The following is a 49912-nucleotide window of genomic DNA, read 5'->3' as shown; positions in this document are numbered from 1 at the left end:
TCCGTACAACTGACGTAACTGGTGACATCACGCTACCAGAAGGCGTAGAAATGGTAATGCCAGGCGACAACGTACAGATGACTGTTGAGCTAATCGCACCAATCGCAATGGACGAAGGTCTACGTTTTGCGATCCGTGAAGGTGGCCGTACAGTAGGTGCTGGTGTTGTTGCTAAGATCTTCGACTAATTCTTAACGAATTAAGCGAAATCTCGCACGTTTCTTCATTTTGAAGAAAGCGCAGCAGAAAAAGGGAGGCTTAGGCTTCCCTTTTTCATGTCTACTGATCCATTCAGTTATAAGCCGATATAAAACGACCATACTTTTTATTTCTTTAAAACAGGGGGTTACTCTCCTATCCCTACCTTAATTTCATCACTTATCTCTAAGTTATTGATCCTTTCTTATTCTTCTAAGATTAATATAACCAAATGTTCTGAAATGACCGGTTAATACGACTGGTAACAAGAACCATTCTTGTTTATATTGTTTTTTCGATGGTTACTGTTATGGGTTTTGAGTATGTTTGTATGTCTTTGTCATGGTGTTTCTGACAAGAAAATTAGGAAGTTGGCAGTTGATGAAGGCATAACGGATATCAGGGGAATAAAGCGATGTACAGCCTTGGGTAGCCAATGCGGAAAGTGTATCCGACAAGCCAAAGAAATTTTAGCAGAACACTACACCGAACTAAAACAAGCTAGCTAATCACTATAATTGCTCTAGTGAAAGCGCTGAGCCTTTTGACACCTTCTCATTTGCTTCTACATTTAAATGAAGCCTAAATAGAGGAGGGGCCAGTCAATGAAAGGCGATCCAATCATAATCCAACATCTCAACAAAATACTCGGTAACGAGCTCGTCGCTATAAATCAGTATTTTCTTCATGCTCGAATGTATAAAGACTGGGGCTTAAAGCATTTAGCTGATAAGGAATATCACGAGTCTATTGATGAAATGAAACACGCTGATCATCTCATTGAACGTATTTTATTCTTAGAAGGTTTACCGAACCTGCAAGATCTCGGAAAGCTGATGATCGGTGAAGATACCAAAGAAATGCTTGAATGCGATCTTAAACTGGAAATGGCCGCTATACCCGATCTAAAAGATGCGATTGCTTACGCAGAAGATATTCGAGACTACGTTTCACGTGATTTGTTCCAGGATATTCTCGAAGATGAAGAAGAGCATGTCGACTGGCTTGAGACGCAGCTTGGTTTGATCGAGATGTCTGGCATCGAAAACTACCTACAAGCGCAGTATGTCGATGAGGATTAATCTCGGCTATCCTATAGTTATGTTTAAAATCTGACTCTTACACTAGTGCACCTGACTTAAAAGTTAGGTGCTTTTACTGATTATCTGGTCTAATCTCTTTTAATATCGATTTTTTAAGGATATCGCTCGCAATCTTACCTATGAAGATGGACTTCTATCCATTAGAATTTATTCCCCCTTACCTAAAAATAAAAAAGAGAAACACCCCCATGTCTGAAGACAAAGCAGTAACTCCCGAAGAAGAACAACGCCAACGAGCTCTTGACTACCATGCATACCCAACCCCTGGGAAGATTGCAGTTGAGCTAACAACACCTGCAGAAACAGCCGGTGATCTTGCTTTAGCCTACAGCCCTGGTGTGGCTGAGCCTGTACGTGAAATCGCGCAAAACCCTGACAATGTATATAAATACACCGCGAAAGGTAATATGGTAGCCGTTATTTCTAACGGTACCGCGATTCTTGGCTTGGGTAACTTAGGCCCTCTGGCTTCTAAGCCTGTTATGGAAGGTAAAGCACTACTGTTTAAGCGTTTTGCTGGACTTGATTCCATTGATATCGAAGTAAAGCACCGCACGATCGACGAGTTCGTTAATACCGTGGCAAGCATTGCTGATACTTTCGGTGGCATTAATCTGGAAGATATTAAGGCTCCAGACTGCTTTGAAATTGAAAAGCGTCTTATCGAGCGCTGTGATGTGCCTGTATTCCACGATGACCAGCACGGTACAGCAATCGTAACGGCAGCTGGCATGCTGAACGCGATTGAGCTGCAAGGTAAGAAACTTGAAGACTCTACGATCGTTTGTCTTGGTGCCGGTGCTGCTGCAGTCGCGTGTATGGAACTACTGATCAAATGTGGCGCGATGCGTGAAAAGATCTACATGTTGGATCGTAAAGGCGTGATTCATACTCGCCGTGATGATCTTAACGAGTACAAAGAGCTATTCGCGAATAACACCGATAAGCGTACTTTAGAAGATGTGATTGAAGGCGCGGATCTGTTCCTTGGGGTGTCTGGTCCCAACTTACTTCCACCAGAAGCATTAAAGCTGATGGCAGATAAGCCAATTGTTTTTGCATGTTCAAACCCTGATCCTGAAATTAAGCCAGAGCTTGCTCATGAAGTTCGTGATGACTTGATCATGGGTACTGGACGCAGTGATTATCCGAACCAGGTAAACAACGTGCTTTGTTTCCCATTCATTTTCCGTGGTGCGCTTGATGTGCGTGCAAGTGAAATTAATGATGAGATGAAACTTGCGGCGGTTGATGCTATTCGTCAATTGGCGAAAGAGCCAGTACCAGAAGCCGTACTGAAAGCTGCTGGTGTGGATAAGCTTGAGTTTGGTACTGACTACATTATTCCTAAGCCAATGGACGCTCGTCTGTTGCCTCGTGTTGCAAAAGCAGTGGCTCAAGCAGCAGTTGACTCTGGTGTTGCTCGTATTGAAATGCCTGAAAATTACATGGCAGAGTAAGACTAAGATTGAGAAGATGTACAAAAAATGGGACGCGATGGCGTCCCATTTTTTTATGTTATTTTTAGTATTCGGCGCTAAATAACCGCTTGGTGTATTCGGCGCGCTCTAAATTACTCTTCGTCAAATGACTCAAATTCAATGCCCATTTCGGTCATCAGAGCTTTTGCTTCAGTCGGAATATCGTCAGGGCGATCTTTACGAAGGTCCTCGTCCGTTGGAAGTGGCTGACCCGTATACGCATGTAGGAATGCTTCACATAGGAGTTCGCTGTTGGTTGCGTGGCGTAAGTTGTTGATCTGACGACGAGTACGTTCATCAGTTAGCACTTTTAAAACTTTCAGCGGGATAGATACAGTGATTTTTTTTACTTGTTCGCTTTTCTTTCCATGCTCAGCATATGGGCTAATGTATTCGCCATTCCAGTCAGCCATTGCGTACCTTCATATTTGTAATAGGTTAAAAACTAATTGAGGTGCTGATTTTAGCTGCATTTACTGCCATAAGCAAAGACATACGGACGTCTAGAAGTGTTGACGTCTCAATTTTTGACGAGTAAAGTGACAAGAACAGTAAGGGATGTGTGCAATCCATTGAATCTGACCATTTAGATATAGCGCATTCCCATTTAGAAGTCATCATCTGCGAAAGGATACACCCATGAGCACCCGTAAGCCTGCAACCATTGCTGTACGCACCGGTATTGAGTCTGACACTCAATACCATGCTGTCGTTCCACCAATTTACCTTTCGACGAACTACGGCTTTCCTGCGTTTGGGGAAGTGCCTAAGTACGATTATACGCGCTCAGGTAACCCAAACCGTGGATTATTAGAAAATGCGTTGTCTGAGTTGGAGTCGGGGGCTGGGGCTGTTATCACAAACTGTGGTACGGCAGCATTGAACTTATGGGTTTCTGCTTTTATTGGGCCTGATGACCTGATTGTTGCACCTCATGATTGCTATGGCGGTACTTACCGTCTGTTTAATACCCGTGCTAACAAGGGTGACTTCAAGGTGCTGTTTGTCGATCAAACTGATGAACAGGCGCTGGATGCTGCATTAGCACAGAAACCAAAGCTGGTTCTGTTAGAAACGCCATCGAACCCTCTGGTTCGTGTTGTGGATATTGCTATGGTATGTGAAAAAGCGAAGCAAGTTGGCGCATTGGTCGCGGTAGACAATACCTTTTTGACACCGGTGTACCAAAAGCCTTTAGAGCTAGGTGCTGACTTTGTGATTCACTCTACAACGAAATACATCAATGGACACTCAGATGTGATTGGTGGCGTGGTTATCACTAAAACACAAGAGCATGCCGAAGAGTTAGCATGGTGGGGCAACTGTATTGGTGCCACAGGCACGCCTTTTGATAGCTACATGACTTTAAGAGGTCTTCGTACTTTGGGTGCGCGTATGCGATTGCATGAAGAAAGCTCACAGCAGGTTCTGGCTTACCTGCAGAAGCAATCTTTGGTGGCTAAAATTTATCACCCAAGTCTACCGGAACATCCTGGCCACGAGATTGCTAAAAAACAACAGTCTGGTTTTGGCTCCATGTTGAGCTTTGAGTTTGCGGGCTCATTTGAGCAGCTTAAAGTCTTTGTTAAAGAACTGAAATTGTTCTCACTCGCTGAATCTTTGGGCGGGGTAGAAAGCTTGATTTGCCATCCTGCGTCTATGACGCATCGTGCAATGGGTGAAGAAGCGCTGGCCCAAGCAGGTGTATCGCATCAGTTGCTGCGCCTTTCAGTAGGGCTGGAAGATGCGCAAGACCTCATCGACGACCTAGAACAAGCTTTCACCAAATCTGCACAGTAATAGGAGACAGTAATGACTGTACAACGTCAGCTACACAAGTTTGGTGGTAGCAGCCTGGCCAATCCAGAGTGTTACTTACGTGTAGCGGGAATTCTCAAAGAATACTCTGCAGAAAATGACTTGGTGGTGGTCTCAGCAGCAGGTAAAACAACGAACCGCCTGATTGAGTTCCTTGAAGGTTTAGAAAAAGATGGTCGAATTGCGCACGAATCTTTGCAGAGCTTGAGACAGTTTCAAATCAGTCTCGTCGAAGAGTTATTAGAGGGAGAAGCTCAAGTGCAGCTACTGGCTTCTTTGCGAGATGAATTCAGCACACTGTCAGAGCTGACCTCCCCCCTGACAGAAGCACAAAAGGCTGCAGTATTAGGTCACGGAGAAGTCTGGTCTTCTCGATTATTGGCTGCTTTACTGACGCAACAGGAACTGCCTGCTGTAGCGCAAGACGCACGAGCGTTCCTGCGCGCGGAAGCGGGAACTCAACCAGAAGTTGATCGTGCTGGTTCATACCCGCTTATCAAAGAAGCACTGGCACAACATAGTCACAAACGTGTGATCATTACCGGCTTCATGGCACAAAATGATAATGGTGAAACTGTTCTGCTTGGCCGTAACGGGTCAGACTATTCTGCAACCGTGATTGGTGCGCTTGCTGAAGTTAGCACTGTAACGATTTGGAGTGATGTGGCTGGCGTTTATAGCGCTGACCCCCGTTTGGTATCAGATGCATGCTTATTACCACTATTAAGACTGGATGAAGCCAGTGAGCTTGCTCGTTTAGCTGCGCCTGTACTGCACAGCCGAACGTTGCAACCTGTAGCTCAAAGCACCATGGATCTGAGCCTTAAGTGCAGCTATCTTCCAGAGTCTGGTTCAACTCGCATTGAGCGAGTTCTGGCTTCCGGTCGTGGGGCGAAAATCATCACTTCACTGGATGACGTGCTATTGGCTCAGCTTTCATTTGCGCAAGGGCATGACTTTGACAAAACACAGAGTGATGTACTCGAATCTCTTAAACGTGCTCAGTTGGAGCCACTTGCTTTTGAAGCTCAGCCAGAGCAGAAAGTCTTGCGACTGGCGTACACTGCAGAAATTGCTGGTGGTGCGCTTAAGTACCTGCAGGAGTTTGATCTAGATGCGGAAATTCATCTCAGCGAAGGATACTCTCTGATAGCTGCTGTAGGCGCGGGTGTCACTACCAATGCGAATCACTGTTTTGGTTTTCAGCAAAAGCTTAAACATTCTCCGGTGGAATTTATTTCTGAGACGGAGTCTGGTTTAAGTCTGGTAGCAGTATTACGTCACACCGATACCGAAGAATTGGTACAGACGGTTCACAGTCAGTTATTTCAGGCACAAAAGCGCGTTGCCGTCGCATTATGCGGTAAAGGGAATATTGGTTCGAGCTGGCTGAATTTATTCGCTTCACAGAAAAGCGAACTCGAAAAACGTCATGGTATGAGCTTTGACTTAGTCTCGGTGGTTGATAGTCAAATGTATTGGTTTGATAGTCGAGGCATCGATGCGTCTAGTGTGGCAGTACGGTTCAACGACGAAAGTATTGAAAACGACGGCTCTTGGTTGTCTCGTCTTGGAGCGCTTCAGGACTACGATGAAGCGGTGGTCCTAGATGTTACCGCTAGTCAGGAATTAGCGAAACGTTACGTTGATATTGCACAGCAAGGCATTCACCTGATTTCGGCGAATAAAGTAGCGGGCTCAGCTGATAGTCAGTACTACCATCAGGTTCAGGATGCGTTTGCTAAAATTGGACGTCACTGGCTGTATAACGCCACGGTCGGTGCTGGGTTACCAATAAACCATACGGTGCGTGATCTTCGCGAGAGTGGAGACGAGATTATCGCACTATCTGGTATTTTCTCCGGTACGCTTTCATGGTTATTCCAACAGTTTGATGGCTCAGTCTCATTCAGCGAGTTAGTGGATTTAGCCTGGCAGCAAGGATTAACTGAACCTGACCCTCGCTCTGACTTAGATGGTTCTGATGTGATGCGTAAGCTTGTCATTCTGGCACGCGAATCCGGTCTGAATATTGAGCCGGGAAGCGTAAAGGTGGAGTCTTTGGTTCCTGAGGAACTGCGTACGCTGAGCTTAGATGAGTTCTTTGATAATTCAGCGCTGCTGAGCCAGATTCTGCAAGAGCGTTTGACCAAAGCGCAGAAAAACGATCAAGTACTGCGTTACGTTGCACGTTTAGAAAAAGACGGCAAAGCGACCGTTGGCATTGAAGCCTTGTCCCGTGAACATGCGCTGGCTAACTTACTGCCGTGTGACAATATTTTTGCAATTGAGAGCAAGTGGTACAAAGATAATCCTCTGGTTATTCGTGGCCCGGGCGCTGGACGCGAAGTCACAGCGGGGGCGATTCAGTCCGACCTCAACCGCCTCGCAGGACTGTTTTAAAAGCTTTTAATTCCCCCAAAACCCCGGAAGCCATCCGGGGTTTTTTATTCCTTCCTTGGTGCCATACTTAAACTCAGAACTGTTATTGGCAACCTATTTTCATGGATAAGTATTAGCTAATAATGAACTTGAACTATCCTCATCATTAACGTGAAAAAAATTCATAATCACAAGGTTGACATTAAATCGTATTCAATACATTCTGTAGACATATGGACGTCTAAACGTCGATTTGAGAATTTGATTTCGTGGCGGGTTGCCACAGGGAGAGTAAGATGGGTTACACGCACGCAGGCCATATCGATGCCTTGAATCAGAATATCGCTGAATTATCAGACAATATTAATGTTTCATTTGAGTTTTTTCCGCCAAGCAATGAAAAGATGGAAGAGACGCTATGGAACTCTGTGCACCGTCTAAAAGTGCTTAAGCCTAAGTTTGTTTCTGTTACTTATGGAGCGAACTCTGGTGAGCGTGACAGAACTCATTCCATCATTAAAGAAATCAAATCAGAAACCGGCTTAGTGGCAGCACCGCACCTGACTTGTATCGATGCGACTCGTGAAGAGTTGATTGGTATTGCGGATGATTATTGGAACAACGGTATCGAAAATATCGTCGCACTGCGTGGTGATATTCCACCAGGTGGCGGCGCTCCTGATATGTATGCCTCTGATCTGGTTGAACTGTTGAAGTCTCGTCATGATTTCGATATCTCAGTAGCGGCTTTCCCAGAAGTGCATCCTGAAGCAAAAAGCGCACAGGCTGATCTGCTAAACCTGAAGCGCAAGGTAGATGCTGGTGCGAACCGAGCGATTACTCAGTTTTTCTTCGATGTAGAGTCTTACCTGCGTTTTCGTGACCGCTGTGTTATCGCTGGTATCGACGTAGAAATCGTACCGGGTATTTTGCCAGTATCTAACTTTAAACAGGCGTCTCGCTTTGCTGCGCAGAATAACGTAAAAGTTCCAGGCTGGATGAGCAAACAATTTGAAGGTTTGGATGATGATCCGGTAACTCGTCAATTAGTCGGTGCGAGTCAGGCGATTGATATGGTGCGTGTACTGAGCCGCGAAGGTGTGAAAGATTTCCACTTTTACACACTAAACCGAGCTGAGATGACTTACGCGCTGTGCCACACCTTGGGTGTGCGTCCTAAAGTTGCAGTCTAAGACGTGGATAAAAAGAAAAGGCTTGCCAAATGGCAAGCCTTTTTGTTGCTAAGTTATGAGCTATTTATAGTGGATTAGCCGATAACTTCAAGTTCAGTTAGCACTTCTTCTGCCCACGTGATCCACGTTTCGCGCAGTAGTAAATTGCGGCGTAGTGTTAGGCGTTCCAGACGAGCTTGTTTATCCAGAGTAGACGGTGTCGCGTAGTAAGCTGCTTCGATTTCTTTATAGTGAGAAACCAGTTTACGTGACTCTTCAACCAATTCAGACAGTTGCTCACGGTAAGGTGCAGCAGGTTGCACAGCACAAGCCATCAGCTTCGCTGAAAACTCGTCACGAACGGTTGGGTGTGCAGTTGGTTGATCAAACCATTCACCTAGGGCGCTACGTCCAGCATCTGTGATGGAGTAAACTTTACGGTCTGGTTTGCCTTCTTGAGGCTCTAATACGCAAGTAACCAGTTCTTTCTCAGCCATTTTGTTTAGCTCACGGTAAACTTGCTGGTGGCTTGCTTTCCAGAAGTAACCAATGCTAGCTGAGAATTCTTTTGTGATATCGTAACCGGTTGCATCGCGAGTGCTAAGCACAGTTAAGATTACGTGTGGTAATGACATGTCTTCAATCCAAATGGTCAATAAACTTGTAAACAAGCTACTTATACTTTCAGTTGCGCTCTTAATGGCGTTTGAGTTTTTTACGCATAAGTAGCACCAACAAATGTTGGTCCTGTCACCTTAAAGCCGTTTATCACCTAGAAAGATGGGTGGTAACCATCGAGGCTGGAGCTGATATGGTTGGATTTATTCGCTCTCAGCAAGGCGAGTAGTATATAAATAATAAGCATGAAGTGGAATACTAGGAAAGAATAACACCAAAAAACTAACATAATACTCAGTAATGTATTTTTGTGGTTATTTATTCTGTTTTTCTGGTTCTTTTTGGGTTTTATTTGGGGTATTTATCTGGTTGATTGCTGTTCAATTTGATGGGTATAAGAAAGGCTGAGCGATTGCTCAGCCTTTTATATCATAATAAGTTACTGCTAACAGGCTATTTTAACCTGTGTTGCGCATGCCTGCCGCAATACCCGCAATAGTCACCATCAGCGCTTCTTCAAGGTCAGCTGACGCCTCCTCATTTTGACGCGTACGATACAGTAACTCTGCTTGAAGCATGTTCAATGGCTCAACGTAGATGTTACGTAAGCGGATGGACTCTAGACCCCACGGGTCATGTTGCATCAGGTTCTCATTGTTTTCTACATTCAGAACCGATTTGATGTCTTTCTGCAGCTGCTCTCGTAATCTTTCGCCTAATGGACGAAGTGATTCATCAACCAAGCGCAGGTCGTAGTAGCGAGAGATATCAATGTTACACTTCGAGTACACCATTTCTAACATGCCAAGGCGTGTTGAGAAGAATGGCCACTCACGACACATTTCTTCCAATAACGCTTGATGACCTTTGTCTACTGAGTATTGAATTGCTTCACCAGCACCTAACCATGCTGGTAGAACCAAGCGGTTTTGGCTCCATGAGAAGATCCATGGAATGGCACGTAAACTCTCTACGCCGCCTTTAGGGTTACGCTTCGCGGGACGAGATCCCAGTGGTAGTTTACCTAGCTCCAGTTCTGGTGTCGCCTGGCGGAAGTAAGGTACAAAATCTGGTTCGCCGCGCACAACGCTACGGTACGCTTCACAGCTCACTTGAGAGAGCACTTCCATCAGATCACGCCACTCTTGTTTTGGCTCTGGTGGTGGTAGCAGGTTCGCTTCCAGAATGGCACTGGCGTATAGGTTGAAGCTGTTTACAGCCACGTCTGGAAGACCTAGCTTAAAGCGAATCATCTCACCTTGTTCGGTTACACGCAGGCCGCCTTTAAGGCTCTTAGGTGGCTGAGACAGCAGAGCAGCGTGTGCAGGAGCACCGCCACGACCAACAGTACCACCACGACCGTGGAATAATGTCAGTTCCACGCCTTCCTCTTCAGCGACTTTAACCAGAGATTCCATTGCATGGTACTGAGCCCAGCCTGCTGACATAACACCTGCATCTTTTGCAGAGTCAGAGTAGCCAATCATGACCATTTGGTGGTTTTGGATAAAGCCACGGTATAGGTCAATATCCATCAGTTGTTTGATGACGGATTCTGCGTTATTCAAGTCGTCTAGGGTTTCAAACAGAGGGCAGACATCCATGCGGTAAGGACAGCCAGATTCTTGTAGCAGTAAGTGAACTGCCAGAACGTCTGACGCGGTACGTGCCATGGAGATGACGTAAGCACCGAATGCTTCACGAGATTGTGCAGCAATGATCTTACAGGTGTCTAAAACTTCCTGAACTGGTTCAGATGGTTCCCAGTCACGTGGTAGAAGAGGACGTTTGGAAGCCAGTTCGTTGGTCAGGAAGGCAAGCTTGTCTTGCTCGCTCCACTGCTGGTAGTCACCAATACCAAGATAGCGAGTCAACTCAGATAGTGCATCTGCGTGACGAGTACTTTCCTGACGAATATCCAGACGAACTAGGTGAACACCAAACGCCTTCACGCGGCGCAGAGTATCAAGCAGTGAGCCATCCGCGATAACACCCATGCCACACTCGTGCAGTGATTGGTAACACGCGTATAGAGGGTCCCAAAGCTGTTCTACTTTTTGTAGTGGTGCTTTGACTGCCAGTTTTTGGCCATGGATTTTCGCATCTAGAATATCTTTGGTTTCATTAAGCAGAGTGCGTAGCTGTTTGAGGATCGCACGATATGGTTCGTGTTGATCATCTCCTGCCAGTTCACGAACTTGATCGTTGCTGACGGTCATCGACAGTTCGCTGATCAGTTCGTTGATGTCATTTAGATAAAGATCCGCCGCCTTCCAGCGAGATAAAAGCAGAACTTCACGCGTGATGCTATGCGTTACAAATGGGTTGCCGTCACGGTCGCCGCCCATCCAAGAGGAGAAATGCACCGGACGTGCGTCGATTGGTAAACCCTCGCCAAGATAAGATTCCAGACGGTCGTTCATCTCGCGTAAAAACTCAGGTACGGCTTCCCATAGTGAGTTTTCCACGACAGCAAAGCCCCATTTCGCTTCATCAAGTGGTGTTGGGCGTTGTTGGCGGATCACGTCTGAATGCCAGCCTTGTGCGATCAGCTGTTCTAGTCGACGTTCAGTTTTCTTGCGCTCTTTCGATGAAAGGTCACTTAACTCAAGCTTTGATAAACACTCGTTGATTTTCACCAGTTTATTGATCATAGTGCGGCGAGTGATTTCAGTTGGATGAGCGGTCAGTACCAGTTCAATATTCAGGTCGCGTACAGCCTGAGCGGTATCAAGCTTGCTAACATCGTTTTGTACCAGTTTAGAAAATAGCGAGTTGATCGCGTCTGGTTCGCAGATGTGCTCTTCACAGTGACGTGAAATCGTGTGGTACTGCTCAGCAATATTCGTGAGGTTTAGAAATTGGTTAAACGCTCGGGTAACGGGGGTCAATTGCTCATCAGGAAGGTGTTTAATTTCTTCTATCAAGCTTTCTTTGTCTGCTTGATTTCCTGCTTGGGCTGATTTGGATAATTTACGAATGGTTTCCACTTTGTCGAAGATTTCTTCGCCATGGGCATCGTGAATAGTATTACCCAGTAAGTGGCCTAACATGCGCACATTGCTTTTGAGTGCGGCGTATTTCTCGTTCATTGTCGTCCTGCCTCGTAAAAAAACTACATCCATTGTCCTTGTTAAGACACCAATCTAGCGAAAAGCACCAGTTCTAGTCAAATAAAGCCTACTATGTTTGTAATTATTCCGCTTCTCTCCTGATTTAGAGCAAAGATACAGCGCTCATGACGTAATAAATGAAAATTAATTACAAAATAACAAGTTAAATAAGTGTTAACGGTCAATGAAGTGTGGTGAGAAACAACAGTCTGTACAGCTCATCGGAGCTGTACAGGTACATTGTATTTTTATTTCGCTAACAACAGTATTTGATCATTGCTTTAGACAGTACATCAATGGTCGGGTCAATAAAATCAAAAGCAAGAAACTCATCTGGCTGGTGGGCCTGATCGATAGATCCCGGTCCAAGTACCAACGTTGGACACAACTCTTGTAGAAATGGTGCTTCTGTACAGTAGTTCACGGTTTGCGAGCTTGTTTCACACAGTTCTTCTACGCCACCAATGAATGGGTGGTCATGAGGGCACTCGTAACCCGGAATGGATTCGTGTAGCGGTATTACCTCAATACGTCCCGGCCATTTGGCTTCCACTTCTTTTAAAGCACCGCGTAGCATGTTCTCTAGACCATCTAAGCTGATGCCAGGTAATGGGCGAACATCGTAATGCAGTTCACAGCAGCCACAAATACGGTTGGCACTGTCACCACCGTGAATATGACCCAAGTTCAATGTTGGGCTAGGAATAGCAAAACCCGGGTGGTGGTACTCTTTAATTAACTTATCGCGCAGCTTCATCATGGCAAACATAACTTCATACATGATCTCAATGGCGTTAACACCAAGTGCAGGATCTGATGAATGACCTGATTTACCAGTCACACGAATGGCGTTGGCGACATGACCTTTATGGCCACGAATGGGAACCAGGCTGGTTGGTTCGCCTATAATGCAGTAGTCCGGTTTAAAAGGAGCATTAGCGGTAAAGTGTCTAGCGCCTAGCATCGTGGTTTCTTCATCACAAGTCGCTAATACATACAGTGGCTTCTTCTGTTTACTCCAGTCGACTTTCTTTACGGCTTCATAGATGAAGGCAAAGAAGCCTTTCATGTCTGCCGTACCAAGACCGTAAAAGCGGTTGTCTTTTTCAGTCAGTTTATGCGGGTCGAAGTTCCAGCGTCCTTCATCAAATGGCACCGTGTCACTGTGACCAGCTAAAAGGAGGCCACCTTCGCCTTCGCCCATACGTGCGATCATATTGTGTTTGCCTGGTTCGACTTCGATCACCTCAACACTGAACCCTAGATCTTTGAACCAGGATGCGAGTTTCTCAATGACTTTCGCATTGCCTTGGTCCCATTTCGGGTCGGTGGAGCTGATTGAAGAGGTACTGATGAGTCCTTCATAGACCTCTAGAAACGTTGGTAATTGCATGGATTCTTCAAATCTCCTATTGACAGACAGAGCACAAAACTGTAAAACACATATTAAATCATATTTAATGAATAAAAAATCAAAATATAGCAAAAATTAAATATGAATAGTCACTTGGGCCTTTAAGTTTACGGATGTTATAGAATGCTAAAAACCACGATTATCGGAGCCAGCGGTTACACCGGCGCAGAGTTAGCTTTAATGGTTAACAAACACCCAGAACTCACGCTATCAGGTTTATACGTTTCCGCCAACAGTGTAGATGCAGGAAAAAGTATTGCCCAGCTGCACGGCAAGTTAGCCGGCGTTATTGATATGCCAGTGAATCCGTTAACCGATCCAAAGCAAGTGGCAGCAGAATCAGATGTGGTGTTTTTGGCAACAGCACATGAAGTGAGCCATGACCTCGCCCCAATTTTCCTTGACGCTGGATGTCAGGTTTTCGATTTATCTGGCGCGTTCCGTGTTCAGAACGAAGGCTTTTACGACACTTTCTATGGCTTCAAGCATCAATTTAACAACTGGCTAGATAAAGCGGTGTACGGCTTAGCGGAGTGGAACTTTGACGCAATTAAAAACACTCCTTTAGTTGCGGTAGCTGGCTGCTACCCAACAGCATCGCAATTGGCCATCAAGCCCCTTTTAGAAGGTGGTTTATTGGATACTCAACAATGGCCAGTGATTAACGCGACGAGTGGCGTATCTGGTGCGGGCAGAAAAGCGTCGATGACCAACAGCTTTTGCGAAGTGAGCCTGCAGCCTTACGGAGTGTTCAATCACCGTCACCAACCAGAGATCGCTCAACACCTAGGGTGTGATGTGATTTTTACGCCTCATCTGGGCAACTTTAAGCGTGGTATTCTTGCCACCATCACAATGAAGCTGTCCGCAGGTGTGACCGAAGAGCAAGTGACTCAGGCGTTTGAACAAGCGTATCAAGGCAAGCCAGCGGTACGTCTAAAAGGCGATGGTATTCCACGTATTCAGGATGTTGAAAATACACCTTTCTGCGATATCGGCTGGAAGGTTCAAGGCGAACACGTGATTGTGATTTCTGCCATCGACAACCTACTCAAAGGTGCATCAAGTCAAGCGATGCAATGTTTAAATATTCATTACGGTTACCCAGAACTGACAGCGTTGCTGTAGTCGTTGATAGAGGGAAAAGCAATGACGCAAACCAATCAAGCTCCATTAGTCATTAAGCTAGGCGGTGCAGCTTTATCTTGCACAAAAACCTTAAGCCAACTTTTTGGTGCCATCGCGGCCTACCAAAGTTCGGCGCAGCGACAAATCGCCATCGTTCATGGCGGTGGCTACCTGGTTGATGAGCTGATGACTAAATTGCAGCTTCAAACCGTGAAGAAGAACGGCTTACGAGTGACGCCTTACGATCAAATCCCAGTTATTGCGGGAGCACTAGCGGGGACAGCAAATAAGCTACTTCAAGGTCAGGCGATTGCAGACGGTCTTAACGCGGTGGGCATGAGCTTAGCGGATGGCGGTTTATGCCAGGTGGAAGAACTCGATCCGGAATTGGGCGCAGTAGGTAAAGCCTCTCCGGGTGATTCAACACTGATCCAAGCGATCTTAAACACTGGCGCACTGCCAATCATCAGTTCAATTGGCCTGACAAAAGAAGGTCAACTGATGAACGTCAACGCGGATCAAGCGGCAGTAGCGGTTGCTGGTGCACTGGATGCGGAGTTGGTTCTGCTTTCAGATGTGAGCGGTGTTTTGGATGGCAAAGGTCACTTGATCAAAAGCTTGTCTGAAAAAGAAGCCGATGCATTGATCGAAGGGCATGTGATCACTGACGGCATGATCGTCAAAGTTAAAGCCGCTTTGGAGGCAGCCAATGATCTTGGTCGTCCTATCGAAGTGGCAACCTGGCGTTACCCTGAGAAGCTGGAGCAGCTATTTGCTGGTCAGAGCATCGGTACCCAGTTTCTGCCTCAATAACGTCGCAGTAAAGAATTTAAAGAATTAAACATTAGGAAGTAGTTGGCACTGACCGCCGAGAGCAGAGCCAGTTAAATTTGGAGAAAAAAATGAGCAAAGTGAACGTAAATAAAGTAGTAGTCGCATACTCAGGCGGTCTAGATACTTCAGTAATCATCCCGTGGCTAAAAGAGAACTACAACTGTGAAGTTGTGGCGTTTGTCGCTGATGTAGGCCAAGGCGCAGAAGAGCTAGAAGGCATTGAAGAGAAAGCGAAAGCATCAGGTGCATCTGAGTGTTACATCGCTGACCTAAAAGAAGAGATGGTTGCAGAGTACGTCTACCCAACGCTAAAAACTGGCGCTTACTACGAAGGTAAATACCTGCTAGGTACTTCAATGGCGCGTCCAATCATCGCAAAAGCGCAGGTTGAAGTTGCTCGTAAAGTTGGCGCTGACGCATTATGTCACGGTTGTACTGGTAAAGGTAACGACCAAGTTCGTTTTGAAGGTGCGTTTGCAGCACTAGCACCAGATCTGCATGTTATCGCTCCTTGGCGTGAATGGGATCTAGTAAGCCGTGAGCAATGTCTGGATTACCTGGCTGAGCGTAACATTCCTTGTTCAGCGTCTCTGACTAAGATTTACTCACGTGACGCAAACGCATGGCACATCTCAACTGAAGGTGGTGTACTAGAAGATACTTGGAATGCACCAAACGAAGACTGCTGGGTATGGACAGTTGATCCAGAGCAGGCACCAAACGAAGCTGAATACGTGACGCTAAAAGTTGAGAAAGGTGCAGTGGTTGCAGTAGATGGCGAAGAAATGACGCCATACAATGCGCTAGTTTACCTAAACGAGAAAGGTGCGAAGCACGGTGTTGGTCGTATCGATATCGTAGAGAACCGTCTAGTTGGTATGAAGTCTCGTGGTTGTTACGAAACACCGGGAGGCACCATCATGATGGAAGCACTGCGTGCCGTTGAGCAGCTAGTGCTAGACAAATCATCATTCGAATTCCGTGAAGAGCTCGGTCTTAAAGCCTCTCATCTTGTGTACGATGGTCGTTGGTTCACACCGCTATGTAAGTCAATCCTAGCGGCTTCAGAAGAGCTTGCTCAAGATGTAAACGGCGAAGTGGTTGTTAAGCTATATAAAGGTCAGGCAACGGTTACTCAAAAACGTTCTGACAACAGCTTGTACTCAGAAGAGTTTGCAACCTTCGGCGAAGACGAGGTTTACGACCAAAGCCATGCTGGTGGTTTCATCCGTCTTTACTCGCTATCAAGCCGTATCCGCGCTCTGAACAGCCAGAAGAAATAAGCATATTTCACCACTGATTAAAAAGACCTGCCATTGATTGGCAGGTCTTTTTGTTTTCAACGCGTTTTTATGTGTATGAAACTAAATTTTCGTGAATAGATATGTAAAAATATTGAATTTATACTTTATTTTTTCTTCAAATTGCCGTAACGTTGGCCTATAAGAAAAAGTGAGCAAATGACCATCAATTTAGTCATCACTAATTAGAGTACTTTAGAGTTAGCAATAGTCATCAGGAGAGACGCAATGGCATTATGGGGCGGAAGATTTACCCAAGCAGCAGATACCAGATTCAAAGAATTCAACGATTCGTTGCGTTTCGACTACCGATTGGCTGAGCAAGACATTGTAGGCTCAATTGCATGGTCTAAGGCATTGCTGTCTGTCGATGTGCTGTCGGCAGAAGAACAACAGAAACTTGAACTCGCTTTAAACGAGCTGAAACTTGAAGTGATGGAAGATCCGCATCAGATCCTAGGCTCTGACGCAGAAGATATCCATTCTTGGGTTGAGCAGCAACTTATCGGCAAGGTGGGTGACTTAGGTAAAAAACTTCATACTGGCCGTTCACGTAACGATCAGGTAGCCACCGACCTTAAGCTTTGGTGTCGTCAACAAGGTCAGCAATTATTGATTGCTTTAGACCGTCTGCAATCGCAAATGGTCCACGTTGCTAAGCAACATCAAGGCACGGTATTGCCAGGTTACACTCACCTTCAACGTGCACAACCTGTGACCTTTGCTCACTGGTGTCTGGCTTACGTTGAAATGTTTGAGCGTGACCACTCTCGTTTGAGTGACGCACTACAGCGTTTAGACACTTGTCCACTGGGTTCTGGTGCATTAGCGGGTACTGCATATCCAATTAACCGTGAGCAACTGGCGCACAATCTTGGTTTCCACCGTGCAACGCGTAACTCTCTGGACTCGGTATCAGACCGTGACCACGTGATGGAGCTGATGTCTGTCGCTTCTATCTCAATGCTGCACCTTTCGCGTCTAGCTGAAGATATGATTTTCTACAACTCAGGTGAGTCGAACTTCATCGAGTTGGCTGACACGGTGACTTCTGGCTCATCATTGATGCCACAGAAGAAAAACCCAGATGCGCTTGAGTTAATCCGTGGCAAGACCGGTCGTGTTTACGGCGCGCTTTCTGCGATGATGATGACCGTTAAAGCACTGCCATTGGCTTACAACAAAGACATGCAGGAAGACAAAGAAGGCTTGTTCGACGCATTAGATACGTGGAACGACTGCATGGAAATGGCAGCGTTGTGTTTCGATGGTATCAAAGTCAATGGTGAAAGAACGCTGGAGGCGGCGAAGCAGGGTTATGCCAATGCTACTGAACTGGCTGATTACCTAGTTGCGAAAGGCATTCCATTCCGTGAAGCGCACCATATTGTTGGTGTTGCCGTTGTCGGTGCGATTGAGAAAGGCTGCGCGCTTGAAGAGTTGTCTCTGCAAGAGCTGAAAGTATTCTCTGACGTTATTGAAAATGATGTGTATGAGATTCTTACTATCGAATCTTGTCTTGAAAAACGTTGTGCGCTTGGAGGTGTGTCACCGCAGCAAGTGGCTTATGCCGTTGATCAGGCAGACAAGCGTTTAATTCAGCGTGATAATGCGGCAGTTAAAGTACGTCCTGCGCGTTTGACTGACATCGAGACGCTAGAAGGTATGGTGGCTTACTGGGCTAACCTAGGTGAAAACCTGCCACGCTCTCGTAATGAGTTGGTGCGCGATATTGGCTCATTCGCGGTCGCAGAGCATCATGGTGAAGTCACTGGTTGCGCTTCATTGTACGTTTATGACTCTGGGTTGGCAGAGGTTCGCTCTCTGGGCATTGAAGCTGGCTGGCAAGGTCAGGGGCAGGGTAGTGCGATTGTGAACTACCTAGTGGAAAAAGCCCGTCAAATGGCGATCAAAAAAGTCTTTGTACTCACGAGAACACCAGAGTTCTTTATGAAGCAGAACTTCGTACCGACTTCGAAATCTCTATTACCGGAGAAAGTACTGAAAGATTGTGAACAGTGCCCTCGTCAACATGCGTGTGATGAAGTCGCGCTGGAGATCAATTTGGTCGAGCAGTTGATCCAGAAAAGTTATGTAGCATAAATGGTTGATCATTTTAGCATTCAATAACATAACTTCGTGGCGATATCGTTACATAAGTATTTGCTAAAAAAATCGAAAAAAGATGGAACCTTTAAGAGAAAGCCGGGTCTATTAAAGTACCACTGCTTTTTCTTAGAAGAATCTAAGAGAGCCCCAGAATCGATATTGATTTTGGGGCTTTTTTCTATCTGTAATTTGAGTGATGAGGCTGTTTTAGCCTAAGTAGGTTTCTAGCTCTTCGCTACCGCCTATTAGTCTGCCGCCAATGAATACCTGAGGCACGGTAGTACGGCCAGAAATCGCGCGTAGGCTTACCGTCGTTGCATCTTTACCCAGGATCACTTCTTCATACTGAAGTCCTTTATCAATCAGGTTCTGCTTTGCTTTCACGCAGAATGGGCAACCTGGCTTGGTGAAGACCGTGATTGATTCTTGCGTCTTGTAGTCAGGAGCGATGTAGTTGAGCATCGTATCTGCATCTGACACTTTAAACGGGTCGCCTGGTTCATTGGGTTCAATAAACATTTTTTCAACAACACCATTTTTCACCAGCATGCTGTAACGCCAAGAGCGCTTACCAAAGCCAAGTTCACTTTTATCAACCAGCATCCCCATACCCTCGGTAAACTCACCATTGCCGTCTGGGATGAACGTAATGTTTTCCGCTTCTTGCTCTTGTTTCCATGCGTTCATCACAAACGCGTCATTCACCGACACACATAAAATTTCATCCACGCCGTGTTGTTTAAATACTGGAAACAGTTCGTTGTAGCGAGGTAAATGGCTTGAAGAACAAGTCGGAGTAAATGCGCCAGGTAAACCAAAGACGATAACCGTTTTGTTTTTGAAAATCTCATCAGTGGTGAGATTAACCCAATTGCCGTTTTGACGAGTTGGGAAAATGACTTGTGGTGTATTTTGACCTTCTTTAGAGATAAACATTGTATTCCTTAAAAATTCTTTTTAGTTTTGAGCGTTTAGCTCGTGTCTGTTCTGTTTGGTTAGGCCTATTATTATAAAAATCTTTTGATAGCTGTAATCGTTTGGTGTTATGGTTTTGATAGATGTTAACTATCAATAAATAAAAGCGAGTCGTGTGTTATGAATATTAGGGACTTTGAGTACCTCGTCGCGCTTGCGGAACATAAACACTTCCGTAAAGCGGCAGAAGCATGTTTTGTTAGCCAGCCGACCCTTAGCGGACAAATCCGTAAGTTAGAAGACGAGCTTGGTACGACGCTTTTAGAGCGCAGTAGCCGCCGTGTACTGTTTACCGACTCTGGTTTACAACTGGTGGATCAAGCAAAACGTATTTTAAGTGAAGTGAAAATGTTTAAGGACATGGCGAGCGGTCAAAATGGTGCGATGACTGGTCCATTGCATATTGGCTTTATTCCCACCGTTGGTCCTTACTTGTTACCTAAGATTATTCCCGAACTAAAAGTAGAATTTCCGGATCTGGAGTTATTCCTGCATGAAGCTCAGACTCATCAGTTGGTGCATCAACTGGAAGACGGAAAGCTGGATTGTCTGGTATTGGCCTCCGTGGCCGAAACCGAACCATTCAAAGAGATCGAAGTGTATAACGAACCGTTAAGTGTTGCCGTACCCTGCGATCATGAATGGGCATCGTTAGAGCAGGTCGACATGATGTCACTGAAGGGTAAAACGGTATTGGCTCTCGGAGATGGCCACTGCTTACGTGATCAGGCGTTAGGCTTCTGTTTTGCGGCAGGAGCAAAAGACGATGAGCGATTCAAAGCCACGAGTTTAGAGACGCTGCGTAATATGGTGGCTGCTGGTGCGGGGATCACCTTGCTACCTCAGCTATCACTACCACATGAGAAGCAAAAGGACGGTGTGAGTTATATTCCTGCGGTAAATCCGACTCCCACACGTAAAATTGTGCTGGTGTACCGTCCGGGATCACCACTTCGTGCACGCTTTGAAGCACTTGCTGAGAAAATCAAAGATATTCTGGCGAGTTGCCCATCATCGATTGCGGCTTAATAGAGATGAGTTGATATAAAACAGGGGAGCTATTGGCTCCCCTGTTTTGTTTGTTGTATTAGTATTAGAACAGCTCTTCTGTTGTTCCGCCACCGCTGGAGTAAATACTGTCTTCCAAGAAGCTACCTGAGTATTCGGTTGGCTCTGTACCTTTCTCGAAGTACTCCATCATAGAGCTACCATCTACGTTGTCGGTCAGCATGCCGCTGCTACGATCAATGCGTACTTGCACAACGTTGTCTGGAACTTGCTTACTCTGCTCTGGTGTGTTTTCAAGCGCCACACGCATAAAGTCGATCCAAGCTGGCTCGGCTGTTTTACCGCCAGCCTCTGCACCTGATACTTGTCCTTGACCGAGGTTACTGTTCACCGTAGCACGGCCAAGCGCTCTTGAGTGGTCGTCAAAGCCAACCCAAGCAACAGCTACAACACCTGGACCGTAACCATTATACCAAGCGTCTTTAGAGTCATTCGTTGTACCAGTCTTACCACCAATATCACGACGTTTCAGTGATTGTGCACGCCAACCAGTACCGTTCCAACCAGTGCCTTCTCGCCAGTCACCGCCACCCCAAATATTGCTGTACATCATTTCACGCATCAGGAATGCATTTTCTTGTGAAATAACTTGAGGAGCGTATTGTGGCTCATCACTTTCTAGCGCGTTATCTGTTGCTAACCCTTCAATCTCAACATCTTGCTCACCAAACTCATTCGCAAAGCGATCCTCGGTGTATTGTTCGATGACTTGTGGGCAGTTCTGCTTGCAAACGCTCTTAGGGTTCGCTTTAAACAGTACTTCCCCAAACGCATCTTCAATTCGGTCGACATAGAACGGTTCGACATAGTAACCGCCATTGGCAAATACTGAGTAACCTTGCGCGACCTTCATCGGTGTTAAGCTACCAGCACCAAGAGCAATCGTTTCTGAGCGCGGAACATCGTTAATATCAAAACCAAAACGCGTTAGGTATTGACGTGTTTCATCCAAACCCACTTCGCGTAGAGTACGAACAGCCATTACGTTCTTCGATTGAGCAAGGCCGATGCGAAGGCGAGTTGGGCCACCGTAAGTTGGCGGTGAATTTTTTGGTCGCCATGCTGAACCAGAGCCAGCATCCCATTTGTTGATCGGTGCATCGTTGACGAGAGTCGCCAGCGTCAGGCCTTTATCGATAGCGGCAGAATAAATGAACGGCTTGATACTTGAGCCCACCTGACGCACTGACATGGTCGCACGGTTAAACTTGCTATGGATAAAGTTAAAGCCACCCACCATAGACAAGATAGCGCCGTTTTCTGGATTCATTGCGACAAACGCGGTATTGGCATTCGGAACCTGACTCAGCTTCCAATTATGTACCGTATTACCTTCGTCATCGCTAGAGCTAATCTCACGAACCCAAATTTGCTCACCTTCAGAGAGAATATCCTGCGCTGATTTTGGTGCGGAACCCTGACGATTATCCGTAAGGTATTTACGTGCCCAGTTCATGCCTGACCAAGAGATCGTTTGCATCTGGTTGTTCTTTACCCATACCTGCGCCGTTTTCCCTTCTACTTTGGTTACCACTGCAGGAGAAAGGTCGCCGTAGGTAGGCTGCTTCTTAAGGTGCTGTTCAATTTGCTCTGTATCCCAAGCACTTTCACCGTTTTTCCAAAGCGCCTTTTCTGCACCACGATAACCATGACGTTCATCGTAGGCGAGCAAGTTGTTCACGGCAGCTGTATTCGCGGCATCCTGAAGTTTTGAATCTACAGTCATGTAGATATTCATACCTGATGTGTAGGCTTTTTCTTCACCGAACTCTTTTACTGCCCAAGCACGAGCTAACTCAGCAACATAAGGCGCTGATAACTCGATCTCCGCACTGTGATAGCGCGCGACGATAGGTTCGTTGCGTGCCTCATCGAACTGCTCTTGAGTAATGTAATTCTCATCCAGCATACGCATTAATACGACATTACGACGATTAGTTGCACGCTCCAATGAGTAAATTGGGTTCATGGTTGATGGCGCTTTTGGCATACCAGCTAACGTTGCGATTTCACTGAGTGTCAGTTCGTTTAGACTTTTACCAAAGTAAACCTGCGCAGCTGCGCCAAAACCATATGAGCGGTAACCAAGGAAGATCTTGTTAACGTAAAGTTCCATGATCTCTTGCTTACTTAGCAGCTGCTCAATGTGGATTGCGATGAAAATCTCTTTAATTTTACGCATCACCTTCTTCTCATTTGATAAGAAGAAATTACGTGCCAACTGCTGCGTAATGGTACTCGCCCCTTGCTTTGCTGAACCAGAAAGCGCAACGACTACTGCGGCACGAGTGATACCGATCGGGTCGATACCTGGATGCTCGTAAAAACGGCTGTCTTCTGTTGCGATTAATGCATGAATCAAGTCTTGAGGAATTTCATCATAAGTGACAGGAATGCGACGCTTTTCACCGAACTGTGCGATCAGCTTCCCGTCTTGACTAAACACCTGCATAGGTGTTTGTAATTCAACGTCTTTTAGAGTTGCAACATCTGGTAATTCAGGCTTCACGTACTGATAGAAGCCAAAAATAGTGGTGACTCCAAGAATTATGCAAATCAATGTTAATAAAAATAAACGCTTTATGAACTTCACCGGAGAATCCCTGATTGGTTGAGGCTGTGTAACTGCAAACCCTTGTACTCTTAGGTCAAAAATTTAGCACATAGAGATATTAACTCTTATTTGGGCGTTAATAACAACCTTTGCGCGAAGAAATTTCGGAGCGAGAGTAGAAGATGGATAAGCGAATCGTTACAGGCATCGATATAGGCCATAACAGCCTCAAAGCCGTCGTACTTAAACCCAATGGCGAGCAATTCGCCTTGTTGGGTTACAAAGAAATATTACTTAAGGATGGTATTGTCGCTGAAAATAACATCATAAATCATCAAGAAATTGTAAATACACTCAAACAGGTGAAAAAAGACCTGCCATTTGGGGCAAGAAAAGTGGCAATTTCAGTCCCTGATAATGCGGTTATCAGCAAAAAACTGCACATTGAACAAGACCTCGAAGAGAACGAAATAGAGTTCGCGGTCGTGCAGGCTTTTTCTCATCAATCTCCTTTCCCTGTTGAAGAGTTGAGTCTGGACTTTGTTCGTCTCAATACGGAAAAAGGTCAGCGAGGGCCTGATAGTTACCAAGTGTTTGCGACCCGTAAAGATGTCGTAGAGAGCCGAGTAGAAGCAATACGTAAGTCTGGCCTCAAACCTGTCCTGGTTGATGTTCATTCACAAAGCCTTGGGCAGATATGGAAACTGGCTGCAGAGCGTTTTCCTGACAAAAGTAAGTACGGTTTGCTCGATGTTGGTTCTCTATCAAGTTCATTCACGATGTTCACCGAGCAAGGCGAGTTGTTCTATAAAGAATTTGTCAGTGGAACAGGTTCTATTCAGGTCTCGGCTCCGGAAAGTCCTCTGTCCGAAGAGGAACAAGCCAAAACAAATCAATTCAATCGTCAGATGGTCGATCGTGTCAAACGTCAGATACAGCTTTATACGTCTATTAACGGGTCACAAAACATAAAAGGTATTTGGTTATCTGGTGAGGGAGCAACAACGCCAATGCTGGCTGAGGAGCTTTCTCATCAGTTGGCGATCGAGTGCGAGTTACTGAATCCGTTAGGCTTATTTGAAATGAACGTTGCTAAACGTAAGCGTCGAGCGGCGGACTGGCAGCACTTTTCAACCGCCGCTGGCTTGGCTGTAAGAGGTATTCAATGGTTAGGAGGCCGCCGTGCTATATCGAATTAACCTATTACCCTGGCGGGAAAACCAAAGAGAAGAGCATCGTCGTCGTTTTGTTGGAATGATCATTTTAGGATTGTTTTTTGCTGTTGGTATTCAATGGGGGATCGGTAAGTTTTATGAGTTCCAGCAAGATCAGCAGCAAAACCGACTCGACTACCTTACTCACTATATTGCAGAGCTCGATCAACGTATTAATGCGATGAAAATTGCAGAGCAAGAGCATGGAAAAATATTAGAACGCCTGAAGGTAGTCGAAGGCTTGCAAAATGGCCGCAACAAAACCACCGAATTCATGAATCTGATGCCTTCCGTTATTCCTGAAGGTGTGTATGTCGACAAGATCAAAATGAGTGATCTGGAAATCGAAATCGCCGGCATTTCTGATAGCACGCCTCGCTTGGCAACCATGCTCGATAACATGGAGCGTTCAGCAAAGCTATTGGACGTTGAAATGCACTCTATTGTTCATGGCAAAGAACGTTTCGGTAAAGAATTTCAGACCTTCAAAGTGTCATTCATGTTTAAAGCGGTAGAGCAGGAAGAAGGAGGTCAGCATGGTTAATTGGCAAGATCTTGAAATGGATGAGATCGCTGAGTGGCCTTTAATTCCTCAGTTGCTAGCCATTAGTTTGTTAATCCTGTTGCTCCAAGGTTTCGGTTATTGGTTTTACCTAGTGCCTAAGGAAGAGCGATTAAATGACCTTATCCAGCAGGAAGAAACACTCAAAGTTGCGTTACGAATTAAAGCCAACAAGGTGGCTGCATTACCGCAGCTCCAATCTCAGTTAGATGAGTTGACCATACGTTACGAGTTGTTGTTACAGCAATTACCCGCTCAGAAAGAGTTAGCCACTATGCTGGCAGCTGTCAATGAGCTCGGGATAGACAATAAACTGACGTTCACACGCATTGACTGGGGAGAAAAGCAGTCTGATCACTTTTTATATCAATTGCCACTTAACATCGAGTTAACCGGTGATTTTCATGACATCGGGCGTTTCTCACAAGCGATTGCAACTTTACCTCGCATCATCACTTTTCAAGATGTGACTTGGCAGCGCGTCAGTCAGGAGAGTGAAACACTGCACTTCCGTGTAAGAGCGAATACCTATCAGTTCAAACCAGAGGAAAAGAAAGATGAAAAATAAGTCTTTGCTGATGATTCTGATGGCGATGTTGCTGGTGGGGTGTCAGGCAAATGATGAATCGTTATCGGACTACTTTCGTGATGTAGAAAATCAGGCAAAGCGTGATGTTGAGAAGCTCAAGCCTGCGGATAAATACGTCGCGGTTATATACGACCCTCAAGTGCTGCGAGCTCCTTTTGAATTACCTCAAGAAGCAACCATAGCGACTCAACCTATTGCGAGAAAAGATTGTTGGCAGCCTCCCTCCAGAATGCGTTCTAGCAAGTTAGAAAAATTTCCGTTAAGTCAGCTGCGTCTGAAAGGCGTGATGGGGATGGGCAACGCGGTTTCCGGACTCGTACAGGCACCCAATGGGACGGTCTACAAAGTCGCCCCCGGTCAGTACCTCGGACGTAACAACGGTAAGGTCACCCAAATTACCCACACCTATTTATTGATCGATGAAACACTGCCTGATGGTTTGGGTTGCTGGCAGAAACGCAAAGTGAAGCTGGCTTTGAGGTAGGGTCTGTTGACCTTTCGAACAAAATTTAACCGCGAAAGGTAAACAGACCCTAAATATACCTGCAATTATTTTTGATATTGAGTGATGATAATGAGACAAGGACTTACACGTACACCAAGGATGCTCACTGGGCTCTTATCCTTTTGGTTAGTTTTACTTTTCGCCCCTTTTACTTTGGCTGATGGCGGGATGTCTAATGCGTTAAAGAGCATCGATTTTCGCACTAATAAGGACAAAGACGCGGTGATTGTGGTGGAACTGTCTTCACCTGCGGCGATTGTCGATATTCAGCGTGTTCAGGAAGGGCTAAGCATCGACTTACTTAATACGTCAGTGAAAGATGAGCAGTTATACCTCCTTGACGTAAAAGATTTTTCAACGGTAGTGGACAGTGTGGAAGTCTTTCGTGAAACCTCGATGGCCCGTTTAGTCGCGCATGTCAGTGATGATTACACCCACGATTACCGTTTGGCAGGGCGCTATCTGGAAGTTACGGTCAGTAAACTCAAGCCCGATGAAAAGGTACCTGATAAGAGTATCTTAGAGAAAGAAGGCAAACTGATATCGATTAACTTCCAGGATATTCCAGTACGTAACGTATTGCAGCTCATTGCCGACTATAACAAGTTTAACCTAGTGGTATCAGACTCCGTCGAAGGCAATCTGACACTGCGCCTTGATGGTGTGCCTTGGCAGCAGGTTTTGGACATTATTCTGCAGGTAAAAGGTTTAGATAAACGTGTTGATGGCAATGTCATTCTGGTTGCACCGACTGATGAGCTTGACCTTCGAGAGAAACAACAACTAGAGAAGCAACAACTTGAAGAGGAAATGGGCGAACTGTCCTCTGAAATCATTAAAGTGAACTTTGCTAAAGCGTCCGATATTGCTGAAATGATTAATGGTGAAGGCAATATCAGCATGCTCTCTGAGCGAGGCAGTATGACGATTGATGAGCGCACTAACTCGCTATTGGTCAGAGAGTTGCCGGAGAATATTTTGGTTATTCGTGACATTATCGAGTCACTCGATATTCCGGTTAAGCAGGTTCAGATCGAAGCGAGAATTGTCACCATCAGTGAAGGTAATATGGATGAGTTAGGCATTCGATGGGGATTCTCTTCCATCAACGGTAATAATACGGTTGGTGGTTCGATTGAAAATAACCTGGCAACCATTGGTCTTTATGAAGGTGACGGCGAAGAGGGTGAGGGCGGTAGTGTAGGTATTGATGATTTTCTTAACGTCAACCTAGCCGCTACTAACCCGAGTGCAACCAGTATTGCGTTTCAGATAGCCAAGTTGGGCTCTGACACTTTGCTCGATCTGGAACTGTCTGCGCTGCAGCAGGAATCGAAAGCTGAGATTATCTCGAGCCCTCGTTTGATTACGACCAACAAAAAGCCCGCCTACATAGAGCAAGGTACAGAAATACCGTACCTAGAATCATCCTCAAGTGGCGCCACAACCATTACTTTTAAAAAAGCCGTATTAAGTTTAAAAGTGACCCCACAAATTACACCAGACAACCGCTTAGTGCTGGATCTAAGTGTCACTCAGGACAGGCCTGGCCAAGTGGTAAAAACGGGTACTGGCGAAGCGGTCACGATAGATACTCAAAGAATAGGTACTCAAGTCTTAGTGAATAACGGTGAGACGGTTGTTCTTGGCGGTATTTTTCAACACAGTATTACTAACTCTGTCGATAAAGTGCCATTACTTGGTGATCTGCCGTTATTAGGTGCGCTTTTCCGCAGAAGTTATGAAAAAGTGGGCAAAAGTGAACTGCTGATTTTCGTTACACCTAAGGTTGTTATTCAATAGCCATAAGTGAGCAAAAAGAAGATTAGATCAAAAATAAAGTTGCATTAGTGGCACCATGCTTGGATAATTTCGGGTCTTATCACGAATTATCTGTGAGGAATTGGTGCCACAAGCCTTGTAGAACAGCGGCTTAGCTGTGTTTTCTTGTGGCGATCTTATTGAATCAATGTTGTAAATTACTGCTAAACATGGCTGAGAAACGTAATATTTTCCTTGTTGGTCCTATGGGCGCCGGCAAAAGTACAATTGGTAGACATCTAGCACAGCAGCTGCATATGGAGTTTGTAGACTCCGATACAGTGATCGAAGAACGCACTGGTGCAGACATCTCTTGGGTTTTTGATGTAGAAGGTGAAGAAGGCTTCCGTAAGCGTGAAGAATCGGTGCTTGAAGACCTGACACAAGAGCAAGGCATCGTGCTGGCAACTGGTGGTGGCTCTGTAAAGAGTAAAGAAAACCGTAACCGCCTTTCTGCTCGTGGTGTTGTTGTTTACCTAGAAACGACGATTGAAAAGCAACTTGCACGTACTAACCGTGACAAGAAGCGTCCGCTACTTCAAACGGATAGTCCGCGTGAAGTATTGGAGCAATTAGCTAAAGAACGTAACCCTCTATACGAAGAAGTAGCGGATTACACTGTTCGAACTGACGATCAGAGTGCAAAAGTGGTAGCCAACCAGATCGTAAAAATGCTAGAAGAGAGATAAGTATTTATCTTTTTTAAATTGGAGTACACCGATGGAACGGATTACGGTCAATCTAGCTGAGCGTAGCTACCCAATCTCTATAGGCGCCGGGTTGTTTGAGGACCCGGCGTACCTTTCTCACGTTCTCTCAAACAAAAATGCAAACCAAAAAGTGGTCGTGATCAGTAATGTCACGGTAGCCCCTTTGTATGCAGATAAAATTCTTAATCAACTCGAACAACTTGGATGCAGCGCATCGTTGCTAGAATTACCTGATGGCGAGAAGTACAAAAACCTAGATGTGTTTAATCAGGTTATGAACTTTCTGCTAGAAGGAAGTTATGCGCGTGATGTGGTTATTATCGCACTCGGTGGCGGTGTTATCGGTGATTTGGTTGGTTTTGCTTCTGCGTGTTACCAGCGTGGCGTGGATTTTATTCAGATTCCAACCACCTTGTTGTCTCAAGTGGATTCTTCGGTCGGTGGTAAAACAGCGGTCAACCACCCTCTGGGTAAGAACATGATTGGCGCATTTTACCAACCAAAAGCGGTAATCATTGACACCAATTGCTTGTTCACATTGCCTGAGCGTGAATTCGCAGCAGGTATTGCTGAAGTCATTAAATACGGCATCATTTATGACGCTGAATTCTTTGCTTGGCTGGAAGAAAACCTAGAGCGTCTGTATGCGTTGGATGAAGATGCACTCACTTACGCTATTGCTCGTTGTTGCCAAATTAAAGCGGAAGTTGTGGCTCAGGATGAAAAAGAGTCCGGTATTCGCGCTTTATTAAACTTAGGTCACACCTTTGGTCATGCGATTGAAGCTGAGCTTGGATATGGTAACTGGCTACATGGTGAAGCCGTGTCATCTGGCACAGTGATGGCTGCCAAAACTTCCCTATTGCGTGGCCTCATTTCTGAAGAGCAGTTTGAACGTATCGTGGCGATTTTGCGTCGAGCGAAACTGCCAGTGCATACTCCGGACAGCATGAGCTTTGATGATTTTATCAAACATATGATGCGAGATAAGAAAGTTCTTTCTGGTCAACTAAGGTTAGTCTTACCAACCGGGATTGGTACTGCCGAGGTAATCGCTGACACGACTCAAGAAGTACTTAAGCAAGCTATCGAATTTGGTCGGAATATTTAACCTTGTAATGGCGCCGTTGGGCGTCATTCTTTTGTGGATGTAAGGTTACTAGATGAGTTCTGCTCACGGTCTGGAATTAGATTCTCAAACTGAGCTTTTAGAGCGATTGAGGTTATTAACCCACTTCGGTTCCAATCTGATTGTGATAAATGGCGATGCTGGCTTTGGCAAATCTTGGTTGGCACAAAGATATCTTGAAGTGGGTGCCAGTAACAAAAACCAATGTTTGTTACTTTGTCATAGAAATCAAGATGATCTTCAGCATCGCATTGTCATATTGAGTCAACTACTATCAGACGCGTTATTCAACCAACAGGAGCCTTTGGTTGATACTCTTGAACGGGTATTAGGTGACGAGCGTTGTGATATCGTTATTGTCGTTGATGACGCACAGTTGTTGAGTGCAACCTTGATTTCAGAGTTATGGACACTCGTGTTGCAGGCGCAGGAAAAACCGAACTGGACAATCAATGTATTGCTGTTCACTCCACCGGGCCGATTAGAAGGTGTACTGTCGCGTATAAGCTATGGCTTGGAGATAAAACCGGTTGAGTTAGATATCGATATGCTGTCTGAAGTAGAAGCTCGTCGCTTTTTTGAGTTTTTAGTTGCACGGTATGTAGATGATCAATCAGAAAAACGTGTTCGGGATGCATTTAAGAGAGTGGCTCCGATCCCGGGTGACATCATGACATTAGGAGAGATGAAAGTGGAAAAAAGGATCATTATCCGCTCAATTGTCGCAAGCCCACTCAAGGTTACACTGGTAATTTTAGTGTTGCTATTACTTGTGGCTGGTGGTTATTGGTGGATGTTCAGTCAACCGAGTCCTGATGATAGAACACAGCAATTGACTGGGAATAGTGAACAAACGGCGATCCCAACCTTATCTGAGGCGGATAGTGGTAGATTGACTTCCGTGACGGGGGATTCTGCCAGTTCAGGTTCTCTTAGTGCGAGTGATGATTCTGATTCATTACCGCCAACAGTAACCGAAGAGGTGGCCAGTGTCGGTATTGATGATAAGCACCAACGTGTTGTGATTGAGTCTGATGTTGTAGATGCCCTGCTTGCAGGGAAGGAAGAACAACCTGCTGACTCTGATAACGAACAAGCGGAAGAAACCGCAACGCCGGCTCAAGGAGAGGCAAGCTCTTCTTTGATAAAAGTGGTGAAGCCAAATGATGCTTCGTCAGCGCAAAACCCTGAATCATCGGTGGCTGAGACTAAGCTCGTTGTTAAGTTTTCATTTGCTCGCGAAGAGCTTAATGCGTTGTCACCTCGTGCATACACCATACAACTTGCTGCGATGACCTCGATGGAAGATGTACAGGTATTCCTTGATAAGTATCAGCTGAATAACAAAGTGCGCATCTACCCAACAGTCCGTAATGAAACAGAATGGTTTATCATTACCTACCGAGATTATCAGACAATTCAACTGGCCCGAGATGCCGTGGAAGCGCTACCAGATTCACTTAAATCACTCAGCCCATGGGCAAAATCGTTAGGCCAAGTACAGCGCGAAATTGAGCGCGTGAAATAAACCTGAGCTTCGCTGAAAAATATGTTACATTCCGCAACCTTAATTTTGGGTCGATAGATAGAGCAGTAGATGAAAAAGCAACGAGCCTTTCTAAAGTGGGCAGGAGGAAAATACGGACTGGTTGAAGACATCCAACGTCATTTACCACCGGCTCGAAAGCTAGTTGAACCTTTTGTTGGCGCTGGCTCTGTTTTTTTGAATACAGATTACGATCACTACTTGCTGGCTGACATCAACCCAGATTTGATCAATCTGTATAATCTTATTAAAGCGCGTCCGGAGGAGTATATCTCTGAAGCGAAGCGTTGGTTTGTGGCCGAGAATAACCGTAAAGAAGCTTATCTGAGTATTCGCGCTGAGTTCAATAACACCGACGACGTGATGTATCGCTCACTTGCTTTTCTCTACATGAACCGTTTTGGTTTTAATGGCCTGTGCCGTTACAACAAAAAAGGCGGTTTCAATGTACCGTTTGGGTCATATAAGAAGCCGTATTTCCCAGAAGCTGAACTGGAATTCTTTGCAGAAAAAGCCAAGAAAGCCACGTTTGTTTGTGAAGGTTATCCTGAGACGTTTCGCCGTGCGCGCAAAGGCAGTGTTGTTTACTGTGATCCACCGTATGCACCACTTTCAAATACCGCAAACTTCACCTCTTATGCAGGTAATGGTTTTACGCTCGATGATCAGGCAGCACTGGCTGATATTGCGGAAAGAACCGCCACTGAACGCGGCATTCCGGTACTGATTTCAAACCACGATACAACATTAACGCGTCGCTTGTACCACGGAGCGGATTTGAGTGTGGTAAAAGTGAAGCGCACCATCAGCCGTAATGGTAGTGGTCGAAATAAAGTCGATGAACTGCTGGCACTTTTTAATACCCCTGATTCAGACAGCTCTGCTTCATAGTTCTCACACTATTTGCTCTAAATAGTGGATCTCCCCACTGGCTTCGGTAGAATTGCGCGCAAATTGGTTTGCTCGTCACTACTGAGGTCAGGTATGAAAGATTTTCTTATTGCTCCATCCATTTTATCCGCAGATTTTGCTCGTCTCGGTGAAGACGTAGAAAAAGTTCTCGCGGCGGGTGCAGATGTGGTGCATTTCGATGTTATGGATAACCACTATGTGCCAAACCTGACTTTTGGTGCTCCAGTGTGTAAAGCGCTACGCGATTACGGCATCACCGCACCAATCGATGTTCACCTAATGGTAAAGCCTGTTGACCGTATCATTCCTGACTTCGCGAAAGCCGGCGCATCGATGATCACCTTCCACGTTGAAGCGTCAGAACACGTTGATCGTACTCTGCAGCTAATCAAAGAGCACGGCTGTAAAGCGGGTGTGGTACTAAACCCAGCAACGCCGTTGGCGAGCCTTGAGTTTATTATGGATAAAGTAGATATGATCCTGCTGATGTCGGTAAACCCAGGCTTTGGTGGCCAATCTTTCATTCCTAATACGATGGATAAGCTACGCGCGGTACGTAAGATGATCGATGAGTCAGGTCGTGACATTCGTCTTGAAATAGATGGCGGTGTTAAAGTGGACAACATCCGCGAAATTGCAGAAGCGGGCGCAGACATGTTTGTGGCAGGGTCGGCGATTTTTGGTCAGCCAGATTACAAAGTCGTGATCGACCAAATGCGTGAAGAGCTTTCTCAGGTAAAATAAGCGATTTAACCTGCTGATTTGAAAGGCTGTCCAGTGAGTGGCAGCCTTTGTTGTTTCTGGTTTTAGCGAAAAGAAAATATCCATCGCGCTGAGCAAATAATCACTTGCCTATTTTGCGTCCTTTCTGTACTATTCGTGCTCCTTAAAACTCAGTCAATTATCTTTAGTTCCTTGCTTCCTCTGGACGACTGAGCCAATTGTGGAAGCTGAATAATCCGTAAGGAGCAACCAATGCGTCATTACGAAATCGTATTCATGGTGCACCCAGATCAAAGCGAGCAAGTTGCTGGCATGATCGAGCGTTACACTGGTTCTATCAATGAAGCTGGCGGTACTATCCACCGTCTAGAAGACTGGGGTCGTCGTCAACTGGCTTACCCAATCAACAAGCTTCACAAAGCTCACTACGTTCTAATGAACGTTGAAGCTGACCAAGCTGTAATTGATGAGCTAGAAACTGCTTTCCGTTTCAACGATGCAGTTCTACGTAACATGATCATGCGTACTAAAGCAGCGATCACTGAGCAATCTATCATGCTTAAGCAGAAAGAAGAGCGTGCTCCACGTCGTGAAGAGCGTTCTGAAGCTAAGCCTGAAGCTAAATCAGAAGCTGCTGAGTAAGATTTGTTATGACCAATCGAATGGAGCTGAGCGGCACTATTGCCAAACCGCCCATTCGTAGTAAAAGCCCTGGTGGGATTGAACACTGCCGGTTTTGGCTAGAGCATCGCTCTACTGTTATCGAGGCTGATTTACCGAGACAAGTTTATTGTCGTATGCCGGTAGTCGTCAGCGGGCTTGGGTCACAAGCAATAACTCAGAATTTAGTACAAGGTAGTAGCATTAAGGTAAGTGGTTTTGTCGCTTATCAGACCGGCCGAAATGGTGTGGGAAAATTAGTGCTTCATGCCGACAACATTACTCAAATTTAAGATCAGGAGATAGCCCATGGCTCGTTTCTTCCGTCGTCGTAAATTCTGCCGTTTCACTGCAGAAGGCGTACAAGAGATTGATTACAAAGACGTAGCAACTCTTAAAAACTACATCACTGAAGCTGGTAAAATCGTACCTAGCCGTATCACTGGTACAAGCGCTAAGTACCAGCGTCAACTAGCACGTGCTATCAAGCGTTCACGCTACCTAGCTCTACTACCGTACACTGACAAGCATCAGTAATCGGTTCCGTTTATTAAGAAAGAGGATTAAGCAATGCAAGTTATTCTACTTGATAAAATCGGTAACCTAGGTGGTCTTGGCGATACAGTAAACGTTAAATCTGGCTACGCTCGTAACTTCCTTATCCCTCAGGGTAAAGCAGTTATGGCGACTAAAGGCAACGTTGAAATGTTCGAAGCTCGTCGTGCTGAACTAGAAGCTAAAGTTGCTGAGCAACTAGCTGCTGCAGAAGCTCGCGCTGAGAAAGTTAACGCTCTAGAAGCGGTTGTTATCGCTTCTAAAGCTGGTGACGAAGGCAAACTATTCGGTTCTATCGGTACTCGTGACATCGCTGACGCTATCACAGCGGCAGGCGTTGAAGTTGTTAAGAGCGAAGTTCGCCTTCCTGAAGGTGCTCTACGTAACACTGGTGAGTTCGAGATCAGCGTTCAACTTCACTCTGAAGTTTTCGCGACAGTTAACCTACAAGTTGTTGCTGCTGAGTAATTTTCAGTATCAAGACGAAATACTAAAAAAGCACCTCTTCGGAGGTGCTTTTTTTATGTCAGATGTCTGGGTTGTAAATTGATATTAAAAAACAAAAAGCAAATTTACAGAGAAAATACTATCCGCTTTACTTAATCCCTCTGGCACTTTATCGTGATATTGACGAGAGTGAGTGAGCTTTAACGCAATGTCTTCAGTGATCGCATTCGTGGCACTGAGCTCGCTATCCAAGCTGGTATTACTGCTACCGGTTACTAACGTTAGATCCGCAGCGAAACTTAGGTTGTCTAATGCATGCCATGTTGCATTCAGGTTGCCACGAAAGATCCCTTCACGGACGATATCCGGAAATACAATATCGTCGTCATCTATTTCATCGAGATTAGGCTCCTGGTAACGATAACCCGGCCCCACCTCAACCTCTAATACGAGATCTTCCGTGTAGGCGAACTGGTAACCCAGACCACCAGAAAGCGTATAATCTTTAAAGTAAGCGCTGTAGCGTGAATCCACACCTTTGAAACTGCTATACAAATAGGTTTTAGGGCCGAGTTTGTAGTCGCTCTGCATTGAATAAGTGGAAGAGCGTTTATCTTCTTCACCGTCTTTATATAGGTTGTAGTATTTCCACTCCCCGTATGAACGATGTCGACCTGATATGTATTCAGCACTCAAACGAGCATTCAGGGAACGAGAGTCCGTGTTACCTGTGTGAGCTTGATAACCAAATTCAACTTCTGTTTGCAGTGGATCTGGCACATCAATATTTTGCTCTGGTTGTACTGATTCATCAGCGTACGATGCACCCACGCACAGTATGCTAACGCTTAGTAACCAGTATCGGGACACATAAACCTCGAACGCAATGAAAAGGAGGGGCATGATACTGATACAGATGCTCACTTTGGTCAATGGTAGGTTAAATATTATTAGACTTGGTTGGGCTAACTCAATTTTATCGAAGAGCAAAACTGCAGCATTATAGGAGCTAAAATATCCGAAAAAGTAGGCGCTTATCTTACGACTTTAAATCTTCTATGACCGGATTATAGAAATGTCCGTTAGTCGTACGTATTCCGATTCTTAACAAGTAATTTTCGCTTCAAGGGAGCATCTCTGTTGGGTTAAGGTTATAATCTTGGGTCATTAGTAGTTATCGAGCAAAATCATGGCGGAAAACAGAAATCGCAAACCTTCAGATAGTCAGGTCGACGCAATCAAAGTGCCACCTCACTCACTAGAAGCAGAGCAATCAGTGATTGGTGGTCTCTTACTGGACAATGAGCGTTGGGATACCGTTGCCGAGCGTGTTGTCAGCAGTGATTTCTATAGCCGTCCACACCGCCTTATTTTTGAAGGTGTAAAAACCATTCTTGAAGCTGGCAAACCACTCGACCTTATCACTTTGTCGGAATATCTCGAACGTCACGAGCAGTTAGATGATGTCGGTGGTTTTGCTTACTTAGCTGATTTAGCGAAAAACACACCAAGTGCAGCCAACATTAACGCGTATGCCGATATCGTTGCCGAGCGCGCAATTGTACGTGGCTTGATTGGTGTTGCTAACGATATTGCTGACGCAGGTTATGATCCGCAAGGTCGTAGTTCAGAAGATCTGATCGACCTAGCAGAGAGTAAAGTCTTCGCAATAGCAGAATCTCGCACCACTGAAAACGAAGGTCCGCAAAACGTAGACAACATCCTGGAAAAAACACTCGAGCGTATTGAGCTGTTATATAAAACACCACAGGATGGTGTGACAGGCGTTGACACCGGCTTTAATGACCTCAACAAGAAAACAGCTGGTCTACAGGGATCGGATTTAGTTATCGTAGCTGCACGTCCATCGATGGGTAAAACCACCTTTGCGATGAACTTGTGTGAAAATGCCGCGATGCAGCAAGATAAGCCAGTGCTCATTTTCTCGTTAGAGATGCCTGCTGAACAGTTGATGATGCGTATGCTGGCATCTCTTTCTCGCGTTGACCAAACCAAAATTCGTACCGGTCAGCTAGATGACGAGGATTGGGCACGTATTTCTTCTACCATGGGAATCCTGATGCAGAAGAAAAACATGTACATCGATGACAGCTCAGGTCTGACACCAACGGAAGTACGTTCTCGTGCTCGTCGTGTTGCCCGTGAACACGGTGGTTTATCTATGATCATGGTCGACTATCTGCAGCTGATGCGAGTGCCTTCGTTAACGGATAACCGTACGCTGGAAATCGCGGAGATCTCTCGCTCGCTTAAAGCGCTAGCTAAAGAATTGAATGTCCCTGTTGTGGCACTATCGCAGCTAAACCGTTCTTTGGAGCAACGAGCGGATAAACGTCCGGTAAACTCGGACTTGCGTGAATCAGGCTCTATCGAGCAGGATGCCGACTTAATCATGTTCATTTACCGTGATGAGGTGTATCACCCAGATAGCGCATACAAAGGCACTGCGGAAATTATTATTGGTAAGCAGCGTAACGGCCCAATCGGTTCAGTACGTCTCACCTTCCAAGGCCAACACTCACGCTTTGATAATTATGCGGGTCCAGCATTCGACATTGATGATGAGTAATGCCATGAGCTACATGAAAGCCGCGAAGGCATGTATTGATCTATCAGCGTTGCAACATAATTTACGCCGAGTTAAAGCTCAAGCACCAAACAGCAAAGTGATGGCAGTGGTCAAAGCCAACGGTTATGGTCATGGTTTGCGTCATGTTGCGAAGCATGCTGGTGAAGCCGATGCTTTTGGTGTTGCGCGGATTGAAGAGGCGTTACAGTTACGCGCTTGTGGCGTGGTAAAGCCTATTTTGTTATTAGAAGGTTTTTATTCGTCTGGTGATTTACCGGTATTAGTGACCAATAACATCCAAACCGTTGTGCATTGTGAAGAGCAATTGATTGCTCTTGAACAAGCCGAGCTAGAAACTCCGGTGGTGGTATGGCTCAAAATTGACAGCGGTATGCATCGTCTGGGTGTACGTCCTGAGCAGTTTGATGAGTTGGCTTCGCGACTTAAAGCGAGTCCTAATGTGGCCAAACCGCTGTGTTACATGAGCCACTTTGGTTGCGCTGACGAGTTAGGCAGTGAAATCACTTCAAAACAGATCGAACTGTTTAACTCATTGACGCAGGGCTGTCATGGAGAGCGTTCACTGGCTGCCTCGGCAGGGTTACTGGCGTGGCCACAAAGCCATCTTGATTGGGTTCGTCCGGGAATCATCATGTACGGTGTATCTCCGTTTGGAGATAAAACGGCACAAGATTTAGGTTATCAACCAGCAATGACTCTTAAATCTCACCTGATCGCAGTGCGTGAAGTGAAAAAAGGTGAGAGTGTTGGTTACGGCGGAGCCTGGACGAGTGAGCGAGATACCAAAGTGGGTGTGATTGCGGTTGGTTATGGCGACGGTTACCCAAGAGGCGCGCCGAATGGTACTCCGGTGTGGGTCAACGGGCGTAAAGTGCCTATCGCCGGCCGGGTGTCGATGGATATGCTGACCGTTGATCTTGGTCCGGATGCAACAGATAAAGTCAGTGATGAAGCGATCCTTTGGGGGAAAGAGTTACCCGTTGAGGAAGTGGCTAACCACATTGGCACCATTGCTTACGAGTTAGTGACCAAGCTAACGCCGCGTGTCGAAATGGAATATTCAAAGTAATCAACAACAACACCATTTTACTTAATTATTTAGAGTTATTCAGACCATAAGAGCAGGGGCTAACCAATGAGTTGGCCCCTGTTTTTTATTCACCATTGATCGTGGCAATAATTCGACGGCTGCCACCAAAGTCTCGGTGTTCACCTAAGTAAATTCCCTGCCATGTTCCTAACGCCAAGCGACCATTCTGAATTGGGATCGTCACACTACTGCCAAGTAGTGATGCTTTAATGTGCGCAGGCATGTCGTCATCACCCTCATAGGTATGCTGATAATAAGAGGCGCGTTCAGGAACATACTTATTGAAATGCGCTTCCATATCCATACGCACAGTGGGATCTGCATTCTCATTTAAGGTGAGACTGGCGGAGGTATGTTGAATAAATAGGTGTAACAAACCTACTGAAACTGAGCTGATTTGCGGTAATTGTTGTTCAATTTCATCAGTAATCAGGTGAAAACCACGACTTCTTGCTTTTAAATTTAGTGTTTTTTGCGTCCACATACGCGTTCCTTTGGACATTTTTAAATTGGCGTCTATTCTGATCCAATTAGAGCCTGTCATTACTTGATGATATTATTCTATACCTATGAATGAATTGTTCAAATTCAGGGCAGCTAACGTGACCTAACTCAATGTGAGGGTAAATGCTCTCAGTCATAATTGTTGCCTGAAAAAAAATTACAAAGACTTGTTTTGTGGCAAAACGCCCAAACATCTACATTTAAATTCTTTTTGCTAAATCGGGGATTCCACAGTTTTCGCTAGACTGTAAGGAATGGAACCTACTGTAACATCGGGATAAAGACCATGTTGAAAAATATCAATCCAACGCAAACACAAGCTTGGAAAGCGTTAACAGCGCACTTCGAATCTGCACAAGATATGGATCTAAAAGAGCTATTTGCTCAAGACGCGGATCGTTTTGACAAATACTCTGCACGTTTCGGCTCAGACATTCTTGTCGACTACTCAAAGAACCTCATCAATGAGGAAACTCTGAAGCACCTGTTCACTCTTGCTAAAGAGACTGAGCTTAAATCTGCAATCGAAGCGATGTTCAGTGGTGAAGCAATCAACCAAACAGAAGGTCGTGCTGTTCTTCACACTGCACTACGTAACCGCACTAACACGCCAGTAATGGTTGATGGTGAAGACGTAATGCCAGCTGTGAACGCCGTTCTGGAAAAAATTAAGTCTTTCACCGAGCGTGTGATTGGCGGTGAATGGAAAGGTTACACCGGCAAAGCCATTACTGATATCGTAAATATCGGTATCGGCGGTTCTGACCTTGGTCCTTACATGGTGACGGAAGCACTGGCACCGTACAAAAACCATCTAAACCTTCACTTTGTGTCCAACGTTGATGGTACGCACATCGTAGAAACACTGAAGAAAGTCGATCCTGAAACCACACTATTTCTGATCGCTTCTAAAACATTCACTACTCAAGAGACTATGACTAACGCGCATTCTGCTCGTGATTGGTTCCTTGAGACTGCTGGCGACCAAGCACACGTTGCTAAGCACTTCGCGGCACTTTCAACTAACGCGACAGCGGTTTCTGAGTTCGGTATCGACACAGACAACATGTTTGAGTTCTGGGACTGGGTTGGTGGTCGATACTCGCTATGGTCTGCAATCGGTCTTTCAATCGCATTAGCGGTTGGCTTTGACAACTTCGTTGAGCTTCTTGACGGTGCTCATGAGATGGATAAGCACTTTGTATCAACTGAGCTGGAAAGCAACATCCCTGTTATTCTTGCGCTTATCGGCATTTGGTACAACAACTTCCACGGCGCGGAGTCTGAAGCTATCCTGCCTTACGATCAGTACATGCATCGTTTTGCCGCGTACTTCCAGCAAGGTAACATGGAATCAAACGGTAAATACGTTGATCGTGACGGTAACGCAGTAACTTACCAAACAGGCCCAATCATCTGGGGCGAGCCAGGTACAAACGGTCAGCATGCGTTCTACCAGCTAATCCACCAAGGTACTAAGCTGATCCCGTGTGACTTCATTGCTCCTGCAATTAGCCACAACCCAGCAAGCGATCACCATCAGAAACTGATGTCGAACTTCTTCGCACAAACTGAAGCACTTGCGTTTGGTAAGAGTGAAGAGAGCGTAAAAGAAGAGTTGGTACTATCTGGTAAAAATGCAGAAGAAGTCGCGGAAATTGCACCGTTCAAAGTGTTTGAAGGTAACCGTCCAACAAACTCAATTCTGGTTAAGCAGATCACGCCTCGCACGCTAGGTAACCTAATCGCAATGTACGAGCACAAGATCTTCGTACAAGGTGTTATTTGGAACATCTTCAGCTTTGACCAATGGGGGGTTGAGCTGGGTAAACAGCTAGCGAACCAAATCCTACCAGAGCTAGCTGATGAGTCTGAAATCAGCACACACGATAGCTCTACAAATGGTCTGATCAACGCATTCAAAGCTTTCAAAGCGTAATGAATGATTAGATTAGAATAGAAAAGGTCAGCGATTGCTGACCTTTTTTGTATCTCTTGAGCCTAGCTGGTTACTGCAACTCAACTAACGGTGATGGTTATTCGAAGCAAATCTCGATAAAGGCATTTCCCCATTGCGAGGAGAAAGGCATGATAATAATCGAACCTTCACACTTGTGACGAATAGTATGGCCTCGGCCAGAGACCACAACCGGCGTTGCCATATCAAAATCAAATCCACTCTCAGCCAGAATTCGTTTTGCTCCGCCAGTCACCATGTTGGTGATCTCACCCACCATATCGGTCACTTCTTCATTGAGTCCGTTAGGGCGCTCACCAAGCATGTTTTGCATAATTTCCAGTGCTAACGCTTCATCGAAGGTAATCGACATTGAGCCACGAGTTTGCGGACCAATCATGCCAATCAAACCTGAAACATCACCTCGTGCAATTTCATCTTTTTTGATTCGAGGCTTTTGAGGCTTCAGATCCAGAGAAGCCATAGTTTTTAGCACATTCATTAAGGAAGCTAAAAACGGGTTTACAAATTCAGCGCGCATATCGGTCTTCTATACTTATTCTTTCGTTTCGGAGGCACAGGCCTGACATTCACCGTGTGTTTCAATGACCTGATTAGTTAGTTTGAATCCATGTTTTTCAGCATTCTTAGCTAACAAGGCGATCAAGTCCTCGTCTTCGAGTTCAACAACAGCCCCACATTTATCACAAATTAGTAATTGAAAAAAGTGCTGTTGCGTATTGAAAGAACAACAAGTTATAAAACTATTGGTCGATTCCACTCGATGGATAAAGCCTTGCTCGAGAAGAAACTCTAGGGCTCGGTACACCGTAGGTGGTTTCGCCTGAGGTTCACTCTCTTTTAGTTGCTCCAATAGCTCATACGCACTTGATGCACTGCGATTCGAACAAATGAGTTCAAACACACGTCGTCGCTGGGGAGTCAATCTTACTCCGCGCTCGGCGCAGATATTTTCAACTTGTTCAATGATTGTTGGGCTCAAACCTTTCACCATAACTATTGGAAGTGCTCTATTATAAATTGTTTCTATACAAAGTTCGTACAGAGATGTTTCATTTTACCTACTATCACTGCGAAAATCATGAATTAAAGCAAATCGCTCTTCGCACCGTGACGAAGTGGTCACAACAGAATGGCACGATGGTGTAGAAATTGTTTTCCTCGATTTTTTCTTTGACAGGTGGGCAATACTCACATCAGGTGCACAGTGGCTTTATACCCAAGATATTCTCGCGGAAACTAGCACCTTGAGGTGACTTGGGTATACAATACCCGACTTATTTTTTGGGCGTACTGCTGCGCTCGACCTTGGTAACATAAAAACGGGTGTTGAAATCATGACTCATTCTTGCAGGCTCTCCGTAGCACCAATGTTAGATTGGACCGATCGTCATTGTCGCTACTTCCATCGCTTAATGACCAAAGAAACCCTGTTGTACACTGAAATGGTGACCACAGGCGCGATCATTCATGGAAAAGGAGACTTTCTTGCTTACAACGAAGAGGAGCATCCGTTAGCCCTTCAATTGGGTGGATCTAACCCAGAAGATCTGGCTAAGTGTGCCAAACTTGCTCAAGAGCGTGGTTATGATGAGATCAATCTGAATGTGGGTTGTCCATCTGATCGTGTGCAAAACGGCCGCTTTGGTGCTTGTTTGATGGCGGAGCCTCAGTTGGTTGCAGACTGTGTGGCTGCGATGAAAGAGGTGGTTGATGTACCTGTAACGGTGAAAACGCGTATCGGTATTGATGATCAAGACTCGTACGAATTTCTGACTGATTTTGTTTCTCTCGTGGCTGAGAAGGGTGGGTGTGAGCAGTTTACCATTCACGCGCGTAAAGCTTGGTTAAGTGGTCTTAGTCCGAAAGAAAACCGCGAGATCCCACCGCTGGATTACCCACGAGCATACCAATTGAAGAAAGACTTCTCTCATCTAACTATCGCTATCAATGGTGGCGTAAAATCGTTAGAAGAAGCGAAAGCACATCTACAACATCTTGATGGCGTGATGATTGGCCGTGAAGCTTATCAAAGTCCGTATATACTCGCCTCGGTAGATCAAGAGCTATTTGGTTCAAGTGCGCCAGTGAAAAAGCGTAGTGAAATTGTGGAAGAGATGTACCCGTATATTGAGGCGCAACTCGCAAAAGGTGCGTACCTTGGTCATATCACTCGCCATATGTTGGGCTTATTCCAGAGTATGCCGGGTGCTCGTCAGTGGCGTCGTCACATCAGTGAAAATGCGCATAAACCTGGCTCAGGGTTAGAAGTTCTGCAAGATGCGCTTGCGAAGATCCCAAAAGAGCTGAATGTGTAAAATTCACCAGTGGTTGGTTAAAATCACCAATTGAAGAATGAGCAAGCCAGAGCGTAGAAATGCCTCTGGCTTTGTTTTTCTTTATGTATCAGTGTATTAGGTTGTCTTCAGGAAGTTGGCATGTTAACTGCTCTATTACTTGAAAAATGTATGGAGAATTAATTATGTTGGAGCTGATCTTTATTTTAGTTTTTGCGGCGACCTTGTTAGTCACAGGTATCACGATGGTGACGGTGTTCGCGGCAACGGGTATTGCTCTGGTTGTGATGTTCTTACTGGGTATGATTGGTGCCGTACTAAAACTATTACCTTGGCTAATTGTCATCGCACTCGGTATTTGGTTTTTTAAAAACGTTGTGGCTCAACCTCGTTGTAAATAGAAGGCTATGGCGATTTAGTTGATAGAGGAGCATGGGATTATGGTATATTTTCTCTCATGTTCTTATTGTTGAATATCAGCTATCTCGGAGTACAAACTACATGACAAATAAAGCGACCATCGCTTTAACGGCATTATCGTTGGCAGCCACTTTTCCTGTTTTCGCTGAGTCTTCTGTTTCGACTAAAGTTGGCATGGATGTCTGGGCGGCAGATACAAAAGTTAACGAAGTCAGAAGAGATAGTAGTACGACTGGCGCGCTCTATGCCGCAATCGAACACGACGTAAAATACGTTCCAAACGCACGCCTGCGATATACCAGTATTGATGCTGATTACATGGGCTTTGATAAAGTAGATGTGACGCTTTATTACCAAGTGTTAGAGCATGATTTATTACACTTTGATGCTGGCGTTACTTTCAGTAATTTAAGTAATACTAAGTACATTGATGCACGCACCTCTCCTCGTACTGAAGATTTTGATGACCTCATTTGGGCTTGGTATGGCTACGCGGAAATAACCGTTCCAAATACCCATTTTGATGTGATTGGAGAAATGAACTTTGGTGACAGTAAAGGAATTAAAAGCACTGACCTAATGGCAGGCATTCAATACAAATTGCCTTTACAAGAAAACCAACTGGCATTTCGTGGTGGCTATCGAGTAATAGACTTAGAGTCGGAACAGTTTCTTTCCAGCTTAGGTAAAGAGTTTATTTTCGCTGATGGTTTTTTCTTGAGTGCTGAATACACCTTCTAAGTCGATTAACAGCAATTACTTTAAATGCTTTAAAACGTCGCTTTATAAGTGGCGTTTTTTTATACCTCTTCGTTATATGTAATCGAATTTTTCTGCCTATTTTCTCCAGTTAGACCATGCTTATCTAGGATCAATGTGAAAAGTTGGAGCAGGGATAGCGATGACAATAAATGAACTAAGACATCTATTTCGTGAAAACCAGCTTGTGGAAGCCATTATTGAACCGTCGATCCAAGAGGGTGGTTGGGTCGTAGAGTTCAGGCATGCACGAGGTGGGTTCGTGTTTCTGACAGACAATCATGGTGAAGAATGTCTTTATGAAGATTTGGATGCTGCATCAAAATCAGCGATGGCGGTAGGGTTTCAACAAGTCCGTATTGAAGACCGATGAGCAAAAACCAAGCCGTTCTTACTTCCAAAAAGTTATAAAACATTCACTTCTATTCTTTCTTGTTATTAAGGAGAGTGGGTACTCTATCGTCACGCAATGAATAGGGATGTCGTGATAATGTCTTTTCAAAAGAATGAGTATTCACACAATAATAATGTGTCTGATGATAATAACGGGCAAGGGGGAGTACCTCCAATCGCAAGCCCGCTGAATGACCAACAATTTAATTCACTCCAACACACTGTCTCTGGGTTGTCTTCACAGCAACTTGCTTGGGTCAGTGGATACTTCTGGGGTTTGGCTCAAAATCAACCAAGTGCAGCTGCTACACCAATTACGCAAGCTGCCGCCGCTGTCTCAGCAAAACCAGCAGGTAAACTGAGTATTATTTTTGCTTCTCAAACCGGTAACGCCAAAGGTGTTGCTGAAGCATTAGAGCAAGAAGCAAAAGCAGAAGGTATTGCCGTTGAACTGTTTGATGCCAGCGATTACAAAGGTAAAAACTTAGCCAAAGAAACACACGTTATCTTCGTCGCGTCTACCAATGGTGAAGGCGAAGCGCCAGATAACGCGATTGAACTGCATGAGTTTTTGCAATCCAAGAAAGCGCCTAAACTGCCTAACCTTCAGTACGGTGTAATTGCGCTTGGTGACTCTAGCTATGAGTTCTTTTGTCAAACAGGTAAAGACTTCGATACCTATCTATCAAAACTAGGTGCTAAGTCTTTCATCGACCGTATCGACTGTGATGTTGACTATGAAGCGTCTGCTGCTGAATGGCGTAAGAGTGCGCTGGATAAAGTGAAAGAAACACTTTCATTTGGTAACGAAGCAGAAGTTGTGCAACTTCCTGTTGGACAAGCTGCGGCAACGCATTCTCAATACAACAAGCAGAACCCATACACAGCAACGTTGTTGACCAGCCAAAAGATCACTGGCCGTGACTCAGGTAAAGACGTTCGCCATATCGAAATCGATCTGGAAGATTCTGGTCTTACTTACCAACCCGGTGATGCGTTAGGTGTGTGGTATGAAAACAGCCCAGAACTTGCAAATGCAATTCTTGGTAAAGTCGGTCTGTCAGGCGTTGAAACCGTAGAAGTCGATGGCGAGAGCCTGTCGATTCACAGCGCTTTAGTAAGCAAGTTCGAAATCACGACGTCTAACCCTCAACTTGTCACCAAGTTTGCCGAGCTATCTGGTAGCAAGAAGCTGCAAAAGCTGGTTGAAGATAAAGACAAGCTACGTGAGTACTCTGCAAACACGCAAATCGTTGATGTGCTGGGAGAGAAGAAGACTAAGCTAACCGCTGATGAACTGGTTGGTTTACTACGTCGTCTAACTCCTCGTCTTTACTCTATTGCTTCAAGCCAGGCTGAAGTAGATGAAGAAGTACACTTGACGGTTGGTTTGGTTGAATATGACCACAACGAGGAAAAGCGTTACGGTGGTGCTTCTAGCTTCTTAGCTCAGCGCTTGGAAGAAGGCGGTGAAGTAAAAGTGTTTATTGAACACAACAACAACTTCAAACTGCCAGAAGACGACAATACGCCAATCATCATGGTAGGCCCGGGTACTGGTATTGCTCCATTCCGTAGCTTTATTCAAGAGCGCGAAAACCGTGATGCAGAGGGCAAAAACTGGTTGTTCTTCGGTGACCGCACATTCACACAAGATTTTTTGTACCAAGTTGAATGGCAAAAATACCTTAAGTCAGGTGCACTAAGTCGCCTAGATGTGGCGTTTAGCCGTGACCAAGTAGAAAAGGTTTATGTACAACATCGTATTCTAGAAAACGCTGAGCAAGTTTGGCAGTGGATTCAAGAAGGCGCTTACATCTATGTATGTGGCGATGCCACTCGCATGGCAAAAGATGTTCATGACGCACTTGTCATTGTTGCTGAGCAAGAAGGTAAACTGGCTCGCGATGAAGCAGAACAATTTATTAATGACTTACGTAAAGCGAAACGTTATCAGAGGGATGTGTACTAATGACTTTTTCGACTGAGAATAATAAGCAGGTTGTATTAGGCGAAGAGCTAGGACCACTATCTGATAACGAGCGCCTGAAAAGAGAAAGTAACTTATTACGTGGCACCATTGAGCAAGACCTACAGGATCGTATTACTGGCGGCTTTACCGCAGATAACTTCCAGTTAATTCGTTTCCACGGTATGTATCAGCAAGACGACCGCGATATCCGTAACGAGCGTACTAAGCAAAAGCTTGAGCCTCTGCATAACGTGATGCTTCGTGCTCGTATGCCTGGCGGTATCATTACCCCAACGCAGTGGTTAGCGATTGATAAGTTTGCAACAGAGCACTCGCTATATGGAAGCATTCGTCTGACTACGCGTCAAACGTTCCAGTTCCACGGTGTGCTTAAACCAAACATCAAGTTGATGCACCAAACGTTGAACAGTATTGGTATTGATTCAATTGCAACGGCAGGTGATGTTAACCGTAACGTACTGTGTACCACCAACCCGGTAGAGTCTGAGCTGCATCAAGAAGCGTACGAGTGGGCGAAGAAGATCAGTGAGCATCTTCTACCAAAAACGCGCGCTTATGCTGAAATTTGGCTGGACGGTGAGAAAGTCGAATCTACAGAAGAAGACGAGCCGATTCTGGGTAAAACATACTTACCACGTAAGTTCAAAACGACCGTTGTGATCCCACCGCAAAATGATGTGGATGTACACGCGAACGACCTGAACTTTGTTGCGATTGCAGATAACGGCAAACTGGTTGGTTTCAACGTGCTTGTTGGTGGTGGCCTGGCGATGACGCATGGCGATACATCAACCTACGCTCGCCGTGCAGACGACTTTGGTTTTGTTCCATTAGAAAAGACTCTCGATGTTGCAGCTGCAGTCGTAACAACTCAGCGTGACTGGGGTAACCGTTCAAACCGTAAGAACGCCAAAACTAAGTACACACTAGATCGTGTTGGTATTGATGTCTTTAAAGCGGAAGTAGAAAAACGTGCGGGCATTCAGTTCGAAGAAAGCCGCCCATACGAGTTTACTGAACGCGGCGATCGCGTTGGTTGGGTCGAAGGCATTGATGGTAAGCACCACTTAGCGCTATTTATCGAGAATGGTCGTTTATTGGATTACCCAGGTAAGCCACTAAAAACGGGTGTCGCTGAAATCGCGAAAATTCACCAAGGTGATTTCCGCATGACAGCGAACCAAAACCTGATTGTTGCGGGCGTACCGGCTGATCAAAAAGAGTTAATCGAGAAGATCGCTCGTGAGCATGGCCTAGTTGACGATAGCGTCAGTGAACAGCGTAAAAACTCAATGGCGTGTGTGGCATTCCCGACTTGTCCGCTTGCAATGGCAGAAGCAGAACGTTTCCTACCTCAGTTTGTTACTGATGTAGAAGGTATCCTGGAAAAACACGGTTTACCTGAAGAAGACAACATCATCCTGCGCGTTACGGGTTGTCCTAACGGTTGTGGCCGCGCAATGCTGGCTGAAATTGGTTTAGTCGGTAAAGCGCCGGGTCGTTACAACCTTCACCTAGGTGGTAACCGAGCGGGCACACGTATTCCGAAGATGTATAAAGAAAACATCACTGACAAACAGATACTAGAAGAGATTGATCAGCTCGTAGGTCGTTGGGCCACAGAGCGTGAGACTGGCGAAGGATTTGGTGATTTTGCAATCCGTGCTGGCATCATTCAAGAAGTCAAAGTATCTAAGAGGGACTTGCATGCTTGATTCTGTAGCTTCCAAACCGGAGCTGGCAGAGTTGCTGACATTAACGAAGACGGATCAAATCCTCCGTCTTGCTCAAATCAATGTCGAACTCGAACAGCTTTCGGCACAAGAGCGAGTTAAATGGGCTTTGGAAAATCTAGATGGAGAGTTTGCTGTCTCATCTAGTTTTGGTATCCAAGCTGCAGTTATGCTCCATCTTGTGACTCAAGAAAAACCTGATACCCCAATAATCCTGACGGATACCGGGTATTTGTTTGCAGAAACCTATCGCTTCATTGATGAGTTAACAGAACAACTTAATCTCAACCTGAAAGTTTACCGAGCAGTAGAAAGTGCTCAATGGCAAGAAGCTCGTTATGGCAAACTGTGGGAACAGGGTGTTGAAGGGATCGAGAAGTACAACAAACTTAATAAAGTTGAACCAATGCGTCGTGCATTGAAAGAGCTGAATGTTGGAACTTGGTTTTCTGGCCTACGTAGAGAACAAAGTAAATCTCGAGCGGGTTTACCAATACTATCAATTCAAAATGGCGTATTTAAGTTTTTGCCTGTAATCGATTGGACAAATAAAGATGTCCATTATTACTTAGAGCAACACGGACTGAAATACCATCCTCTTTGGGATGAAGGCTACCTCTCTGTAGGTGATACGCATACAACGCAGAAATGGGTACCGGGAATGTCAGAGGAGGAAACTCGATTCTTTGGTTTGAAGCGTGAATGTGGTCTTCATGAAGATGATGGCTCTGAACAAGATGGGTCGGGTATATAATAGAGTTAGGAATTGGTTTCCTTATATAAAGAGAGCTGCTGTTTAGCAGCTCTCTTTATTTATAGAAGTAAAAAGCAGGAGTCAAAAACAGGCATTTAAGGATAACTCTTTGGATAACCTGTTTGGTTGTTAGGGGTAAAGTTGGATAAATAAGACTTTGAGTGAAAAGTCATCGTTTAACCGTTATTTTTGCAAATTTTGCAAAATAACGCTTGCCAACGTGAGCGCGATCTCTATAATGCCACCTCGTCGACAGGGCAAGCACTCATAAGGGTTCAAGCAAAGTCGACAAGGTCAAAAAGAAAAGCGAAATAGTTAATTGCCTTTACTTTTAAAAAGTAAAATAAAAAGCAAAAAGTGTTTGACACAGAAAATTATCTCGCTAGAATGGCCGCCTCTTCCGAAGTGATGTAAATCGCAAAGAAGAGTAGCTCTTTAAAAATAAGAACCTATCAATCTGTGTGGGCACTCGTTGATGATAATCCAATTAGATACCTCGGTATCAAATTAGGTTTCAATGAACTGAGTGACCAATCGAGATTAAGTTTACTTAGTCTTGGCACAGTCAATTCATTATCGTTCTGTTGGAACGATAATAGCTTTAAAATTACTTCTTACTTTCGAGTAAGAGCAGTTTTGAAGTCAGTATTCATTGAGCCGAACAAAATCTTAAATTGAAGAGTTTGATCATGGCTCAGATTGAACGCTGGCGGCAGGCCTAACACATGCAAGTCGAGCG

The 49912-nt window shown here is 45.2% G+C and carries 45 protein-coding genes, 1 rRNA gene and 1 pseudogene; 37 read left to right on the top strand and 10 right to left on the bottom strand.

The window, feature by feature from the left end:
- The 4 genes and pseudogenes from tuf to L3V31_RS20415 form a co-directional block, all read left to right on the top strand.
- Nucleotides 1-188: pseudogene (gene tuf, locus L3V31_RS20430) on the top strand (elongation factor Tu); the annotation flags it as partial.
- 333 nt (nucleotides 189-521) lie between these two features.
- Entirely contained in the window at nucleotides 522-707 is a 186-nt protein-coding gene (locus L3V31_RS20425; protein WP_076633424.1) for a bacterioferritin-associated ferredoxin, read from the top strand.
- Nucleotides 708-803: 96 nt separating this feature from the next.
- Nucleotides 804-1280, top strand: a complete 477-nt coding sequence (gene bfr, locus L3V31_RS20420; RefSeq protein ID WP_237318826.1) for a bacterioferritin — start codon at nucleotides 804-806, stop codon at nucleotides 1278-1280.
- Nucleotides 1281-1489: 209 nt separating this feature from the next.
- Nucleotides 1490-2761 (top strand): malic enzyme-like NAD(P)-binding protein, encoded by a 1272-nt coding sequence (locus tag L3V31_RS20415; protein ID WP_014233167.1) that lies wholly within the window; start codon nucleotides 1490-1492, stop codon nucleotides 2759-2761.
- Between the two features lie 113 nt (nucleotides 2762-2874).
- Here the strand turns inward: L3V31_RS20415 and metJ are convergent, their stop codons facing one another.
- Nucleotides 2875-3195 carry a met regulon transcriptional regulator MetJ gene (gene metJ, locus L3V31_RS20410; protein WP_014233166.1) on the bottom strand — a complete coding sequence of 107 codons (321 nt, stop codon included), beginning with the start codon at nucleotides 3193-3195 and terminating at the stop codon, nucleotides 2875-2877.
- Between the two features lie 226 nt (nucleotides 3196-3421).
- On the opposite strand from metJ, the gene L3V31_RS20405 reads away from it, so the two are divergent.
- The 3 genes from L3V31_RS20405 (at nucleotide 3422) to metF (ending at nucleotide 8175) form a co-directional block, all read left to right on the top strand.
- On the top strand, nucleotides 3422-4582 hold the full coding sequence (locus L3V31_RS20405; protein WP_237318824.1) for an O-succinylhomoserine (thiol)-lyase: 1161 nt from the start codon (nucleotides 3422-3424) through the stop codon (nucleotides 4580-4582).
- Between the two features lie 12 nt (nucleotides 4583-4594).
- Complete coding sequence (locus L3V31_RS20400) at nucleotides 4595-7003, top strand: bifunctional aspartate kinase/homoserine dehydrogenase II (RefSeq protein WP_237318823.1); 2409 nt, start codon at nucleotides 4595-4597, stop codon at nucleotides 7001-7003.
- Between the two features lie 275 nt (nucleotides 7004-7278).
- Nucleotides 7279-8175, top strand: coding sequence for a methylenetetrahydrofolate reductase (metF, locus tag L3V31_RS20395; RefSeq protein ID WP_237318822.1), 897 nt, complete (start codon nucleotides 7279-7281; stop codon nucleotides 8173-8175).
- 74 nt (nucleotides 8176-8249) lie between these two features.
- Here metF and L3V31_RS20390 read toward each other — a convergent pair whose 3' ends face one another.
- The 3 genes from L3V31_RS20390 to argE form a co-directional block, all read right to left on the bottom strand.
- The gene (locus tag L3V31_RS20390) at nucleotides 8250-8789 is read right to left on the bottom strand and encodes a PadR family transcriptional regulator (protein ID WP_237318821.1); all 540 of its coding nucleotides are present in this window, start codon (nucleotides 8787-8789) and stop codon (nucleotides 8250-8252) included.
- Nucleotides 8790-9230: 441 nt separating this feature from the next.
- Nucleotides 9231-11864, bottom strand: coding sequence for a phosphoenolpyruvate carboxylase (gene ppc / locus L3V31_RS20385; protein WP_237318820.1), 2634 nt, complete (start codon nucleotides 11862-11864; stop codon nucleotides 9231-9233).
- A gap of 277 nt (nucleotides 11865-12141) precedes the next feature.
- Complete coding sequence (gene argE, locus L3V31_RS20380) at nucleotides 12142-13278, bottom strand: acetylornithine deacetylase (RefSeq protein ID WP_237318819.1); 1137 nt, start codon at nucleotides 13276-13278, stop codon at nucleotides 12142-12144.
- A gap of 144 nt (nucleotides 13279-13422) precedes the next feature.
- Between argE and argC the strand changes: the two genes are divergently transcribed.
- The 4 genes from argC to argH all read left to right on the top strand — a co-directional run bounded on the left by argC (nucleotide 13423) and on the right by argH (nucleotide 18665).
- Complete coding sequence (argC, locus tag L3V31_RS20375; protein ID WP_237318818.1) at nucleotides 13423-14427, top strand: N-acetyl-gamma-glutamyl-phosphate reductase; 1005 nt, start codon at nucleotides 13423-13425, stop codon at nucleotides 14425-14427.
- 21 nt (nucleotides 14428-14448) lie between these two features.
- Nucleotides 14449-15240: an acetylglutamate kinase gene (argB, locus tag L3V31_RS20370; protein WP_237318817.1), complete on the top strand. Its 792-nt coding sequence runs from the start codon at nucleotides 14449-14451 to the stop codon at nucleotides 15238-15240.
- Between the two features lie 89 nt (nucleotides 15241-15329).
- On the top strand, nucleotides 15330-16544 hold the full coding sequence (locus L3V31_RS20365; protein ID WP_237318816.1) for an argininosuccinate synthase: 1215 nt from the start codon (nucleotides 15330-15332) through the stop codon (nucleotides 16542-16544).
- A gap of 246 nt (nucleotides 16545-16790) precedes the next feature.
- Nucleotides 16791-18665: an argininosuccinate lyase gene (argH, locus tag L3V31_RS20360; RefSeq protein ID WP_237318815.1), complete on the top strand. Its 1875-nt coding sequence runs from the start codon at nucleotides 16791-16793 to the stop codon at nucleotides 18663-18665.
- 213 nt (nucleotides 18666-18878) lie between these two features.
- On the opposite strand, the gene L3V31_RS20355 is transcribed toward argH, so the two are convergent.
- Nucleotides 18879-19607: a glutathione peroxidase gene (locus tag L3V31_RS20355; RefSeq protein ID WP_237318814.1), complete on the bottom strand. Its 729-nt coding sequence runs from the start codon at nucleotides 19605-19607 to the stop codon at nucleotides 18879-18881.
- A gap of 159 nt (nucleotides 19608-19766) precedes the next feature.
- Between L3V31_RS20355 and oxyR the strand changes: the two genes are divergently transcribed.
- Nucleotides 19767-20675, top strand: a complete 909-nt coding sequence (gene oxyR / locus L3V31_RS20350; RefSeq protein WP_237318813.1) for a DNA-binding transcriptional regulator OxyR — start codon at nucleotides 19767-19769, stop codon at nucleotides 20673-20675.
- 64 nt (nucleotides 20676-20739) lie between these two features.
- Here oxyR and L3V31_RS20345 read toward each other — a convergent pair whose 3' ends face one another.
- The gene (locus L3V31_RS20345; RefSeq protein WP_237318811.1) at nucleotides 20740-23307 is read right to left on the bottom strand and encodes a PBP1A family penicillin-binding protein; all 2568 of its coding nucleotides are present in this window, start codon (nucleotides 23305-23307) and stop codon (nucleotides 20740-20742) included.
- Between the two features lie 143 nt (nucleotides 23308-23450).
- On the opposite strand from L3V31_RS20345, the gene pilM reads away from it, so the two are divergent.
- The 14 genes from pilM to rplI all read left to right on the top strand — a co-directional run bounded on the left by pilM (nucleotide 23451) and on the right by rplI (nucleotide 34662).
- Nucleotides 23451-24467, top strand: coding sequence for a type IV pilus assembly protein PilM (gene pilM, locus L3V31_RS20340; protein WP_237318809.1), 1017 nt, complete (start codon nucleotides 23451-23453; stop codon nucleotides 24465-24467).
- A complete protein-coding gene (locus L3V31_RS20335; protein ID WP_237318808.1) occupies nucleotides 24451-25026 on the top strand; it encodes a PilN domain-containing protein in 576 nt (191 codons plus the stop codon). The genes pilM and L3V31_RS20335 overlap by 17 nt, the downstream gene beginning before the upstream one ends.
- Nucleotides 25019-25612 (top strand): type 4a pilus biogenesis protein PilO, encoded by a 594-nt coding sequence (gene pilO, locus L3V31_RS20330; protein ID WP_237318806.1) that lies wholly within the window; start codon nucleotides 25019-25021, stop codon nucleotides 25610-25612. Before L3V31_RS20335 ends, pilO begins: the two co-directional genes overlap by 8 nt.
- Nucleotides 25602-26117, top strand: coding sequence for a pilus assembly protein PilP (locus L3V31_RS20325; RefSeq protein WP_237318804.1), 516 nt, complete (start codon nucleotides 25602-25604; stop codon nucleotides 26115-26117). The genes pilO and L3V31_RS20325 overlap by 11 nt, the downstream gene beginning before the upstream one ends.
- 84 nt (nucleotides 26118-26201) lie before the next feature.
- Complete coding sequence (locus L3V31_RS20320) at nucleotides 26202-27941, top strand: type IV pilus secretin PilQ family protein (protein WP_237318830.1); 1740 nt, start codon at nucleotides 26202-26204, stop codon at nucleotides 27939-27941.
- A gap of 188 nt (nucleotides 27942-28129) precedes the next feature.
- Nucleotides 28130-28648 carry a shikimate kinase AroK gene (gene aroK / locus L3V31_RS20315; protein WP_014233147.1) on the top strand — a complete coding sequence of 173 codons (519 nt, stop codon included), beginning with the start codon at nucleotides 28130-28132 and terminating at the stop codon, nucleotides 28646-28648.
- A 31-nt stretch (nucleotides 28649-28679) separates the two neighbouring features.
- The gene (aroB, locus tag L3V31_RS20310) at nucleotides 28680-29780 is read left to right on the top strand and encodes a 3-dehydroquinate synthase (protein ID WP_237318802.1); all 1101 of its coding nucleotides are present in this window, start codon (nucleotides 28680-28682) and stop codon (nucleotides 29778-29780) included.
- 52 nt (nucleotides 29781-29832) lie between these two features.
- Nucleotides 29833-31326: an AAA family ATPase gene (locus L3V31_RS20305; protein WP_237318800.1), complete on the top strand. Its 1494-nt coding sequence runs from the start codon at nucleotides 29833-29835 to the stop codon at nucleotides 31324-31326.
- A gap of 69 nt (nucleotides 31327-31395) precedes the next feature.
- Nucleotides 31396-32235 carry a Dam family site-specific DNA-(adenine-N6)-methyltransferase gene (locus L3V31_RS20300; protein WP_237318798.1) on the top strand — a complete coding sequence of 280 codons (840 nt, stop codon included), beginning with the start codon at nucleotides 31396-31398 and terminating at the stop codon, nucleotides 32233-32235.
- A gap of 93 nt (nucleotides 32236-32328) precedes the next feature.
- Entirely contained in the window at nucleotides 32329-33000 is a 672-nt protein-coding gene (rpe, locus tag L3V31_RS20295; protein WP_237318796.1) for a ribulose-phosphate 3-epimerase, read from the top strand.
- A gap of 231 nt (nucleotides 33001-33231) precedes the next feature.
- Nucleotides 33232-33621 (top strand): 30S ribosomal protein S6, encoded by a 390-nt coding sequence (gene rpsF, locus L3V31_RS20290; protein ID WP_237318793.1) that lies wholly within the window; start codon nucleotides 33232-33234, stop codon nucleotides 33619-33621.
- A gap of 8 nt (nucleotides 33622-33629) precedes the next feature.
- A complete protein-coding gene (gene priB / locus L3V31_RS20285; protein ID WP_237318790.1) occupies nucleotides 33630-33932 on the top strand; it encodes a primosomal replication protein N in 303 nt (100 codons plus the stop codon).
- 16 nt (nucleotides 33933-33948) lie between these two features.
- Nucleotides 33949-34176, top strand: coding sequence for a 30S ribosomal protein S18 (gene rpsR / locus L3V31_RS20280; protein ID WP_000090472.1), 228 nt, complete (start codon nucleotides 33949-33951; stop codon nucleotides 34174-34176).
- 33 nt (nucleotides 34177-34209) lie between these two features.
- On the top strand, nucleotides 34210-34662 hold the full coding sequence (gene rplI, locus L3V31_RS20275; RefSeq protein ID WP_167422699.1) for a 50S ribosomal protein L9: 453 nt from the start codon (nucleotides 34210-34212) through the stop codon (nucleotides 34660-34662).
- 84 nt (nucleotides 34663-34746) lie between these two features.
- Here rplI and L3V31_RS20270 read toward each other — a convergent pair whose 3' ends face one another.
- A complete protein-coding gene (locus tag L3V31_RS20270) occupies nucleotides 34747-35511 on the bottom strand; it encodes a DUF481 domain-containing protein (protein ID WP_237318788.1) in 765 nt (254 codons plus the stop codon).
- Between the two features lie 319 nt (nucleotides 35512-35830).
- Here L3V31_RS20270 and L3V31_RS20265 point away from each other — a divergent pair, with 319 nt between their 5' ends.
- Together L3V31_RS20265 and alr are read left to right on the top strand one after the other, a co-directional pair.
- Nucleotides 35831-37231: a replicative DNA helicase gene (locus L3V31_RS20265; RefSeq protein WP_237318787.1), complete on the top strand. Its 1401-nt coding sequence runs from the start codon at nucleotides 35831-35833 to the stop codon at nucleotides 37229-37231.
- Nucleotides 37232-37244: 13 nt separating this feature from the next.
- Complete coding sequence (gene alr, locus L3V31_RS20260; RefSeq protein ID WP_237318828.1) at nucleotides 37245-38321, top strand: alanine racemase; 1077 nt, start codon at nucleotides 37245-37247, stop codon at nucleotides 38319-38321.
- 85 nt (nucleotides 38322-38406) lie between these two features.
- On the opposite strand, the gene L3V31_RS20255 is transcribed toward alr, so the two are convergent.
- Nucleotides 38407-38826, bottom strand: a complete 420-nt coding sequence (locus L3V31_RS20255; RefSeq protein ID WP_237318785.1) for a secondary thiamine-phosphate synthase enzyme YjbQ — start codon at nucleotides 38824-38826, stop codon at nucleotides 38407-38409.
- Nucleotides 38827-39132: 306 nt separating this feature from the next.
- Between L3V31_RS20255 and pgi the strand changes: the two genes are divergently transcribed.
- Nucleotides 39133-40785 (top strand): glucose-6-phosphate isomerase, encoded by a 1653-nt coding sequence (gene pgi, locus L3V31_RS20250; protein WP_237318783.1) that lies wholly within the window; start codon nucleotides 39133-39135, stop codon nucleotides 40783-40785.
- A 97-nt stretch (nucleotides 40786-40882) separates the two neighbouring features.
- Here pgi and L3V31_RS20245 read toward each other — a convergent pair whose 3' ends face one another.
- Both L3V31_RS20245 and zur read right to left on the bottom strand, forming a co-directional pair.
- Nucleotides 40883-41344 carry a chemotaxis protein CheX gene (locus L3V31_RS20245; RefSeq protein WP_237318782.1) on the bottom strand — a complete coding sequence of 154 codons (462 nt, stop codon included), beginning with the start codon at nucleotides 41342-41344 and terminating at the stop codon, nucleotides 40883-40885.
- A gap of 15 nt (nucleotides 41345-41359) precedes the next feature.
- Entirely contained in the window at nucleotides 41360-41818 is a 459-nt protein-coding gene (gene zur, locus L3V31_RS20240) for a zinc uptake transcriptional repressor Zur (RefSeq protein ID WP_237318781.1), read from the bottom strand.
- 343 nt (nucleotides 41819-42161) lie between these two features.
- Here zur and dusA point away from each other — a divergent pair, with 343 nt between their 5' ends.
- The 8 genes from dusA to L3V31_RS20200 all read left to right on the top strand — a co-directional run.
- The gene (dusA, locus tag L3V31_RS20235) at nucleotides 42162-43142 is read left to right on the top strand and encodes a tRNA dihydrouridine(20/20a) synthase DusA (RefSeq protein WP_237318780.1); all 981 of its coding nucleotides are present in this window, start codon (nucleotides 42162-42164) and stop codon (nucleotides 43140-43142) included.
- Nucleotides 43143-43306: 164 nt separating this feature from the next.
- Nucleotides 43307-43522, top strand: coding sequence for an envelope stress response protein PspG (pspG, locus tag L3V31_RS20230; protein WP_237318777.1), 216 nt, complete (start codon nucleotides 43307-43309; stop codon nucleotides 43520-43522).
- A 100-nt stretch (nucleotides 43523-43622) separates the two neighbouring features.
- Entirely contained in the window at nucleotides 43623-44282 is a 660-nt protein-coding gene (locus L3V31_RS20225; RefSeq protein ID WP_237318775.1) for a TIGR04219 family outer membrane beta-barrel protein, read from the top strand.
- Between the two features lie 160 nt (nucleotides 44283-44442).
- On the top strand, nucleotides 44443-44673 hold the full coding sequence (locus tag L3V31_RS20220; RefSeq protein ID WP_014233130.1) for a hypothetical protein: 231 nt from the start codon (nucleotides 44443-44445) through the stop codon (nucleotides 44671-44673).
- Nucleotides 44674-44790: 117 nt separating this feature from the next.
- Nucleotides 44791-46665 carry an assimilatory sulfite reductase (NADPH) flavoprotein subunit gene (locus L3V31_RS20215; protein WP_237318773.1) on the top strand — a complete coding sequence of 625 codons (1875 nt, stop codon included), beginning with the start codon at nucleotides 44791-44793 and terminating at the stop codon, nucleotides 46663-46665.
- Nucleotides 46665-48401: an assimilatory sulfite reductase (NADPH) hemoprotein subunit gene (gene cysI / locus L3V31_RS20210; protein WP_237318771.1), complete on the top strand. Its 1737-nt coding sequence runs from the start codon at nucleotides 46665-46667 to the stop codon at nucleotides 48399-48401. The genes L3V31_RS20215 and cysI overlap by 1 nt, the downstream gene beginning before the upstream one ends.
- Nucleotides 48394-49173: a phosphoadenylyl-sulfate reductase gene (locus L3V31_RS20205; RefSeq protein ID WP_237318769.1), complete on the top strand. Its 780-nt coding sequence runs from the start codon at nucleotides 48394-48396 to the stop codon at nucleotides 49171-49173. Before cysI ends, L3V31_RS20205 begins: the two co-directional genes overlap by 8 nt.
- Before the next feature lie 671 nt (nucleotides 49174-49844).
- Nucleotides 49845-49912 (top strand): 16S ribosomal RNA (locus L3V31_RS20200); the annotation flags it as partial.

It is taken from the genome of Vibrio sp. J1-1, from assembly GCF_021728395.1.
Lineage (GTDB): Bacteria > Pseudomonadota > Gammaproteobacteria > Enterobacterales > Vibrionaceae > Vibrio.
The sequence above is the reverse complement of the archived record's forward strand: the minus strand, read 5'-3'. Positions and strand labels throughout refer to the sequence as shown.

Coding starts and splice junctions, on each gene's coding strand:
- L3V31_RS20425 (WP_076633424.1), top strand. CDS start 522: ATGTTTGTATGTCTTTGTCATGGTGTTTCTGACAAGAAAATTAGGAAG.
- bfr (WP_237318826.1), top strand. CDS start 804: ATGAAAGGCGATCCAATCATAATCCAACATCTCAACAAAATACTCGGT.
- L3V31_RS20415 (WP_014233167.1), top strand. CDS start 1,490: ATGTCTGAAGACAAAGCAGTAACTCCCGAAGAAGAACAACGCCAACGA.
- metJ (WP_014233166.1), bottom strand. CDS start 3,195: ATGGCTGACTGGAATGGCGAATACATTAGCCCATATGCTGAGCATGGA.
- L3V31_RS20405 (WP_237318824.1), top strand. CDS start 3,422: ATGAGCACCCGTAAGCCTGCAACCATTGCTGTACGCACCGGTATTGAG.
- L3V31_RS20400 (WP_237318823.1), top strand. CDS start 4,595: ATGACTGTACAACGTCAGCTACACAAGTTTGGTGGTAGCAGCCTGGCC.
- metF (WP_237318822.1), top strand. CDS start 7,279: ATGGGTTACACGCACGCAGGCCATATCGATGCCTTGAATCAGAATATC.
- L3V31_RS20390 (WP_237318821.1), bottom strand. CDS start 8,789: ATGTCATTACCACACGTAATCTTAACTGTGCTTAGCACTCGCGATGCA.
- ppc (WP_237318820.1), bottom strand. CDS start 11,864: ATGAACGAGAAATACGCCGCACTCAAAAGCAATGTGCGCATGTTAGGC.
- argE (WP_237318819.1), bottom strand. CDS start 13,278: ATGCAATTACCAACGTTTCTAGAGGTCTATGAAGGACTCATCAGTACC.
- argC (WP_237318818.1), top strand. CDS start 13,423: ATGCTAAAAACCACGATTATCGGAGCCAGCGGTTACACCGGCGCAGAG.
- argB (WP_237318817.1), top strand. CDS start 14,449: ATGACGCAAACCAATCAAGCTCCATTAGTCATTAAGCTAGGCGGTGCA.
- L3V31_RS20365 (WP_237318816.1), top strand. CDS start 15,330: ATGAGCAAAGTGAACGTAAATAAAGTAGTAGTCGCATACTCAGGCGGT.
- argH (WP_237318815.1), top strand. CDS start 16,791: ATGGCATTATGGGGCGGAAGATTTACCCAAGCAGCAGATACCAGATTC.
- L3V31_RS20355 (WP_237318814.1), bottom strand. CDS start 19,607: ATGTTTATCTCTAAAGAAGGTCAAAATACACCACAAGTCATTTTCCCA.
- oxyR (WP_237318813.1), top strand. CDS start 19,767: ATGAATATTAGGGACTTTGAGTACCTCGTCGCGCTTGCGGAACATAAA.
- pilM (WP_237318809.1), top strand. CDS start 23,451: ATGGATAAGCGAATCGTTACAGGCATCGATATAGGCCATAACAGCCTC.
- pilO (WP_237318806.1), top strand. CDS start 25,019: ATGGTTAATTGGCAAGATCTTGAAATGGATGAGATCGCTGAGTGGCCT.
- L3V31_RS20325 (WP_237318804.1), top strand. CDS start 25,602: ATGAAAAATAAGTCTTTGCTGATGATTCTGATGGCGATGTTGCTGGTG.
- L3V31_RS20320 (WP_237318830.1), top strand. CDS start 26,202: ATGATAATGAGACAAGGACTTACACGTACACCAAGGATGCTCACTGGG.
- aroK (WP_014233147.1), top strand. CDS start 28,130: ATGGCTGAGAAACGTAATATTTTCCTTGTTGGTCCTATGGGCGCCGGC.
- aroB (WP_237318802.1), top strand. CDS start 28,680: ATGGAACGGATTACGGTCAATCTAGCTGAGCGTAGCTACCCAATCTCT.
- L3V31_RS20305 (WP_237318800.1), top strand. CDS start 29,833: ATGAGTTCTGCTCACGGTCTGGAATTAGATTCTCAAACTGAGCTTTTA.
- L3V31_RS20300 (WP_237318798.1), top strand. CDS start 31,396: ATGAAAAAGCAACGAGCCTTTCTAAAGTGGGCAGGAGGAAAATACGGA.
- rpe (WP_237318796.1), top strand. CDS start 32,329: ATGAAAGATTTTCTTATTGCTCCATCCATTTTATCCGCAGATTTTGCT.
- rpsF (WP_237318793.1), top strand. CDS start 33,232: ATGCGTCATTACGAAATCGTATTCATGGTGCACCCAGATCAAAGCGAG.
- priB (WP_237318790.1), top strand. CDS start 33,630: ATGACCAATCGAATGGAGCTGAGCGGCACTATTGCCAAACCGCCCATT.
- rpsR (WP_000090472.1), top strand. CDS start 33,949: ATGGCTCGTTTCTTCCGTCGTCGTAAATTCTGCCGTTTCACTGCAGAA.
- rplI (WP_167422699.1), top strand. CDS start 34,210: ATGCAAGTTATTCTACTTGATAAAATCGGTAACCTAGGTGGTCTTGGC.
- L3V31_RS20265 (WP_237318787.1), top strand. CDS start 35,831: ATGGCGGAAAACAGAAATCGCAAACCTTCAGATAGTCAGGTCGACGCA.
- alr (WP_237318828.1), top strand. CDS start 37,245: ATGAAAGCCGCGAAGGCATGTATTGATCTATCAGCGTTGCAACATAAT.
- L3V31_RS20255 (WP_237318785.1), bottom strand. CDS start 38,826: ATGTGGACGCAAAAAACACTAAATTTAAAAGCAAGAAGTCGTGGTTTT.
- pgi (WP_237318783.1), top strand. CDS start 39,133: ATGTTGAAAAATATCAATCCAACGCAAACACAAGCTTGGAAAGCGTTA.
- L3V31_RS20245 (WP_237318782.1), bottom strand. CDS start 41,344: ATGCGCGCTGAATTTGTAAACCCGTTTTTAGCTTCCTTAATGAATGTG.
- zur (WP_237318781.1), bottom strand. CDS start 41,818: ATGGTGAAAGGTTTGAGCCCAACAATCATTGAACAAGTTGAAAATATC.
- dusA (WP_237318780.1), top strand. CDS start 42,162: ATGACTCATTCTTGCAGGCTCTCCGTAGCACCAATGTTAGATTGGACC.
- pspG (WP_237318777.1), top strand. CDS start 43,307: ATGTTGGAGCTGATCTTTATTTTAGTTTTTGCGGCGACCTTGTTAGTC.
- L3V31_RS20225 (WP_237318775.1), top strand. CDS start 43,623: ATGACAAATAAAGCGACCATCGCTTTAACGGCATTATCGTTGGCAGCC.
- L3V31_RS20220 (WP_014233130.1), top strand. CDS start 44,443: ATGACAATAAATGAACTAAGACATCTATTTCGTGAAAACCAGCTTGTG.
- L3V31_RS20215 (WP_237318773.1), top strand. CDS start 44,791: ATGTCTTTTCAAAAGAATGAGTATTCACACAATAATAATGTGTCTGAT.
- cysI (WP_237318771.1), top strand. CDS start 46,665: ATGACTTTTTCGACTGAGAATAATAAGCAGGTTGTATTAGGCGAAGAG.
- L3V31_RS20205 (WP_237318769.1), top strand. CDS start 48,394: ATGCTTGATTCTGTAGCTTCCAAACCGGAGCTGGCAGAGTTGCTGACA.